Here is a 56,352-nt window from a genome sequence, read left to right on the forward strand (position 1 = left end):
GGGTGAACAGCTGCATCTGGGCGAGGGTCGCCGTCACATCGTCCATCGGGAGGGCGACGGCCACGGTGACGGGTGTGTCCTGGCCGACGAAGCCGGGCAGGAGCACCATCCGCCACGTGGAGCCGCCTTCGACCGATCCGATGGTCTGGGTCTTGCCCGCCAGGGTGTCGAGCTGGTCGTAGGCGACCGACGGGATGTCCGGCACCGCGTCGGTCCCGGTGGTGGCCGGGATGTCCATGAACGTGGAGCCGTCGGTGGCCAGCACGCGCACGTAGTACGTCGTGACCGGTTGCTCCCGCTCGTCCTGCGGATCGAACGGACCGCGGTTCTCCAACAGCTGCACGGCGTTGTCGAGATTGTCATCGACCTGGGCGATCAGGGACCGCTTGAGCAGCGTCATCGTCACCACGCCGGTGGCCACGAGTGCCGCCACGAGCAGCGCCACCATGATCAGGACCAGGTGCACGCGCAACGGCAGCTCCTTGAGCCCCGGGCGGCGCCGTTCCTCACTGCGCACGGAGCACGTACCCCACGCCGCGCTTGGTGTGGATCAGCGCCGGGCCGGTCTCGGCGAACGGGGTGTCCACCTTCCGGCGCAGGTAGGAGATGTAGGACTCCACGATCGCGCCGTCACCACCCCAGTTGTAGGCCCACACGTGGTCGAGGATCTGCGCCTTAGACAGCACCCGCCCGGCGTTGAGCATCAGGTAGCGCAACAGCGTGAACTCGGTGGGTGAGAGCTCGATCTCGACGCCGCCCCGGCGCACCTCGTGTGCGTCCTCGTCCATCTCCAGGTCGGCCACCCGTAGCAACGAGTCCTCACCCGCCGGCGCCACGGTCTGAGCCCGCCGCAGCACCGCACGGATGCGGGCGATGACCTCGTCCAGGCTGAACGGCTTGGTGACGTAGTCGTCGCCACCGACCGTCAGCCCCGCCACCTTGTCGCCGGTGTCGTCCTTGGCAGTGAGGAAGAGCACCGGCACGTGCGTCCCGGTCTCGCGCAGCCTGCGGGTGACGGCGAAGCCGTCCAGGTCCGGCAGCATCACGTCCAGGACGATCAGGTCGGGCGTCACCTCGCGAGCCAGGCGCAGCGCCTCCTGGCCGTCCGCGGCCACCGTCACCTCGAAGCCGGCGAACCGGAGGGAGGCGGAGAGAAGCTCGCGGATGTTGGGTTCGTCGTCGACGACCAGCAGCCGGGCCTCGGCGGAGGTCTCCTGTGCGGTGCTCATGGCACCCAGTGTGCGCGCCTTCGCTGGACATTTCCTGGGAGGAGTCTGGGAAGTGGCCCGAGCCGGTGTCGGCGGCTCACAGACCGGCTCGGTCGGCCAGGACCTGACCGGCCGCGCCCAGCAGCACGGCCTCCGCCCCGAGGCCGCTGGTCCGGGCCGTGAGGTGGTGCACATCGGAGGCGATCCGTGACTCCACCTCCGCGGCCATCGAGGCCGTCGTCACGTCCGTGACCACCCGCGGATCCCCGGCCAGGACCACCTCGGCGACGTCGAGCATGCCCACCACGACCGCCAGCACCACACCCAACCGGCGCCCGACCTCCTGCTGGGCGTCGAACACCTCCCGTAGCGTGCCGCCGGCGAACGCCGGGGCGGCCGCCTCCTGCACCAGTTGCTCGATCGTGCGGCCCCGGACGGGCCCACCGCCGGTGAGCGCCGGGTCCTCCAACCGCACGTGCCCGAATTCGCCGGCGGAGAAAGCGCTACCGCGGACGAGCTCGCCGCCCAGCACCAGGCCGGCACCCAGGCCGCGGCCCACCCGGACCACCAGCACATCACCCGAGGCGCCCGCGCAGGAGATCTCGGCGAGCGCGCCGGCGTCGCCGTCGTTGAGCACGGTGACCGGAAGGCCGGTCTCGGCCCGGAGCACGTCCCCGAGGCGGACGGCTCGCCACCCCAGGTTGGTGGAGCGTTGCACCGCGCCGTCCTCGTCGACGATCCCGGGCACGCCGACGCCGATGCCCAGCAGCGGCACCTGGGCTCGTCCGACCAGACCTTGGACCAGGTCGACCGCGGCCACGAGGGTGTCCGGGCCTGCGTCGGCCACCGGCACCTCCATCCGGTCCAGGAGCGTGCCGTCCAGGTCGGCGAGGGCACCGTGGAAGACCTCCTGGCGGCTGAGGTCGCAGGTGAGGACGTTGCGCGCACCCGAGACGATGCGCAGCAGGCGTGCGGGTTTGCCCGGCCCGTCGCTGGTGCGCACGCCGGTCTCCTCCACCAGGCCCTCGTCGATGAGGGCGGCGACGAGCTCGGAGACGGTGATGCGCGACAGCTGCGTGCTGCGGGCGAGGTCGGAGCGGCTGGTCTCGGGTGAGCGGCGCAGATGGCGCAGCACCAGGGCGCGGTTGTGGTGCCGGGCATCGCGCGGGAGGAGCTTGCCCTCGCGCAGCGGGCCCCCGGAACGATGGGCGCTCATCGCGGGACTCCGGGAGGCAGGGGACGCTGGCGGTGGTTCATGTCACCAAGGATGCCGCCCCGCGCCTGTTCCTGTACACGAATTCCGGCCCGCGGCTGCGTGGAGATGTTGTTGCGTGTTTCTGCGGCCGGTCGCCGTGACGATCGACGTGACGGCGCTCGTGTTAATGTCGCACCAGGTCGCTTCTTGTGACTGTCATCGCCGCCGGAAGGGAAAGTTTCCGGTGCGCCACTTCGTAGAATGGAGCAATGATGAGTGTGAAGCAGCAAGTATCCACCGATGCCGCCCCGGCCCCGCTGTCGGTCTTCTCCCAGGGTGTGCGTCGCGGCCCGTTCCTGCAGGTTTCCGGGCAGGGGCCGGTGGATCCGGCCTCGGGCGAGTACCTGTTCGCCGGGGATGTGAAGGCGCAGACCAAGCGCACGCTCGCGAATATCCTGGCCATTCTGGAGGCGGGCGAGGCGACCTTGGCGGATGTGATGATGTTCCGTGTCTATCTGACCAAGCGAGAGGATTTCGCTCCTTTCAACGAGGCCTATGCCGAATTCCTCCAGGAAAATGGCGCAGGTGATGTCCTTCCGTCGCGGACGACGGTTTTCACGGGCCTTCCCCGGGAAGAGATGCTGGTGGAGATCGACGCCTTCGCCGTCTGCGACTGAGTCGTTCGCCTCACCTCTCACCGCAGGCTCTGCAACGCGCGGAGCACGCCCCCGGTCACTGCCTCCCCCTCGCCGGGGAGCAGTGGCTGGGGGTTGAGCGCGATCGTGTCCGATGCCGTGACCAGCACGACGACGCGCGGGTCCTGGTCCCAGAGCAGGGACGTCAGTTCCTCGGCACGTGGCCCGGGCAGGGTGAGCATCGCCCGCGGGTGCGGCTGCCCGGCCTCGCTGGGATAGCCCTGCCACGCGTGCACCGCGGCGACAGCGGGGCCCGTGGCGCCCGTGAGTTCCTCGATCCACGTCCGCACCTGGTCCTCATAGGACTGCAGCAGGGCGGGCTCGTCGGCGGCGAGCGAGGCCTCGACGGCATGCACGATCCCGGCGAGCTCCTCCTTGCCGACCTTGTAACCGCGGCCGATGCCGTGGTGGGGGGAGGCGTGCACGCCGACCCCGGCGACGAGGTCACCGCGTCCGAGCACCAGCCCACTGGTCTGCGGCCCGCGCAGCCCCTTGCCGCCGGAGAAGACGACGAGATCGGCGCCGGCCTCGACCGTGTAGTGCCACAGCGAGGAGACCGGCGGGATCTGGGCGGCCGCGTCGACGAGCACCGGGACCTGCCGCTCGTGGGCGAGGGCCACAATCTCGGGAAGGGTGATCCCGGGGGCCGGGTACTGGGTGCCCGCGAACCACAGCACGCAGGCGGTGCGCGGCCCCAGCACCGCTGCCAGTGCCTGTGGATCGGCCTCGCACTCGACGATGCGGACGCCCAGCTGACGGGCCGAGAGATCGTAGGCGTTGCGCTGCGGCGTGAGCATCACCACCTCGTCCGGCAGGTGGGCAGGGATGGCGGGGAAGGACTCGAGGACGTCCTCGTGCCCGACCGTCACACACGAGGCCACCGCGAGGCTCAGCCCGGCCGCCGCCCCGGCGGTGACCGCGGCGGCCTCGTTGCCGGTGAGGGCTGCCAGGTGCTCACCCGCGCGCCGGTAGGCCTGCGGCAGGTCGATGTACCGGCTGCCCGCATCGGCCATGGCGGCCAGGGTCTCGGGGCGCATCACCGACCCACCGAGCTTGGTGAGGGTGGCGGCCGCATTGACGATGCGCCCGCTGTGTCCGCGGCCCGGCATCGGCTCCGGCGCGCTCAACGCTCTCCCGGCAGTGCGAGCGCGGCCTCCAGGAAACGGCTCCTGGCGTCCACGCCGAGTCGCGCGGCGAGCCAGGCGTCCCGGGCGTCGTCGTCGAGGCGGTCCTGATGGCTCACGCGCAGGCGGTCGCCCGCGCCGAGTGCCTCCAGCAGACCTGAGCCCGCGGCGAGGTCGCCGTCGTCGAGACAGACGAGCGTCGGTGCGCTCACCGACGGCGCGTGCGCCTCCGGTTCGAACAGCGTCAGCGTGCGCCGGACCGCCTCGGCGGCCTCGGGGCGGTGACGCCGCAGGTCGTTGATCTCCTGCAGCGGATAGCTCCCGGTGGAGCGGGCGCGCTCCCAGGCCCGGGTCAGGTGCAGCCGGTCGACCCGGACCGCCGCCACCTGCGGCCCCCGGGCGGCGACGAGCACGGCGATGTCGTCACCGACCAGGCCCACCCGGTCGCGGTCGACGGCGGGGTGGGAGCAGAGCACCTCGAGGCCGCGGAGCCCGTCGGCGACGATGCCCCGGCCCAGGTACTCGGCGGGGTCCTCGGCCCCGGCGAGCAGTGCGCCGGGGTAGGGCGCCCGGTAGGAGGCGTCGGCGAGCCGCTGCCCGCGGTGCATCACCGTGAGCACGACGTAGCGCTCGCGTTCGTTGCTGTGCGGGGTGTGGTTCACCGACCCGTGCCGCGGCAGCTCCAGCAGGCCGGGGTGGGGGCCGGGCGCCGTCGGGACACTGAGGAAACCGGCGATGCGGTGGTGACCGGAGCCCCGGTGCCCCACGCTGCTCATCGTGATCTCCCAGAACTCGAAGTCCGGGGTGCTGCGCACGGGATCGCGGCGGGAGTGCATCGACACCGGGACGGCGGACAGCTCGGCGTCCAGGTCGGCCCAGTAGTCGCTCCAGGATGCGTTGACGATCATGCGTTGCTCCCGGCCAGGTCGGCCTCCACCCGTGCGCCGGCCGGCCGCAGGTGGGAGGCGAGGAAACGATCGATGTGCTCCGACATCCAGGGCAGGCCCGCGTCGTGCCCGCACCCGGGCCAGGCGAGCAGCTCGGTCGGTGCCCCGGTCAGGGCCTCGACGAGGGCGTAGCCGGTCTCGGGCGGGCAGACGTCGTCACCGAGACCGATGTAGACCTGCGTGGGGCAGCGCACCGAGCCCGCGAGGTTGAGGCAGTCCAGGTATCCGGCGGCCTCGGTCACGGCCTCGAGCAGACCCGGGTCCTGCTGCAGCAGCTCGCGGACCTCCTGGTAGGGGTAGGTGCGGGTGAGCCGGACCGAGTCCATCACCCCGCACATGAACGGGGCGCCGGCGCTGACGGCGGCCACCGATCCCGCCCGCAGTGCTCCCACGAGCACGCCCAGGCCCCCGCCCTGGCTGGAGCCGTGCACGCCGACGCGATCGTCGTCGACCTCCGGCATCGCCCGCAGCACGTCGAAGGCGCGCACGACGTCGAGGTAGAACGAGCGGTAGGTGGAGGTCCACGGGTCGAGCAGGCCATCGACGAGCAGCCCCGGGTAACCCGGGTTGACCTGGTCGCGTGAGCGCACCTTGCCGCGCGGGGCCACCGAGCACACCGCATAGCCGGCCGCGGCGAACGCGGTCGGCACGATCGGGTCGGAGATGTAGCCCGGGATGACCAACAGGCCGGGCAGGGATCCGGGCGCGTGCTCACCGGCGGGTCGGGCGTACCACCCGGCCACCCGCACGTCGCCGGCGCTGTCGAAGCGCAGATCGAACACGTCCACCTCGGGCGTGCTCATATCGGGCCGGTGGGTCGAGACCGCGGCGGGGTCGGTGCGGTCAAGGTAGCGCAGGGAGGAGGCCCAGTACTCGTCGAAGTCCGCAGGCCGGTGCGCCCGGATGGCCAGCCGGCCGGGGTCGGCGGCGGCCGCGTCCTCCACGGGTCGCATCACAGACCTGCCGCCGCGGTCGCGAGCCGTGCGCGGAGGGCGTCGAAACGCCCGACCGAGTCGTCCAGGCCGCCCGGCCGGGAGCGGGCCAGCCACAGCGGGCGGAAGTCCTCGCGCAGGGCGTCCAGGCGGTGCAGGAGCACGACGGCGGCCTCCGGGCTCAGCGTCTCCAGTCCGCCGTGCCCGAGGCGCAGCACGTCGAGACCGAAACGCGACCACGCGATCAGGTGCGCCAGCTCGGCCAGGACGAGGTCGCCGTCCTGGGAGGCGGGGGCTGCGCCGTCGAGAAGGTCGAGTGCTTCGGTGAGCACGCGCTCGGCCGCCTCGATGCCGGCCGCACCCGGCCAGCTGTGCGCCGGGATGTTCCCGGCCCGGTGCAGCACCGTGAAGGCCTGGCTGGCGTTGAGCAGCGGCGCGTCCAGGGCGGCGGTCGCGCGGCCGGCGTGGACCAGCGCCCGGCCGGTACGGCCGGTCGGGTCGAGGGTGACGAACCGGTTCGCGAGCTCGTCGAGATCGTGCGCGTCGTTGGCGTCCACGCCCCAGGCGATCGCGCCCGAGAGCAGCAGCGGGACGAAGGCCGTCACGTAGCCGTCGTGCATCCCGTGGTCGCCCCATTGGGTGGTGAGGTACCCGGTGGACTTCACCTCCAGCCCGAGCCGGGCGACGTCGACGAGGTTCTCGACGGCGTTCTCGAGCCGCCCGGTGAAGGACTGCCAGGTGCTGGTGCCCGGTGCGACCCAGAACGGCACGCCCGCCTCGATCAGGTGGGTGGCGCGGCCCCGTGCGCCTTCGCGGGTGGTGTCGACGTCGAAGGCGATGTCCTGCCAGTGCTGGCGCAGCGTGGCGTCGGCCCCGTCGATGACGGCCGCCGCGAGGGACGGGGCGTCGTACTGCCACACGATCGGCACCGCGCCCTCGGGCACGCGGCCCATCAGCTCGGGGTGCTCGGCGAAGATGTCGGCCCAGAAGCCGACGGTGTAGCCCTGCTCGGTGAGGGGCTTGAGGAGGCGCTCGACGTAGTCGAAGTAGACATCGCCCCGGCCGCGGCGGGCCACCTCGCCGGCGGAGGCGCCCAGGCCCAGCTCGAACGGTTCGTCGGCGCCGATGTTGATCGTCGTGCTCCGCACGCAGGAGGCGACCTCGGTGATCAGCGAGAGGGCGAGCTCAGCGGCCTGCTCGGTCGGCTCCATGGTGGCGGCCACCCGGTGGTCGTCACCCCACTGGAAGCCGTCGGGGCACTCGGCGAGGTGGCGGTACTCCTCGTGCTTGAGCCAGCGCTCCATGTGACCCAGGCAGTTCAGCGCCGGGACGAGGTCGATCCCGCGGGCGGCGCACTCGTCGTCGAGCCAGCGCAGGTCCTCGGGGGTGAAGGGCGAGGCGGCCTCCCAGACCTTGCTGTGCTCGCGCCACGCGAAGGTGTGCTCGATGTAGAGCTCGAGGTGGTTCAATCGCGCCTTCGCGGCCAGGTCGAGGTAGCGCAGCAGCGATCGGCGGTTGGGGACGCGGTCGCGGCTGCAGTCGAGCATGAAGCCGCGGACCGGGAAGTCGGGATGGTCCTCGATGAGCAGCGCGCTGGACTCGAAATCGGCGTGGGCCCGGGCCTGGTCGAGCGTGTCCAGCCCGTAGCGCAGTCCGGCGTCGTCGCTGTGGGCGAGCTCGACGCCGTCGGGGCCGGTACGCAACCGGTACCCCTGGGCCGGCACGGCCGGGTCGAGCACCACGCGCGGCGCCTGCCCGGTCGGGGCTCCCGGGCCCGGGGCGACGTCGGCTCGGCGAGGGCGGGGGAATAGGGAGTGCTGCAGCGAGGACACGCGAAAGGCTCCAAGGTTGGATCGGATGAGGCAGTCGAGGCTCATTAAGCACAGGTGCCTGACAAAACGTAGACAGATGGGCATGACGTTGTCCAGGGCCGCGGGCGGTGGTGCCGCGGATCGGACCTGAGTTCGCATAACAGTCCTGTTACGGCGCCATACTCGAGGGCCGAGCGCATGTGTCGACCATGTATCGTCGTATTTCGGCGACGTGAAATGTCGGGGCAGAGCGGCCCGACGGATCGAAGAGGACGAGATTGCGATGTATAACTTACAAATACATCGATCGTCGCCGCCGGTAGACCGCGACGCGAGCCGGCCGCTCGAGAGTGGCGGTGGCGTGACCGAACACAGGTCCGCCGACCGGTACCCGGCACCGAGAAGCACGTGAGCACGCCCGCAGGGGCGGAAGGAGACATCATGAGAAGTCAACGTCGAGCGGCGCTGGTCGCTGCCACGATGGCGGGGGCGCTCGCCCTCACCGCCTGTTCCTCCGGCGGCGGGTCCTCCGACGCCGAGGAGAGCGCCGACCTGACCGTATGGTTCATGCGCAACGATGTGCCCGAGGTCGCTCAGGAGTGGCTGGTGGACACGTGGGCCGAGCAGAACGACGGCGCCGAGCTGACCATCGAGATCCAGGACTGGGACGGCATCGTCACCCGCCTGCAGACCACCCTCGCCAGCCCGGACCAGACCCCCGACCTGGTCGAGTTCGGTAACTCGCAGGTGATCACCTTCAGTGCCGCCGGTGCCCTCAGCGACATCTCGGACATGCAGGAGGAGATCGGCGGCGACGAGCTCGTCCCCAGCCTCGTGGAGGCCGGGACCTTCGACGGCTCGCTGTACGCGGCCCCGATGTTCGCCGGATCCCGGGTGATCTACTACCGCGAGTCCCTCTTCGAGGAGGCCGGCATCCCGCTGCCCACCTCGATCGAGGAGCTCACCGACGCGGCGATCGCGCTGCAGGCAGCCAACCCGGAGGGCACCGACGACTTCGAGGGCATGTACCTGCCGGCCCGCGACTTCGGCTCGGCCATGGGTTGGGTCTTCACCTACGGGGCGAACTTCGCCGAGCAGGACGGCGAGGAGTGGGTCGGCACCCTCTCCGAGCCCGAGGGCATCGCGGCGCTGGAGAACCTGCAGCGCCTCTACACGGAGGGCACCGCCACGGCGGCCTCCGCCAGCGTCGACGAGTCGCGCCAGCCCTACATCGCCTACAACGAGGGGCGCGCCGGGATGTTCTCCGGCCTGCACCTGATGTACGACGAGATCGCGCCCGAGCTGCAGGAGGACACCGGCGTGATGGCACTGCCCGGTGAGGAGCCCGGCTCGGTCGGTCACGTGTTCGCCGGCGGCTCCAACCTCGGCATCCCCGCCGCCTCGGAGAACCAGGAGTACGCCCGTGACCTGCTGCGCCTGACGATGAGCGAGGAGTTCCAGACCTACTTCGCCTCCGACGGTGGCTGGGTCCCCGGCAACAGCACCTACGCGGAGCCGCTGGCCGAGACCGAGGTCGGCGAGGCAGAGATCACCGCCGTGGAGAACGCCGTCATGACCCCGAACGCCGAGAACTGGGGCGTCGTCGAGGGCAACGACGTCATCCGGGACATGATGGTCCAGCTCGCGCAGGGGGAGGACCCGCAGACCCTCGCGGCCGACACCGACGCGACGGTGGCTCAGCTGCTCAACGACTGACCCTCGGACCGGGACCGGGCAGCACGCCCGGTCCCGGTCCTTGTGGCTGGTCCTGATGCCGGCGCCCCGCGCGAAGCGGGGGCCGGGGACGAGGAGGACAACCATGGCCGGTACCGAGGTCTCGGCGGCCGCTCCGGTGAGCGCTGCGCCGCCCGTGCGCCGCCGCTCCGGGCGCACACGCCTACAGGCGTTCTACCCGCTGCTGATCGGGCTGCCGGCGATCGCCATCGTCCTGGTCGCACAGGGCTACCCGCTGGTGCGCCAGTTCGTGATGTCCTTCCAGGAGTTCGGGCTCGCCCAGCAGTTCGGCCAGGATGCGCCGTGGGTCTGGTTCGACAACTACACCCGGGTGCTCAGCGACGCCGACTTCTGGGCGGTCTTCGCCCGCTCGATCGTCTTCTGCGCCGTCGTGGCCGGTCTGACCATGGTCATCGGGGTGCTCACCGCCTGGTTGCTCACCGGCGTGCGGACCTGGGCGCGGGTGGCCGTGCAGAGTGCGATGCTGCTGGCCTGGGCCACGCCGCACCTGTCCTCGCTGACGGTCTGGCAGTGGCTGTTCAACCCGAGCTCCGGCGTGGTCAACGCCGTCCTGGTCGGTCTGGGACTGGAAGGCTTCGACAACCACGCCTGGTTGCTGGACCCGCTCTCGTTCTTCGTCATCGCCGGCGCCGTCATCGCCTGGGGGAGCGTGCCGCTGGTCCTCTTCCTCACCTATGCCGCGATGACCCAGGTCGACACCAGCCTGTACGAGGCCGCCCAGCTGGACGGTGCCGGCCCGCTGCAGCGCTTCCGGCACATCACCATCCCCGGCATCGCCACGGTGCTGATGCTCGTGGCCACCCTGCAGATCATCTGGGACCTGCGGGTCTTCACCCAGATCTCCGTGCTGCAGACCGCAGGCGGCATCTCGAGCGAGACCAACGTGCTGGGCACCTACGTCTACCAGATCGGCCTCGGCCAGGGAGAGTACGGGCAGGGGGCCGCCGTGGCCACCATCATGCTGCTGCTCACCCTGCTGCTGACCGGCCTCTACGTCCGCCAGCTAGTCCGCCAGGGAGATGACGCGTGATGACCATGGCAACCTCTTCCACGACCGCGCCCTCGAGCGGAACGGCAGCGGGCCCGGCCGGGCCGCGCCGGCGCCGTCAGCCCACCTCGCGCCTCCTGGGCCGTGGGGCACGCAATATCGGAGCGCTACTGCTGGCGCTGCTGTGGGTCTTCCCCATCTACTGGATGGTGAACTCGAGCCTGCAGCCGGACGAGGTCCTGTACGGATCCGAGCCGCAGTTCTGGCCCTCGCCGTTCACCGGGGACAACTACACGCGCATCATCGGCGACTCCTCCTTCTGGGCGGCGATGCGGATGAGTGTGATCGCCACCGCTCTGGCCGTGGCCATGGCGCTGGTCTCGGCCGTCCTGGCGGCCGCCGCGATCAGCCGTTTCAAGTTCCGCGGCAAGGGTCCGGTGGTACTGACCATCCTGGTGATCCAGATGATCCCGGCCGAGGCGCTGTTCATCTCCCAGTTCCGGATGCTCGACGGCTGGGGACTGATCAACAGCGTGCTCGGGTTGAGCGTGCTTTACGCCGGCGCCTCGGTGCCGATCACCATCTGGATGCTCAAGGGCTTCGTGGACGGCATCCCGTACGAGCTCGAGGAGGCCGGCCAGATCGACGGCTGCTCGAAGCTGGGGGCGTTCCTGCGGATCACCCTGCCGTTGCTGGCACCGGGGATCGTCGCCTCCGGGGTGTTCGCGCTGCTGAGCGCCTGGAACGAGTACGTGCTGGCGCTGGTGGTGCTGCAGCGGGAGTCCGCCGCGACGCTGCCGCTGTGGCTGGCCCGCTACAACACCTCCTTCGAGGCCACCGACTGGGGTGGCCTGATGGCGGCCTCCGCGCTGGTGGCGATCCCGGTGATCATCGTGTTCCTGTTCGTGCAGAACAAGATGGCCAACGGCCTGACCGCCGGAGCCGTCAAGGGCTGATCGGCGCGGTCGGCCCAGCACGCTCGAGGGGTCCGAAACTCAGGGTCAACCCGCCGAAAGGGCCGAAAGTTCGGCCCCTGGGGGGGCTCGGACCCTGAGTTTCGGACCCCTCAGCGGTGTGAGCCCGAGATCGGTGAGCCCGGGGCCGGCCGGTCGCTGCCTAGAGGTAGCGCGCCGGGTCGAACGAGGCCAGCGGGATGATCCGCACCCGCGGCAGCGGCACGGTGAAGGCGTGGATGTCGTCCTCCAGGTCCACCACCTCCAGGCCGCGATCGGCCAGCTCGGCGAACTGGAGGTTGACGAACTCGCGGAAGGCGATCAGGCCGACGCGGCGCTCGCCGTCGAGCAGATCCTCCACCTGGGGCAGGAAATCGCCGTCATGGCTGGCCAGCAGCACGTCGCCCGGGCGGGTGCGCAGCTCGGCGAGGGTGCGCTGGATACCGATGTCGACGACCTTCTCGCCCGGCTCGCCGGAGAGCGGGATCGGGTGGTAGCCCATGGCCAGCAGCGCCTGCACGAAGCTCATCGGCATCTGGCCGCTGGTGGCGTTGAGGAAGAACAGCGCGGTGACCGGGTTGCCCCAGCGTGCCCGGGCGTGCTCGGTGATTCGATCCCATCGGGGCCGCTCCTCCGAGGCGGGGCGGCGGCCCAGCACGCTCATCCCGAGCGTGGCGTCGATGTTCTCACCGTCCACGAGCAGGTAGGTGCGGGGGCCCTCCGGGATCTGCGACATGGACCCACAGTAGTGCGCGCCGAGCGCTGAGCCGTGCGGCGTGGCGTGCGTCGATGCCGCACCGCTCAGCGCTCGGCCGGGGCGTCAGTGCCCGATCTGCCCGGCGGCCCCGCCGGACTTCAGAGCCGCGAGCCGCGCCTCGACCTCGAGGGTGTCGCCGCTGGTCTCCAGCTCGTCGAACTGAGCGTCCAGCGAGCTGGACGCGATCTCGGCCTTGCCGGCCACGAGTGCTTCCTGACGGCGGATCTGCTCCTCGTAGCGGGAGAGCTCGCTGGTGGGGTCCAGGACGTTGATGGAGGAGACGGCGTCCTGCACCTTGGCCTGCGCCTCGGCCGACTTGGCCCGGGCCGCGAGCTGGTCGCGCTTGACCTTCAGCTGGCCGAGCTTGTCCTTCATGATGGCGAGGCCGTTCTTGAGCTTCTCGACCACCTCGTTCTGGGAGGCGAGGATCGGCTCGGCCTGCTTGACCTCGCGCTCGAAGTCCAGCTGCCTGCCCAGGGCCACCTTGGCGAGGTTGTCGTAGCGGTCGGCGCCGGCGCTGTCCCCGGCCTGGCGCATCTCGTCCGCCTTGCGGGAGGCGGCCAGGGCCTTGTTGCCCCACTCACGTGTGGCGGCGACGTCGTCGTTGTAGTCCTGCTCGGCCAGGCGCAGATTGCCGATCGTCTGCGCCACTGCCTGCTCGGCCTCGGCGATGTTGTTGGTGTAGTCCCGCACGAGCTGGTCCAGCATCTTCTGCGGGTCCTCGGCGCGGTCGATCAGGGAGTTGATGTTCGCCTTCGTCAGCTGGGCGATCCGGCCGAGGATGGTCTGCTTCTCCGTCATGAGCGGTCCTTTCGAACGTGGGTCTGGTGGGTCGAACGTGCGGCAGCCCGAGATCGTCTCGCTCGGACTTTGTCTGTCTGCGATCAGAAGCGGCCGCCACCTCCTCGTCCGCGGCTACCGCCGCCTCCGAACCCGCCTCCGAAGCCCCCGCCGCCCCCGCGGGACCGGCTCCCGCCGAACCCGCCGCTGAAGCCGCCCCCGAACCCGCCGAAGCCGCCCCGATGGTCGTTGTCGAAGACCTCACCGAGGATGCCGCCCAGGATCAGCGAGCCGACGTCGATCCCTCCACCGCGGTGGCCGTAGCCGCTGCGTCCGGAGGTGGACCCGCCGAACCCGCCGTAGCCGTCGTCGTGGCCGGCCTCCCATCGGCGCACATCGGCATGGGCGAGGTCGCGCGCCTGGGAGGCGGCCTGCCACGCCCGGTTGAGCCGGTCGATGGTGCGGGCCGGGTCGGAGTCCCGGTCGGCGCGGGCCTGCCCGAGCATGTCGGTGGCCTCGGCCAGGCGCGTGCGTGCCTGAGCACCGACGGCGCCCCGGTGGGTCTCGATGTAGGAGTTCACCGAGCGCACGAGGTCCTCCGCGCGCTGCATCCCGGTCGGGATCTTCGCCGCTGCCCGCTGGCGGTGCTCGACCTCCTGGCGGTGGGGTGCCAGCGCCTCGTCGAGGGCGTCCTCGGCGGCGGTGATCTCCGCCAGGGCCGCGATCGGGTCCCCGGTCTCGCGGGCGAGCTGCGCCTGCTCGATCGCGGCGTTCGCCCGGGGGAGGATCCCCTGCACGCGGGAGTCGCCCCGCGCGAGCCGCTCGGCGTCGACCAGGTCAGCCCGGATGGAGGCCAGCGCCGGCTCCAGCCGGGATCGGGCCTCGGCCAGCTGCAGGCTGCCCTGGTGCACCGACTCCACCAGGGCGACCGCCTGGCCGAGTGCGTCCTCGGCCGTGCGGACGTAGGCGACGGCGGCGTTGCGCTCCTCCGCGGCGAGCCGTTCGCGGCCTGCGCGCACCGCCTCCTCGGCGGCGGTGAGCAGGTGACGTGCCTGCTCGGGCGCCTTGGCCACCGACTCCAGCGCCGTGGCCGGGTAGGTGGCGCGCAGCTGGTTCAGGGCGTGCTCGGCGGGCGGGATCGTGTCGGCGATCTCCTGCGCCCGCTGCTCGATCTCGTCCAGGGCCTGCGGAGCCCTGGCCTGCATGTCCCGCAGCTCGGCGAAGCCCTCGGCCTGCTCGTCGAGGGTGCGGTCGGCCTCCTCGCACAGCGTGAGGATGCGGATCAGGTCACTGCGGCGCTGGGCCTCGCTCGTGGCGGCACTGCGCTCGAGCCGGTTCTGGACCGCGAACGCCTCACCGAGCTGCTTCTTCGAGCTCTCCACCGCGCCGCGGAACCGCTGGATCGCCTGCAGCCCGAACTGGGCCTCGGCGAAGGCGAGCTCCTGCTCGGAGCTGCGGACGGCGTCGTCCAGGGCCACCAGAGCCGAGCCGGCGCGCTGCTCCAGCTCGGCCACGGGCACCCCGGCCAGCTCGGCCTCGGGTGAACCCGGCGGCGGGGGAGGGGTGGCCGGTCCCGCCGGCCTCCCGCCCGGGCCACCGCCGGCAGCCACGGCCTGCCTGCGGCGGCGCGAACGCAGCCAGGACCGGATCACCACCACGACGAGGATGATCACCAGCCCGGCGCCGAGCAGCCACCAGATCGCGCTCGCGCCCCCACCCCCGGCGGCCTCGCTGCGCAGCCCGTCGGCGAGCGCGACGGCGGCCCCGGTCCAGTCGTCGGCGGCGAGGTAGTCCTCGGCGTCGGCCTCGACCCGGTCGGTCTGGCTCTCGGAGAGCGGGAACGCGTCGTCATAGGAGGTGGCGTACGCACGGTCCTCGACCGCGACGGCCAGCAGCGCGTCGTTGACGCCCAGGTCCGAAGCGATCGCGGTCTCGGTGGCCCAGTCCTGCCGGCTCATGCCGTCGAAGGAGTCGACGTAGACCACGAACAGGTCCAGGTCGGTCTCCTCGGCCAGCCGCTCGGTGGCGGCCTCGATCTCGGCCGCACCCCCGCTCAGCACCTCCTCGGAGGTGAGGTCCTCCACGTGACCTGCCACACGCAGCGGTTCCTCCGCCAGACTCGGCCCCGCCGTCACGGTCGTCAGCATGAAGGTGGTGGCGGCGAGCGCCAGCAGGCGCGAGATGGTGCGGTTCACCCCCCGATCTTCGCCGTTCACCGGTCCCCGCGCAACGACCTGCCCCGGGTAGGCCTACCCGCCACCGTCCCCCTCGCGCTCCGCCCGACGGCGGCCGGCTCCGTGACCGCGCTCACGCGCCGTTTTGGGGCTCACCAGGTCGCGAGGCTATCTTGCCTGCCGTGACCCAGACCCCTTCCCCCACACGGCCTGCCCCCGTCGTCACGGTGATTCAGCACCAGGACGAGGTGCCCCTGGGCCTGCTCGCCGGGACGCTGACCGATCTCGAGGTGCGCCTGGTGCGCCCCGACGCCGGCGACCCGCTGCCCGAGGTGGGTGACCTCGAGGCGCTGATCGTGCTGGGAGGCACGATGGCAGCCGTCGACGACGCCGACCACCCGTGGCTGCCCGCGGTGCGCGGTCTGCTCGCCGAGGCGGTCCAGCGGGACGTGCCGACGCTGGCCATCTGCCTCGGCGCGCAGATGCTCGCCGTCGCCGCCGGCGGTCAGCTCACCGTCTCGGCGCCCACCGGCCCCGAGCGCGGCGTGGTCGAGGTGCGGATGCGCCCTGACGCCTGGTCCGACCCGGTCCTGGGCGCCGTCACCGAGACGCTCGGGCGGGACGTGCCGGTGCCGGCGATGCACAGCGACGCCGTCACCGTGCTGCCCAGGAGCGCCACCTGGCTGGCCTCCTCGATGCAGTACCCCTACCAGGCCTTCCGCCTGCGCAGCGCCCTCGGCCTGCAGTTCCATCCGGAGGCGGACGAGGCGACCATGCGCCGGTGGGCGCTGGCCGAAGGGCTCGATCCCAACGAGGTCGCCGCCGGATACGCCCGTCACACCGAGCACCTGACGAGGCTGGCCACGCAGATCGGCGCGGCCTTCTCCGCGCAGGTCCACCAGCGCGCGGCGGTCTCAGCGCTCGTCGGCTGAGGCGCCCATCGTCTCGTCGAGGAACTGCCACACCCGGGCCTGCAGGTCGGGCCCCAGCTCGTGCGGGGCATCGACGAACTCCCCGCGGTAGCACTCCGGCGCCCCGGCCTGGGCGTAGCGGGCCGCGATGCGGGCGTGGGCGGCGCGCATGCCGGCGAGCGGGAACAGCGCGTCGCGCTCGCCGTAGCCGACCAGCAACGGCCGGGGTGCGGCGGCCGCCGCGATGTCCGGCCAGTCCGCGACCCGGCCGATGCCGGGGTTCATCATCATCCAGGTGTGGCCGTGCACGAAGCCGTCCAGCACCTCCTCGAACCCGGCCATCATGCACAGCACGGCCGCCGCCCGCACCTGATCGCTGAGCGCCGTCAGCAGTGCCGTGCGTGCACCCCCGCCGGACAGGCCCACGACGGCGACCCCGCCGTCGTGCACGTCCGCTCGCCGGGCGAGCAGGTCCACCGCCATCAGGTCCTCGCGGGCCACCATCCCGCCCCAGGAGGTGCCGAGGACGCCCAGCAGCTTGGCCATCGCGTCCTCGTGCGGGCCGGCGAACGCGTCGTAGGTGTCCGATTCGTCGAGCTCGCGGCCCTGCCGCTGCGCTTCCCGGTCCGCGCGGGCGAGCTGGAGCCCGGCCACGGCGCGGGTGCGCGCCGGCATCGATGAGACCGGGATCCGGCGGCTGCCCCAGCCGAAGGCGTCGTGGGCCAGCACGGTGTACCCGCGGCGTGCCAGATCGTCGGCGATCGCCCGGCCCCCGTACAGCTCCTCCCGGATCCGGCGCACGGCTTCCGGCGTCGGGTCGGGGCCATCGGCGACCTTCTCCCGGCCGTAGTACTTGGCGCCGCCGTGGCAGTGCAGCACCGCCACCCCGGGCAGTGGCCCGGATTCACCGGCGGGGCGCAGCAGCCGGCCCCGTGCCGGGGCGCCCACGCCGGTCTCCCACTCCAGCTCCACCCCGGTGACGCCGTCGCGGGTCCAGGTGGCGAGCTCGCGGGCGGCCGGGGTCTGCTCGTGTGCCCAGAGCCCGAGGCTCGCGGTCAGTCGCTGCCGGATCTGGGCGCCGGTCGGAGCATCGGAGCCGAACAACGGGCCGCGCGAACGCGCGAGGTCGAGCAGCCCGGGCACGCCGGTGAGATCGGCGGGCGTGCGCGCCTCGTGGTCGGTCATCGGTGGCCTCTCGTCGTCCGCGGCAGCCTACGTGAGCCAGCGGGTGCTCTCAGCGCAGCCGCAGCGCGTGTCCTGCGCGTGCGTCCAGCACGGCGCCGTCGTGCCAGGCCGGCCGGCCCTCCAGCCAGACCCGGCGGACGCCATGGGTCAGCCCCCGGGGATCGTCGTAGGTGGCGGTGTCGCGGATCGCCTCGGGATCGAGCAGCACCAGGTCGGCCACCGCCCCGGGCCGGATCGTGCCGCGGTCGTCCAGACCGACCACCCGGGCCGGAGTGGCGCTCAGGTGCCGGACCGCCTCGGCCAGGGAGAGTACGCCGAGCTCGCGCACGTACCGGCCCAGGTAGCGCCCGAAGGTGCCCCGGGCGCGCGGGTGCGGCTTCTCGCCGACGAGGATGCCGTCCGAGCCGCCGCAGTGCCACGGATGGCGCATGATCGCACGCACATTCTCCTCGTGGCCCACGTGCATGAGGATCGTGGTGGCGAGGTCGTCGGCGCTCATCAGGTCCAGCGCCACCTCGGCCGGCGGGCGGCCCTCGTGCCTGGCCAGCTCGCTGACCCGGCGGCCCACCCGGTCGCGCAGAGACTCCTGCCCGGTGCCGGAGATCTCGATCGCCGACCAGTCCACCGGCACGCCGTGGGCACCGTCGGAGCCGGTCTCGTCGAGCTCGGTGAGGATCCGCCGGCGAGTGCGTGGCTCGGCGATGCGGTGCAGGGTGGCGTCCGGCCCACCCTCGCTCACCCAGCCGGGCAGGAGCGCGCTCAGCGTGGTGGCGCCGGCGAGATAGGGGTAGGTGTCCATCGAGACCTCCACGCCGTCCGCACGGGCCTCGTCGACGAGTCGGAGCAGGTCGGCGCCCCGGCCGGCGTTCAGCGGGAAATTCATGGTGGCGTGGGTCAGATGCATGCGCACGCCGGTGCGCCGGCCCAGCTCGATCATCTCCGCGAAGGCCTCGAGCGCCCCGGCACCGTAGCTGCGGGTGTGCGGGCTGATGTAACCGCCGGCCTCGGCGACCACCTCGCACAGCGCGGTCAGCTCCTCGGTCCGGGCGTACATCCCGGGCGCGTAGGTCAGGCCCATGGACAGGCCGGCGGAGCCGGCGGCCAGGCTCTCGCGCAGCAGCCCGGTCATCCGGTCCAGCTCGCTGTCCTGCGGGGCGCGCCGGTCGTTGCCCATCGCCAGCAGCCGGAGGTTGCCGTGCGGGGTGAGCACCGCGGCGTGGGTGGGCGCGCCGGCGTCGAGGACGTCCAGGAAGTCGGCCATCGAGCGCCAGTCGAGCGGGTGGTCGCCGTTCCAGCCGGCGATCTGACGGCGCAGCTGGGCCGCCGAGGCATCGTCCATCGGGGCATAGCCCAACCCGTCCTGGCCGATCACCTGCGTGGTGACGCCCTCGGCCAGCTTGGCCTCGGCGTGCGCGCCGGAGACCAGCGCCAGGTCGCTGTGAGCGTGCATGTCGATGAAGCCCGGCGCGAGCACCAGCCCGCCGGCCTCGACCACCTCACCGCCGGTGGTGGTTGCCGCTGCGGCGGCCGGCGGCTCGACCGCGGTGATCCGCCCCTCGTGCACCTGCACGGTGGCGTGCCGGGGCTCCTCGCCGCTGCCGTCGACGACGAGCGCCCCGGTGATCGTCAATGCTGCGGGTGCCATCAGAACCACGTCTCCACGGCGCCGACCACGAGCGGATCCTCGCTGCCGGCTTCTTCGATGAGCGGCAGCAGCCGCCACTTGTCCAGGATGGTGCACGGGTGGCTCATACCCAGCCGGACCACCTCACCGATCGCCGGGCCCGCCCCGGGCGGGGTCCGGACCAGGGTGTGCTGGTCGTTCAGTGCGCTCACCTCCAGGTCCGGCAGCGGGGCGCCGTCGCGCCCCCGCAGATCGGGAAGGACGAGGTCGTAGGCGAAGTCGCGCTTGCCGCCGTCCAGGACCACCAGCCCCGGCTCGGCGGCCGAGACCACCCGTGCCCACCCGAGCGCGGCCGGCCGCAACGGATCGGTGTCGGCAGCGAGCGGGGACAGGTGCCCGTAGTGGCCGTGGTCGTGGATCTGTGCCGCACCGGGGCGCAGGACCACGGTGCTCGCCGTTCCCGACGTGCCCGACGCACCTGCGAGCGCAGCGCCGACGACGTCGAAGTACAGGCTGCCCGAAGCGGTCAGGATCGGGTTGTCGGTCTCGAAGCGCTCGAGCAGCTGCTCGTGCAGCCCGGCCAACCGGGCGCACCAGGTGCGGACCTCCGCCAGCGAGGCGGCGCCGCGGTCGTGGGCGAGCGCTCCTTCGTAGCCGCCGCTGCCCACCAGCCGCAGGTGCCCGGCGGCCAGGACGGCCTCGGCGACCGTGAGTGCCTCGGGCACGCTCCGGACCCCGGTGCGGCCCTCCGTTCCGCCCAGGTCGACGATCACCTCCAGCGACCCACCGGCGGCCGCCGCCGCGCGCTCGGCGGCCTCGACCCCGGCGAGGCTGTCGCACCACAGCACCACGCGGCCCGCGTGCGCGGCGCTCGCGAGCCAGCCGAGCAGGTGGGGGTCGAGTACCTCGTTGGCGATCATCACCCGGGGCACGTGGTGGGTCAGCGCCACCTGCGCCTGCCATCCGGTGGCCACGGTGATGCCCCAGGCGCCGGCGTCGAGCAGCATCTGCCACAGCGCCGGTGCCATCGTCGTCTTGCCGTGGGGGGCGAGCTGCACGCCGCTCTCCTGCGCCCAGCGGGCCATCCGGTCGGTGTTGTGGCGCAGCGCGTCGGCGCTGAGGGTCACCAGTGGGGTGGACAGGTCCGAGACGCGCAGCCCCAGCGAGGCGAGGTCGTCGAGCTCGAGGCCCCACGTGCGGGAAGGGAAGGACTTGTGCTGCGGGCCGAGAGTGGTCATCTCTCGATGATCTCAGCCTCACCGGGTGCCGGGTCCCCGCTCGCGCGGCGGGTGGCCACGCCGAGCCGCTCGCCGCGCTCGGCGGCTGCGTGCCAGGCCTCGAAGACAGCGCCGCCCGGGCCGAGCCCGCCGCGGTCCAGCGGGACGTCGTCGGCGTCCACCTCGACCACCACGGCGTGAGTGCGCCGCGCCGGCGTGGCCGGCTCGGCCCGGGCCGCGGCAACGGCGTCGGCGAACGCGCGCCCCACCGGGGTGACCGCGTTGCCGGTGTCGAGCAGCCCGAGGCTGTACTCGAGGTCCTTGTAGTCGCCGAGCGTGCGCGAGACGTCGTGCGAGCACCACCAGGTGATGCCGTACAGGTGCTCGGTGGTCAGGGCCTCGGCGACCGTGCGCGTGCAGAACTGCGGCATCTCCGCCGGCGTCAGGTTGAGCGAGGGTGCGCCCACCTCCTGCAGCCAGATCGGTCGATCAGGGTTGGTGGCGAACGCGCGGGAGAGCTCGATCATCCACTCCGCGTGCCGCACCGACTGGCCCGACAGGCCCCCGTATCGCGCTGCCGTGCCGTTGAAGATCCATGAGTGCACCGTGGTCACGTCACCCAGGCGGGAGGCGTGCGTGGGCACGAAGGGGTGGCCGTCGCGATACCAGAGGTGGTCGTTCTCGCTGTGGGTGATGAGGTGGCCGGGCTCCGGGTCGCGCGGCGCCTCCAGCAGCGAGGTGAGCCAGTGCGTCACCTGGGAGGTGTCAGCGGGCATGGCGGCCGGGTTGGGCGGCTGGAACTGGTTGAGCTCGTTGCCGAGAGTCAGACCGATCAGGTTCGGGGCGTCCCGCACACAGTCGTAGACGGCAGCGACCAGGTCCGCCTGGGCCTGCACCGCGGCGGGGTCGGTGAACATGTTCCCCTCGTGCCAGTTCACCAGCCACGCAGGGACGAAGTCGAAGCCGGACATGTGTCCCTGGATCACGTCCACGCTGATGTCCAGGCCGAGCTCGGCCGCGAGGTCGGCCACCAGCCGGATGTCATCGAGCGCGCGGGCGCGGATCAGGGTCCGGTTGGGCTGCAGCACCGGCCACAGCGGGAACACCCGCACATGGTCCAGGCCCAGGCCGGCGAGGGCCTCGAAGTCGCGGCGCACGGCGTCGGGCTCGATGGCCATCCACTGGAACATCCAGTCGTGGGAGGGGACCCAGTTCGCCCCGAAGCGCGGGGTCGGGGCGGTCGGCGAGGCGTCGGGCAGAGCGGGCACAGTTCTCCTAGCAGGATCGGCAGTGGGGTGGGTCAGGAGGGGGCGGGGCCGGTGGACTCGCGCACCACGAGGCTGCGTCCGGGCACCATCACCGAGTCCACGGACTCGCCGCGGGCGAGCCGGGCGAGCAGGTCGACGGCGATGCGGGCACTGGCCTCCACCGGCGCCTCGAGCGCGGTGAGGCGGGGGCGGACCAACTGACTGACCCAGGAGTCCTCCCAGGCGATCACCGAGACGTCCTCGGGCACCTGCACACCGACCTCGGGTGCGTGGGAGACGATCGACGCCGCGATCGACTCGCTGTCGACGATCAGCGCGGTGGCCCGGCCTCGCTCGCGCAGGACCTGCTGAACCGGGTCCTCGGCATCGGCGGGCCAGCGCAGCACCGAGGCCGTCATCGCATGCCGGGCGGCAGCAGCGACGAACCGCTGCGAGCGTTCCCGGACGTGCGCCAGGCGTGCTGCGCTGTCCACCCGGGCGACATCCCGGTGCCCGAGCGCGGCGAGATGCCCGAGCACGTCCACCAGCGCCGCCTCGTCGGCGAGCGTGACCGCGGGGGCGGTCGCGCCGGGGATCGGGGATCCGAGGAGCACCGCCGGCGCACCCAGGCTCTGCAGCAGCGGGGGCCGGGCGTCGTCGGTGCGCAGGTCCACCAGGAGGAAGCCGTCGACCCGCTGCTCGTTCCACCACTGCCGATAGATCTCGGTCTCGTCCGGGGGGTCGACCACCGTGAGCGAGAGCGACCAGCCGATCTCCGCGAGCGGTGCGGTGAGCCCGGCGAGCAGGCGGACGAAGAACGGGTCGCGCCGGAAGGACGTGCCGTCCTGGCTGATGACCAGTCCGAGGCTGCGCCCGGCGGCCCCGGAGACGCGCCGGCTGGCGACGTTCGGGCGCCAGTTGAGCTCATCGGCTGCGGCCCGGATCCGGACGGCGGTCTCGGCCGAGACGTTCGGGCGCGCGTTGAACGCGTGCGAGACCGCGGACGGTGAGACCCCGGCCAGGCGGGCGACGTCGGCGATGGTCGGTCGCTTCCTGGGCGCGGTGGGCTGGGACGGCATCGGTCTCTCGGTCGGGTCGGCGGGCTGGTCCGGTGTCACAACCTACGGCCTTGACGTGCGCTTGTAAAGCGGTATACGTTCCCTGCTTGTAAAGCGGTACACGTGAGCCTTCGCCTCGCTTCTGGCATGTCCGGGAGAGCGGTCGACGCCACTGAACCCGCCTGTCTGCCCTCGATCTCGCTGGAGAGTCCCATGTCTTCCACGCTCAGCCGTCGCGCGCTCCTGGGAGCCGGGCTCGGCGGTGGCGTGCTCGCGCCGATGCTCGGCGGGTGCGCCTCCCTCATGCCCGCCGCCAGCGGAGACGAGACCCTCGTGGTGCACGCACAGTTCGCCGGCGCCGTGGCCGGTGCGGACGTCTATCGCCGGGTGGTGCAGCGGTACCGGGAGGAGTTCGGCGCGCAGATCGCCACCCTGAGCAATGGTTCCGACCTGCCGATTGTGTTCGAGACCTCGGTGCTGGCCGGCAAGGAGGCCGACATCGCGATCGTCAACATGGTCGGCAAGACCCTCGCCTGGACCGAGGCCGGGGCGACCGTGCCGGTCAACCCCTACCTCGAGGAGTGGGGCCTGGCGGACCGGATCACCGACGGCGCGGTCGAGGAGTGGACCGACGAGCAGGGGCGGGTGCGCGCCTTCCCCTACACCCGCACGAACTGGCCGGTCGCCTTCAACCACCGCATCCTCGAGGAGGTCGGGCTCGAGGTGCCCACCACCACCGAGGAGCTGTACGAGGCGGCCGACCGGTTGCGCTCGGCGGGCTACGGCCCGGTGGCGATCGGCGGCAGCGACTGGACCGGGCAGAAGCTGTTCATGCAGATCCTGCAGTCGTTCCTCACCCCCGAGCAGGCGCGCGAGGTGTTCGCAAGCGGCCGGCTGGGAGACAGCCCGGGGGCCGCCGCCGGCGTCGAGCACTTCGTCGAGCTGCGCGAGGCCGGGGTGTTCGTGGACAACGCCCAGGGCTTCAACTCCGACTCGATGCTCACCCAGTACACGGCCGGGGAGTCGGCGATCATGTCGTCGATGTCCTCGGCGCTGGCACTGGTGCCCGACGACCGCGCGGCGGAGACCACCATCGGTGGCTGGCCGGTGCCCGCCAGCGCCGTGCTCGACCAGCCCAGCGTGATCCAGAGCTTCAACGGGATGGGCCTGTGGATCAGCGAGAACGGCTCGCGCAAGCTGGACCTGGTCCGCCCGTTCATCGAGTACCTCTTCAGCGAGCCGGTGATCGGCGAGTTCATCCTCGAGTCCGGCCGGGACATGAACGCCATCACCGAGACGCGCAGCGAGGACTACCCGCTGGTGGCCCAGGCCCAGGACGTCATGGCCAGCGGGACCGTCGACCCGGTGATCCTGCCCGACCTGCTCATCCCGGACACGGCCTTCGAACCGCTCACCGCGGCGACTGCCCAGGCCTACGGCCCCGGAGTCGGTGCCGACCAGATCATCGAGCTCGTCGAGACGGCCTACCGCAACGTCTGACGGCGCCCCCACCGAACGAAGGAGTCGGCCCCATGGCCACCGTCCTGCAGCCGCGCGCCACGCGCCCCGCGGCACCCGCCTCACTGAGCCGCACGCCGGTGAAGGAACGCTTCCCGGGCATGGCCCTGCCGGGCCTGGTCTGGTACGCGCTGTTCACGATCGGGCCGGTGATCGCCATGTTCGTGGTGGCGCTGCTGCGCTGGCCCGGCATGCTCATCACGCCGACGTTCGCCGGCGCGGGCAACTTCAGCACGGTGTTCAACGACCCGGTGTTCTGGGATGCGGTGCGCAACAGTGCCGTCCAGCTCGGCGTGGGGCTGCCGGTGATGATCGTGCTGGCCTTCCTGCTCGCCTACTACGTGGTGCAGCGCCCGCGTGGGCACCGCACGTTGCGGTACCTGCTGTTCATCCCCGCGCTCATCTCGGCACCGGCGGCCGCCCTGGTGTTCTACTCGCTGCTCAACCCCGATGGTCTGCTCAACGGGGTACTCGGGATGGTCGGGCTCCCGGACGAGCGGGCCTGGCTTGCCGACCCCGCCACCGCACTGCCCTCGCTGATCGCCCTGGACCTGTGGGCCGGCATCGGCTACTCGGCCGTGCTGCTCGCGGCGCGCCTGGACTCCGTGGACGAAGCCGTCGTGCAGGCCGCGCACCTGGACGGCGCCGGCTCCCTGCGCGTGGCCTGGGGGATCTACTGGCCGATCGCCCGTGACTTCGTGGGCGTGGTCGCGATGCTGCAGTTCCTGTCGATCCTGTTCAACTCCGCGCAGAACGTGCTGCTGCTCACCCGGGGCGGGCCCGGCACCGAGACCACGACGTTGTCCTACCTCATCTACCAGAAGGCGTTCCTCGAGGCCGACCTCGGGTACAGCCAGGCCGTGGGTGTGGTGCTGTTCGTGCTCGGCCTGCTCGGGATGCTGACCATCCGCCGGTCCCTGCGGGCCACCCACTGATCGAGAGAGGGACGATGACCACGACCACAGCTGCCCCGCGGAGGCGCAGGGTGCCCCGCACCGGCCGGACCGGCACGTACGCGAGCGGAGTGCTCGCCTGGGGCTACGCCGCCCTGCTGCTGATCCCCTTCTACTACTTCATCATCTCCTCGTTCAAGGACAACGAGCAGATCTTCACCGACCCGCTGGGCCTGCCCACCTCCCTGAGTCTGGACAACTTCGCCGAGGCGATCTCCAGCGCGGACCTGGATCGCGCCGTCATCAACTCGATCCTGGTCACCGGGTGCGCCCTGGTCCTCACCCTGCTGCTCGCGGTGCCCGCCTCCTTCGCCCTCGCCCGGGCGACCGGCCGCGCCGGCCGGGTGATCGAGCGGGTGTTCGCCCTCGGGTTCCTGATCCCCACCTTCGCCGCGCTGTTCCCGACCTTCCTGCTGGCCGCGGCCACCGGGCTGTTCCACACCCGGACCTTCATCATCTTCCTGCTCCCGGCCACGGCGATGCCGCTGGCGGTGGTGATCCTCACGCAGTTCATGCGTGCGGTGCCGCGGGAGCTGGAGGAGGCCGCCTCGATGGACGGCGCCTCACCCTCGATGGTGCTGCGCCACGTGTACCTGCCGATCTGCATCCCGGGCGTGGCCACCGTGGTGCTGCTGAACTTCCTCTCGTTCTGGAACGAGTACCTGTACTCGCTGATCATCATCGGACCCGACCCGGCCCAGCGCACGATCCAGGTGGCACTGCCCACCCTGAAGTTGACCACCGGCACCGACTACGGGGTGCTGATGGCCGGCACACTGTTCACGCTGCTCCCGGTCTACCTCGTCTACACGCTGCTGCAGCGCCAGATGCAGCGGGCGCTCCTGGCCGGAGCGGTCAAGGGATGACGGGCCCCGCCAGCGGCGTCGATGCCCACTCACCGGCGGTGGCCGACGCGCTCGCCGGGCTCAGCCGCACCGAACGGATCGGCCAGCTCAACCAGCGCCTCAAGGGCTGGGACGCGCTGCACGTGATCGACGGTCGCTTCGTGCTCACCGACACCCTCAAGCGCGAGGTGGACCGGTGGGGCGGGCTCGGCGCGCTCTACGGACTGCAACGCGCCGATCCCTGGTCGGGGGTGCACTGGGGCAACGGCATCCCGCCGGAACGCTCGGCCGAGGCCTACGCACTCGTGCAGGACTACGTGCGCAGCCACGGCAACGGCACCCCGGTGCTGTTCGTCGAGGAGGCGCCGCACGGCCTGCAGGGCCTCGGCGGCACGCTCCTGCCGGTCAACCTCGCCCAGGGTGCCTCCTGGGACGTCGACCTGGTCGCGGAGCTGGCCGGGCAGGTGGCGGCCGAGCTGCGCGCCCGCGGCGTGCACGTGGCGCTTCTCTCCGGACTGGACATGCTGCGCGACCCACGCTGGGGCCGGGCCGAGGAGTGCTTCTCCGAGGACGCCACGCTCAGCTCGGCGCTGATGGGCGCGACCGTGCGCGCCATGCAGGGCACCGGGCGCATCGACAGCGCTCACGTGGGCGTCGTGGTCAAGCACCTGGCCGCGCAGGGCGCGGGCATCGGTGGCCGCAACGGCTCCGGCGCCCCGATCGGGCGGCGCGAGCTGGCCGAGGTGCACCTGCCGGTGGCCCACCGCGCGGCGAGCGAGGGCGTGCTCGGCTACATGGCCGCCTACAACGACGTCGACGGCGTCCCGTGCGCAGGCAGCCACGCGCTGCTCACGCAGGTGCTGCGCCAGGCGTGGGGCTGGCAGGGGATCGTGATGGCCGACGGCACCGCGATTGACCGGCTGCTCGGCGCCACCCCGGATCTGCCCTCCGCGGCCGCGCTGGCGCTGCGCGCCGGTGTGGACCTGAGCCTGTGGGACGAGGCCTACACCCAGTTGGATGAGGCGCTCGAGCGCGGCCTGATCGAGGACGCCGACCTCGACCGTGCCGCCGCGCGGGTGCTCGGGGCGAAGGAACGCCTCGGCCTGCTGCAGGAGTCCGCCCGGCCGGACGACGCCGCGCCGGATCCGCCGCCGGGTGCCGATCGCGACCGTATCGACCTGCTGGTGCGCCGGCTGACCACCGAGAGCATGGTGCTGCTGCACGATGAGTCCGCGGTGCTGCCGCTGCGGCCGGGTCGGCTCGCCGTCGTCGGCCCGAACGCCCACGCGCTGGACGCCCAGCTCGGCGACTACACGGCCCCCCGGCCGGACCCGGACCCCGGCTCGAGCACGATCCTGGAAGGGCTGACCGAGCGCTTCGGCGACGTCGTGCACGAGCCGGGGAGCCTGCTGCGCGACCCGCTGCCCGGCGGCCTGGACCGGGTGCGCACCGCTGCGGCCGGGGCGGACGCGTGCGTGGTGGTCCTCGGCGGGTCCAGCCGGCGCCTGTACGAGAGCGACTTCGAGGGCAACGGCGCCGCGCGCTCGGTCGACCGGGGGATGACCAGTGGGGAGGGTGTCGACCTCGCCGACGTCGAGCTCGATCCCACCCAGCTCGACGTCGTCGCCGCGGCGCGCGAGGCGGGCCGCCCGGTGGTGGGCGTGCTGCTCACGGGGCGACCCCACGCCGTCGGGCGGCTGTGGGAGCTGTGTGATGCCCTGGTGCTGATGCCGTTCCCGGGTCGGCACGCCGGTGAGGCGCTCGCCGGTCTGCTCGCCGGGGACGAGGACTTCAGCGGTGCGCTGCCGGTGTCCATGCCGACCGCCTCGGGCGTGTTCCCGCTCGCGCACGACGAGCGGTGCGAGACCTCCCGCGGGTACGCGGACGTGACCGAACCGCGCGCGGTGCTGCTCGGCCACCGGGCCCCCGATGCCACCCGCATCGACCTTGCCCCGGGCGAGACGGCGATCGGAAGGCAGGCTCTGGCCGGCGGCAGGACCGTCGAGGTCACGGCCGAGGTGAGGAACGACGGCGCGCGCACCCGCCGGGTGGTGGTGCCGCTCTACGGCCGCCGGCTGCGCCTGGGGGTGCGACCGCGGGCGCGGCAGGTGCTCGACCTGGCCAGCGTTGAGGTGCCGGCGGGGGAGCGACGCACGGTCACCTTCCGGCTCGGGCTCGAGGCTCTGGGCGGCCGGGACGAGGACGGCGGGCCGGTGGCGCTGGCGCAGACTGTGCTGTGCTGGACCGACGGGGTGCGCACGCCTGGCGAGCATGTGCACCGGATCGAGATCGAGGAGGGCCGATGACCGCACCCGTACGCACCCTGGACCCGGTGCCCCCTCCGATCGCGCAGGCGATCGCCGCGCACGTGGCGCCCGTGACCGACGCTCTCGGCCGGCAGGTAGGCGAACGCGTCTTGGCCGCGCTGCACCGCACGCTGCGCGAGACGATCACCATCGATGGCGACGGCGTCTTCGTCATCACCGGTGACATCCCGGCCATGTGGTTGCGCGACTCCACCACCCAGCTGCTGCCCTACCTGCGCATGGTCGGCGGGTGCGCGCCGCTGGCTGACCTGGTGGCGGGCGTGCTGCAGCGCCAGTTCCGTCAGCTCGACCACGACCCGTACGCCAACGCCTTCAACCGCACCGCTAGCGGCGCCCACTACGAGCCCGCCGACCTCAACGACGATCCGTGGGTGTGGGAGCAGAAGTACGAGGTGGACTCCCTCGCCTTCCCGCTCCAGCTCGCGCACCGGTTCTGGCGCCTGACCGGCCGCACCGATCACCTGGACGAGCGGGCTCGCCGCGTGGCCGCCACCGTGATGGACCAGCTCACCCGCGAGCAGCGGCACCCCGAGCTCTCCCCGTACCGGTTCGAGCGCCCGGGGGCGATCGCCACCGAGACCCTGCCCGACGGCGGCCTCGGCAGTCCGGTCGGGTACACCGGGATGACCTGGAGCGGGTTCCGCCCCTCCGACGACGCCTGCACCTTCGGCTACAACGTGCCGGCCAACCTCACCGCCGCGCAGGCGCTGCTCGGCTTCGCCGAGGTCGCCGAGGAGGTGTGGTCCGAGGCTGCACTCGCCGCCCGGGCTCGCTCGCTGGCCGGCGAGTTGACGGCGGGGGTGGCTGAGCACGGGACCGTCGAGCACCCGCGGCACGGCCGGGTGTACGCCTACGAGGTGGACGGCCTCGGCGGGGTGCTGCTGATGGACGACGCGAACATGCCGAGCCTGCTGAGCCTGCCGATGCTCGCACCCGATGTGCTCGATCCGCAGATCTACCGCGCCACTCGCGCGCTGGTGCTCAGCACGGACAACCCCTGGTACTTCGCCGGGGCGGCCGGCGCCGGGATCGGCAGCCCCCACACCGGCCCGGACCGGATCTGGCCGATCGCGCTCGCGGTCCAGGGACTGACGAGCACCGACCCCGCCGAACAGCGCGAGCTGCTGGAGCTGATCGTGCGCACCGACGCCGGCACCGGGCACGTGCACGAGAGCTTCCACCGCGATGACCCCGCGGTGTTCAGCCGGCCGTGGTTCTCCTGGGCCGACTCGATGTTCTGCGAGCTCGCGCTGCAGATCGCCGCTGACGCGTAGCCGGTGATGCCTACGCCGTAGGCACGGGTCCGGTCGCTCAGTGCAGCTGCCGGCGGCGGACGAGGACGAGGACGAGGCCGACCAGCAGGAGGACCCCACCCAGGCCGAGCATCACACCGATCCACGGGCTGAGACCCGTCTCGGACAGCTCCTCCCCGGTGGTCTGGCTCGCCGTGGTCTCATCCGCCTGCGCATCCGCCTCAGCGCCGGTCCCGTCGTCGCTCGAGGAATCGCCTGCATTGCCGTCGGCACCGCTCGTCGCGCCACCGTCGCTGCCCGCCGCGTCATCGTCGCCGTCGGCCGCGACATCGTCCTGGCCGCCGGTCGAGTCACCGGCCGCGTCGCCGGTGGTCGAGCCGGTCGGGGACGTGGTCGGTGTCCCGGTGGGGGACGCCGTCGGTGTGCCGGTCGGCCCTGCTGTCGGGGATCCGGTGGGGCTCGGATCCCCGGTGGGGCCTCCGGTGGCTGTGGGTGTCGCCGTGGGTGTCCCGGTCGGTGTGGGCGTGGAGCTCTCGCACCCAGGTGCCGTGAAGACGTTGGTGTCCAGGGAGACCTGGGCGGTGCGCGCCAGGGCCCGGCCTTCGACCTCTGCCCCGGTGGTGACCGTGACCGAGGCCGACGCCATGATCGTTCCGACGAAGGTGGAGTCGGTGCCCAGGGTGGCCGAGGAACCGACCTGCCAGAACACGTTGCACGCCTGAGCACCGTTGATGAGATCGACGTCGCTGGCCGAGGCGGTGATCAGCGTGGAGGCGACCTGGAAGATGAAGACGGAGTCGGTGTTGCCCTGACCGTCCAGCGTCAACGTCCCGCTCAGCTCGAGTGGCCCGCTGGACCTGTAGACGCCGTCGGGCAGCGTCAGACCGACCAGGTCGCCGGTGACAGCAGCCGTGGGCGCCCGGCCTGCGGCATCGACGTAGGCGATCCCCAGGTCCGATTGGGCTTGGGCGGCGTGCGCGTCGCCGGCGTGCCGCGTCCCGCCGAACTCGCCGGGAGGAAATCCCGTGATCGCGCTGCCGGGGCTCACGCCGAGATCACCGTTCATGGTGGTCTCGCCGGTATTGGTCACGGTCTCGCCGCCGAGCACGGAATAACTCAGGGTGGTGCCGAGTCCCACCGTCGGCGTGGCGGCCGACGCCGGGACGGGGGCGAGGATGAGCCCGGCGAGAACGAGCACAAGCGTGATCGCCACAAGGGCCGCGGCGACGCCCCGATGATGAACTGTTCGCAGTTTGTCCGCGCCACTGATCGTCGAATGGGTCCCCATGATGGTGCCTCCGGTCGTTCGTGCGGCACGCCTCTCGTGGCGAGCACCAGCACTGGCGATCCGAAGCGAGTGGAAATCCGGGCTGCAAGAAAAGAGCCTGCTGAAGCCCCGATAATGGCGATCGTACCGCAATTTACTGGATTGCGATACGGGAAAAGCGAATGACAAAATCACGACGCGGTGTGAGGAATGGAAAAAGTGTCGACGGCTGCATTCCGGTCCGGGCGGCCCGTGCTGCGAACGCGGTGGGGCCGGGAGGCGGGTTCCAATTAGTAGAGTACGTGCTCTACTATTCGACCCATGGAGATCACCCACCTGCACCAGTCCCGCGCCGTCCCCCTCGGCTTCGGGCTGGCGGTCCTGGCGCCCGGTGTCGGTCTCGGGTTCGGCGGGCCGGCGCTGGCCGCCTGGTTGGTCGGGCTGATCGAGCGCTCGCCGCTCCCGGTTCCGGGTCTGCTGGAGGTGATCGCCGGCCTGCCATGGGCCTGGTCGATTCCGATCGGCGTGCTGCTCGGAGTGGTCGGCGGCGTGCTCCTCGCGATGACGATCGTCCATGAGGCGCTGTCGCTGACCGTGGCGACCGACCATCTGGAGTACCGCCAGGAGGGGCGGGAGGGGTGGATCGAGCGCGCCGAGGTGGCGAGCATCCACCCGGACGGGCGGGACGTCGTCGTGCTCGATGAGCGGGGCCGCGTGCGGGCCCGGCTGAATGCCGAAGCGCTCGAGAGCGCCTCGCTGGCTCGCACTCTGCGCGAGTTCGACTACCCATGGCGGCAGGAGGATCCGTTCGAGGGCGACTACCAGCGCTGGATGGACGGACGCCCCGGGTTCAGCGCGGCCGAGCATGCGCTGATCGGGCGGTGGCAGGAGGCGCGGCGTAAACCGAGGGAGCGCACCGAGGCCGAGGCAGCGCTGCGGGAGGCGGACCTGGCGGTGCGCTACCGGGACGGCCGGGTGCAGGTCCGGAGGGTGGGAGGAGCCGGGCGTGGCGCGGACAGTCGACCCGCAGCGTCATGAGGCCCGCCGCCTGCAGATCATCGATGCGGCCCTGACCGTGATCACTGCCCGCGGCTACGATCGCGCCACCACCGCCGCGATCTGCCGGGAGGCGCGGATCGGATCGGGCACCTTCTTCCACTACTTCCCGACCAAGGTGGAGGTGCTGCTCGCCATCCTGGAGCTGGGCACCGACGATGTCAGCCGGCTCCGCGATGCTGTCGCACGCATCGAGGATCCGATGGCAGCCGTGCTGCGGATCGTGGACCAGCTGATCGAGGACGCGAGCGACCCGCGCCTGGCGGGGTTCGTGCGCGCCGTCGCGGCCGTCATGACGCAGGAGCGCGTGGCAGCGGCCCTCGAGGCGGATGAGCGAGCCCAGCGCGAACTCCTGGGGGAGTGCCTGCAGCGCGGGCAGGGCGCCGGCCGGATCCGTACCGACCTGTCGATCGAGCGGCTGGTCTCCTGGGTGCGGCTGCTGATGGACGGATTCCTGGAGCAGATCGCGACCGATCCGGCGTTCACCGCCGCACGGGAGGGCCCGATGCTGCGGGAGATGGTGCGTGGCGTGCTGGCGCCTCAGGCGCCGGTTCCGAGCAGGTCCTCGGCGTCGACGATCGAGTAGGCGTAGCCCTGCTCGGCTAGGAACCGCTGCCGGTGGGCGGCGAACTCCTGGTCGACGGTGTCGCGGGTGACGACCGCGTAGAAGTGGGCCTTGCGCCCGTCGGCCTTGGGCCGCATCACCCGGCCGAGGCGTTGGGCCTCCTCCTGCCGGGAGCCGAACGAGCCGGAGATCTGGATCGCCACCGCCGCCTCGGGCAGGTCGATGGAGAAGTTCGCCACCTTGCTGACCACCAGGGTGTGGAGATCACCGGTGCGGAAGGCCTCGAACAGCCGCTGGCGCTCGGGCACGGTGGTGCTCCCGGTGATGACGGGCGCATCGAGGGCCTCGCCGAGCTCGGTCAGCTGGTCGATGTACTGGCCGATGATCAGCGTCTGCTCGCCGAGGTGCTTCTTCAGCAGTTCGCGCACCACGGCCGTCTTCGCCGGCGCGGTGGCCGCGAGTCGGTAGCGGTCCTCCGGCTCGGCGATCGCGTAGGTCATCCGGTCGGAGTGCGCGAGGTCCAGCCGCACCTCGGTGCAGTCGGCCGGGGCGATGTAGCCCTGCGCCTCGATGTCCTTCCATGGCGCGTCGTAGCGCTTGGGCCCGATGAGGGAGAACACCTCGTCCTCGCGGCCGTCCTCACGCACCAGCGTGGCGGTCAGCCCGAGGCGCCTGCGGGCCTGTAGGTCCGCCGTCATCCGGAAGATCGGGGCGGGCAGCAGGTGCACCTCGTCGTAGACGATGAGCCCCCAGTCGCGCGCGTCGAGCAGGTCCAGGTGCGGGTAGGTGCCCTTCCGCCGGGTGGTGAGCACCTGGTAGGTGGCGATGGTGACCGGCCGGATCTCCTTGCGGGCGCCGGAGTACTCGCCGATCTCCTCCTCGGTCAGGGAGGTGCGCCGCACCAGCTCGTCGCGCCACTGCCGGGCGCTGACGGTATTGGTCACCAGGATGAGCGTGGTGGTACCCGACTGGGCCATCGCCCCGGCTCCGACGAGCGTCTTTCCTGCCCCGCAGGGAAGCACGACGACGCCGCTGCCGCCGTGCCAGAACGTGTCCACCGCCTCCTCCTGATAGGGCCGCAGCGACCAGTCGGCGGTGTTGAGGGTGATCTCGTGCTTCTCGCCGTCGACGTAGCCGGCGAGGTCCTCCGCCGGCCAGCCGAGCTTGACGAGCACCTGCTTGAGGTGGCCACGCTCGCTCGGGTGCACGACGACGGTGGTGGCGTCGACCTTCGCCCCCACCAGGCCGGCGGTGCGCTTGGAGCGCAGCACCTCGTGCAGCACGGGCTCGTCGAGGGCGTGCAGCACCAGCCCGTGGGTGGGGTGCTGCATCAGCTGCAACCGTCCATAGCGTGACATCGTCTCGGCGATGTCGACCAGCAGCGCGTGCGGCACCGGATAGCGCGAGTACTGGATCAGGGTGTCGACCACCTGCTCGGCGTCGTGGCCGGCGGCGCGGGCGTTCCACAGCCCCAGCGGGGTGAGCCGGTAGGTGTGGATGTGCTCGGGCGCCCGCTCGAGCTCGGCGAAGGGCGCGATGGCGCGCCGGCAGGCGCCGGCCTGCTCGTGGTCGACCTCGAGCAGCAGGGACTTGTCGGACTGGACGATGAGGGGGCCGTCGGGCATCAGATCAGTGTCTCACCTGCGCGCGCGCCTCACCCGACCGGGCGCACGGCTACGATCCGGTGCGGAGCGACCGTGATGTCGGCCTCCCGGCGCACGTCGCGCACCCGCACCCAGCCACCGTCCACGGCGAGCGGCAGCACCACGCGCGTCTGCGTGCCCCCGCGGCCACCGGCCACCTCGAGCTCCACCGAGGTGCCGCTGCGTGCCGCCATCCGCAGCGCCTCCAGCGTGTGCGAGGCGTCCGTGTCGTCGACGGCGCGTGCCCGGTCGGCGAGCAGGTGCCGGGCCCGCTCCTCCCCGGCGCGCATGTGCCGGACGACCTCGGCCGCCGATGGCGTTTCGGGTGACTCCTCCGCCATGGCCGGGTGTGGTGCCCGGGCACGGGTGCGGGGGATCGCAATCGTGGCCCCGTCGGGACCTTCCAGCACCGGGTTCGCGCCCGCGTCCCGCAGTGCTGCCACCAGTTCGGCCGGCTCCGCGCGGGCGATGAGTACGGTGGGCGCGATGGCGCGCAGCCCGAGCCCGCCGAGTGCCGGCTCGCCGAGCAGGCGGGCGGCGGTGGACTCGTCGACCCGCACGAACGAGCGTGCGGTGCCCACCCGGACCTGCCCGTGGGTGCGGGCGGTGTCATGGATCAGGTACTCCAGCGGCTGCGGCACGTGCCGGGACGCGGCGCGCAACCGTTCGAGCAGGTCTCCCGCGGAGGAACCCTGCTCGAGTGCCCGGCGCACGCTCGCGGCCGTGAAGCGCACGGTCACCGCCGCGCCCTGGCTCTCCACCTCTGCCGCCTGCGCCAGCAGCGCCGCCAGCGCGGGCCCGGGGCGGCCGGGCACGACGCCGGTGAGGTCGCCCTGCAGGATCAGGTCCTCGACGGCGGGGGGTAGCTGGGCCCGGAAGGCCTCGGCCATGGCCGTCCGGACGCTTGCGTCCGGCTCGGTCTCCTCGGCGTCCGCACGCTCCGCCTCGGGCCCGCCCAGGGCATCCACCAGCACCCGGCCTGCGCCCGTCAGGGCTCCCGCCCCGGTCAGTCCGAGGGCTGCCACCTCCGCCAGCACCGCCTCGACCGCAGCCTGCGGGGGTACTGATCGCGCGCTGAACCAGCCGAGGCGCTCGCGCACCGCCTCCGCCCCGGGGGCGCCGCCGGCCGGCCAGGCCGCGAGCGTCGCCAGCACCCGGCGCCGCAGCACCGGTGCCCAGTGGCGCTCCAGGGACGGGCCGAGCGCCGAGCGCAACGTGCCGCGGTCATCCCGGGTGCCGGCCAGCCACGGAGTTCGCCGCCATCGCACCCAGCCGAGCACGAGCTCTGCCCATCGCGACGGGAGATCCCCCTCCGCCCACTCCTCGGTGGCCGGAGTAGGCGCCCACGCCGACCCGTCGTCGTCGTGCAGGCGGCCCACCAGGCCGAGCATCGCGGCCAGTTCCACCGCGAGCGTGGTGCGCGTGGGGTCGGCGTCCACGGCCACCGCCAGCTGCCGGATCTCCCGCACGCCCACGCCACCGGCCCGCAGCACCCGGGGCGGCCGGTTGCCCCAGTGCCCGAGGGTCTTCTCGATCTGCCCGAGCAACTCCTCGGTGGCGCGCACCGATTCGGCCGCCACTGTCGCCTCGTCCCGGGTGGGGGCAGGGTCCAGCGCTGCCGTGGAGGGCAGTGAACGCACCAGCCGGCCTCCGCGGGCGGCGATCCCGACCTCACGCGGCAACACCAGTTCGGTGCCCGATCGCCGGACGAGCACGTGGTGGTCGAGCAGCCAGCGGGCGGAGGCGGGGATGTCGTGGGCGACCGTGCCGACCGGCGGACCCCAGGTCAGCGCCTCGAGCATCCGGCGGGCGCCGTCGGGCGCGGCGACCATCACCTCGGCGAGGGCATGGGTCGTGGTCGGCCACCCCGCGTCGGGGCGGGCACCCAGCTCCACCAGCGGCGGCCCCAGACCGAGCGGGTGGGACCCGACGGCCTCGGCGAGGCCGGGCACGGGGTGGAGGCGGTCGCCGTCGGTACTCAGCAGGGCGAGCCCGCTCAGGGCGGCCAGCGGGCGTGCCAGATCCGCGCGGCTACCTCCGACGGCGGCCGCGAGCGTCTGCGCATCGGCGCCCCCCGGCAGCAGCACCAGTGCCTCGGCGACCGTGGCGGTCGGGGAGTCGAGGGTGGTCAGCGCCCGCTGCATCGATCCGCGCGCCCCGGCCCGGCTCGCGAGCGCGGTGATCGAGGTCGGGGGTGGGGTGGCCAGATCCGGCCGGCGGCGCAGCAGGGCGGCGAGGGCGGCGTCGTCCCAGCCGCGCAGGACCTCCGCGAGGTCGGGCGCGGGGAACACACCGGTGGACATCCTGATGAGTCTACGGCCGGCCCGATATTGCGGTCGCACCGGTCCGGGCGGGCCCGGTAAACTCAGTCGGCGAGTGTGCCCCTGGCGCGCTCGCTCTCGATCCCGTCAAGAGTCAGGACATCCTCGTGCCCACCGGCAAGGTCAAGTACTTCGACGCCGACCGTGGTTTCGGCTTCATCGCCGCCGACGACGGCGGCGAGGTCTTCCTCCACGCCTCGGCGCTCCCGGCCGACGTCACCGCGCCCCGCAAGGGCAGCCGAGTCGAGTTCAGCGTCGCGGACGGGCGTCGTGGCCCGCAGGCGCTGTCGGTCACGCTCCTGGACCCGGTCCCCTCGGTGGCCAAGGCCAGGCGCCGGCCCGCCGACGAGATGGCCCCGATCGTCGAGGACCTGATCAAGTGGCTCGACAAGGCCGGCGGACGCCTGCGCTCGGGCCGCTACCCGGAGTCGGCCGAGTCGGCCCAGCTGGCCAAGCTGCTGCGCGCCGTGGCCGACGAGTTCGACGCATGAGCACCCACCCCCAGCCCGAGGAGGGCACCGCATGACCACTGCCACGTTCACCGGGAAGGCGTCCCCCGGGCGCCGTCCCACCAAGGATGCGGTGCTCGAGGGTGCGGTCGAGCTCGCGCGCGAGGCGCTGACCTCCACCACCGACGGCGTGGGGGAGCACCTCGGGTTCGCGCTCGAGTCCGAGCGGCTGGGGATCCACTCCTTCGCGGTGACCATGCCCGGCTACCTGGGGTGGCGCTGGTACGTCTCGGTCTCGCGCGCTCCGCGCTCGCGCACGGCGACGGTGTGCGAGAGCGGGCTGTTGCCCGGAGAGGGCGCGCTGCTCGCCCCGGAGTGGTTACCGTGGTCGGAGCGGCTCGCCCCCGGTGACCTCGGTCCCACCGACCGGTTGCCGCACGTGGCCGAGGACGACCGGCTCGAGCGCGGCTACGTCGCCACCGGGGACCCGGAGACGGACCGGCTGGCGATCGTCGAACTGGGGCTGGGCCGCGACCGGGTGATGAACGCCAAGGCGCTCGACGCCGCCGCGACCCGCTGGTACCACGGGTCGCAGGGCCCGGAGTCCAGCGGAGCGCGCGCGGCCGAGAAATGCTGCGCCTCGTGCGGCTTCCTCGTCCCGATCGCCGGCTCCCTCGGTCAGCTGTTCGCGGTGTGTGCCAACGAGTGGTCACCCGACGACGGCAAGGTCGTCTCCCTCGACCACGGGTGCGGTGCGCACTCCGAGACCGACGTCGCCCCGCAGGGCCATGAATGGTCCCAGAGCGACCTGGTCCTGGATGAGGACCGCATCGTCGTCGTCGACGGCGAATCCTCTTCCGGCGAGTCCTGAGGTTTGCTTCTGTTCGAGCGACCAACGGTCGCTACGCTAGGGGCACAGGCACCGGCGTTCGGGAGTCGGTGCCGTAACGAGAGGACAGACCAATGCGGGGCAACTTCAAGGCGCGACGCGCCATCGCAGCCGTGGCGGCCGGTATCGGCCTGCTGCTGGCAGCACCGGTCGCAGCGAATGCTGCAACCCTCGGCTCCGCGCCCTCGGTCGCGGACAGCAAGTCGACGGTGATCTCGGCCAGCAAGCCGGTCTTCGGCGGCGGCGGGTTCACCATCGAACGGCGTGGTGGGGGCGGAGACGAAGAAGTCATCTGATCCGAGCGACAAGGGCGAGCGGTCCGCTTCAGCGGGCCGCTCGCCTGCTGCCGCCCCTTCCGGCTCCTCCCGGCCCGGGGTGACGGCGCTGCGTCCGCTGATCCGCGGGGTCTACCTGCCGGCGCTGCTGTTCAGCGTCGGAATCGGCGCCATGACACCGATGGTGGTGGTCAGCGCCACCGCGCTCGGGGCCAGCGGTGCGACGGCAGCGCTGCTGGCCGCGCTGATCCCGGTCGGGCACATCCTCGCCGACCTTCCCGCCGGTGCGCTGACATCCCGGTTCGGCGAACGCGCCACGATGATCGCCTCCTCGGCAGTGGCGATGGCGGCCCTGACCGCGTGCGCCCTGGCCCCGAACCTGGTGGTGCTGGGCGCGGGCGTGCTGATCGTGGGGGCGACGGCCGCCGTCTACGGGCTCGCCCGGCAGGCGTACCTGACCGAGGTGATCCCGCCGATGCAGCGCGCCCGGGCGCTCTCCTCGCTCGGCGGGGTGGGCCGGATCGGCATCTTCGTGGGCCCGTTCCTGGGCGCCGCGCTGGTGCTCGGCCGCCCCGATCCTGCGCCGTCCTACTGGCTGGCGGTGGCCACCTCGCTCGCCTCGGCGCTGGTGGTCTGGCGCGCGGCCCCGCACGAGCCCTCCCGCGCACCGGCCCGCGGGCACACCGCCGATCGTCCGCGGGCCTCCATCCGGTCGGTCTTCCGTGACCACCGCGCCGTCTTCCTCACCCTGGGCACCGCGGTGGTGCTTGTGGGGTCGATGCGCGGGGCGCGCCAGACCGTGCTGCCGCTGTGGACCGAGAGCCTCGGCTACGCCCCGGCGGTGACGAGTGTGGTCTTCGGCATCGCCGGCGCCGTGGACATGCTGCTGTTCTACCCGGCCGGCAAGATCATGGACCGGATGGGCCGGCTCTGGATCGCCGTCCCCTCGATGCTCGTGACGGGTCTGTCGATGCTGTTCCTGCCGTTCGCCGAGACGCTGCTGACGGTGAGCATCGTGGCCGTCCTGCTGGGCCTGGGCAACGGCATCGGCTCCGGGGTGCTGATGACCCTCGCCGCCGACACCTCCCCCGAGCACGGCCGCCCCCAGTTCCTGGGAGTCTGGCGGCTCTACTCCGACGCCGGGATGGCGGCCGGCCCGCTGGTGGTCTCGGCCGGTGCCGCGCTCGGATCACTCGCCGCGGGGATCGGGGCCACCGGCGGGCTAGGGTTGCTGGCCGTGCTCGCGCTGTGGCGATGGGTACCGCGCTGGAGCGTGCACGCCAACCGCAGCACCCGGCGCCGGGCCGGCATCGGCTGAGCCGTGTCGCGGCGTCTGCCACGATGCCCGGGTGGAACGCCGACTCGAGATCAGTGCTGCCCGGCTGCCCGGCTGGGTGGACCGCTTCGCCAAGGGCCACCCCGGCACCACCGCCGAGGTGGAGGTGGACCGGCTGCACCTGCGCGCACCCGACGGCGCCCGGGCGCACCTGAACGCCTGGCCGGGTGCGAGGCCGCCGGCCGGGCCGCAGAGTCCGCCCGGAGGCGCGGGAATCGGTGACTGGGCCGAGCTCGGCCGCTGGGCGGCCGGCCCGGACGCACTCGCGATCGTGCTGGTGCGCCGAGGCGGCTGGTCGGTCGGGATGGCCTCGGGTGAGGAGCTGGTGCGCCACCGGACCGGCCGGCGCTACGTCCAGTCACGCACCGCGGCCGGCGGCTGGTCCCAGCAACGCTTCGCCCGACGGCGCGGCAACCAGTCCGATGCGCTCGTCGCCCGCGTGGCCACCGCCATGGCCGAACTGTGGGCAGCGGCGGAGGTGACGCCGTCGGGCCTCGTGCTCGGCGGTGACCGGGCGCTCGCGGCAGGGGTGCTGGAGGAGATGCCCGAGCTCGCGCGGCGAACCCTGACCGCCGTGCCACGGCGCGAGTTCTACGACCTGCCCGATCCCCGGCTGGTGGTGCTGCGCACGGCCCTCGCGCGGGCCCGGTCGGCGGTGATCGACGTCCTCGACCCCACCCGCTGAGCATCAGCGACCGAGCCGGAACAGCGACTCGTCGAGCATCCGCACCACGCCGGTCAGGCTGGCGTCCGCGCCCAGCAGCGCCGGCTCGATCACCAGTGACCGGGTCATCATCGGATGGGACCCGGCGTAGAGCTGGCTGCGGATCGCCGAGACGAACGGCTCGAGGGTGGCCAGCGCCCCACCCAGGTAGACCGCCCCGGGATTGAAGAAGTTCACGACGGCGCACAGCACCTCGCCGAGGTGCCGCCCGGCGGTGCGGGCGAGCGTGGTGGCGACGGGGTCGGCGTCGCGCACGTGGGCGAGCACGTCCGCCGTCGTGCTGACGGCGTACCCCTGCTCGCGCAGCAGCCGGACCAGTGCCGCGCCCGAGGCCACCGTCTCCAGGCAGCCGAGGTTGCCGCAGGAGCACGGCGTCTCCCCGGCGGCGCTGACGCGGGTGTGGGTGATGTCCCCGGCCACCCCGCCGGCGCCGTGGTAGACGGTGCCGCGTACCACGATCCCGGCACCGATCGCCGTGCCCGCCTTGACGGTGACGGAGTGCTCCGCCCGCTCGGTCCGGGCGAAGTGCTCACCGAGCGCCATCGCGTTCGCGTCGTTCTCGACCACGCCCGGTACGCCGGTGGCGTTCTCGAGCAGACGTCCGATGTCATGCCCCTGCCACCCGGGCATGCGGGAGGGGCTCTCCACGGTGCCCCGGTCCACGTCCACGGGCCCTGGTAGCGAGATCCCGGCACCGACCAGACGTCCGGCCCCGGCGGAGTCGGCGGCCAGAGCGGCGAGCGCGGTGGCCACGGAGCCGATGACACCCGGAGCGCCTTCGCCCAGGTCGACCGCGATCTCGCGGGTCGCCACGATGCCCGCCCCGCGTCGCACGAGTCCGATGCGGGCGTGCGCGCCACCGAGATCGATGGCGCCGAGGTACTCGTCCCGATCGGTCAGGCGCAGTTCACGCGGGCGGCGACCGCCGCTGGACTCCCCGGACTCGCCTTCGACGAGGCGCCCGTCGGTGAGCAGTGCCTGCACGTGCTGGGACACCGTGGAGGGGGACAGATCGAGCGCATCGGCCAGCTCGCGGCGCGACCGTGCCCGGCCGGAGCCGATGAGCATGAGGATCTCGTCCTGCGCCGCGGCCGTGCTCTTTCGTCGGGACATGACCGCAGGATACCCGGATGAAGTGAACTTCATGCGGAACAAAAGTAACTTCTTCGTGACACTTAAGCCATGGACAACAAGAACATCGGATGTCTAGCGTAGGAAGTACGCGGAGTTCCGACGGTGGAACACGACACGGCGAAGGAGTACCTCACACGATGGCGCACGCGCATGACTGGTTCACGCACGACCGTTTCGGTCTGTTCATCCACTTCGGGCTCTACAGCCTGCTCGGCCGGCACGAGTGGGTGATGACGCACGAGCGCACCGCCCCCGAGGAGTACGAGAAGAACGCGCGGTTCTTCGACCCGGACCAGTTCGATGCCGCGGCCACGGCCAGGGCGGCCAAGGCCGCCGGGATGCGCTACGCCGTCCTGACGGCCAAGCACCACGAGGGCTTCGCGATGTACGACACCGCACTCTCGGACTACAGCTCGGCGGCCACCTTCGGGCGCGACATCGTGGCCGAGTACGTCGAGGCCTTCCGTGCCGAGGGACTGAAGGTGGGCCTGTACTACTCGCTCATCGACTGGCACCACCCGGACTTCACCATCGATTACCACCACCCGCTGCGGGACCGGGAGGATGCACGCGCGCTGAACGAGGGCCGGGACATGGCCCGCTACCGCGAGTACCTTCACGGCCAGGTCCGCGAGCTCCTGACGCGCTATGGCCGCATCGACTACCTGTTCTACGACTTCAGCTACGTGGAGGAGCGTGAGGGCTGGGCGGGCAAGGGGCCGCAGGACTGGGACTCCGAGGGCCTGCTGGCGATGACCCGCGAGCTGCAGCCGGACATCATCGTCAACGACCGGCTGTGGATCCCCGGCGATCTGGTCACCCCGGAGCAGTATCAGCCGGACGGCCCCATGACCTCCGGCGGCACGGAGGTCATGTGGGAGGCCTGCCAGACGCTGAACGGCTCGTGGGGATACGACCGCGACAATCTCGACATCAAGTCCCCCGACCTGTTGCTGCGAATGCTGGTGGACACCGTGTCCAAGAACGGCAACCTGCTGCTGAACATCGGGCCCGACGGCCGGGGCGGGATCGCCCCGCGTGACCAGGCGTCGCTGCAGGCGCTCGGGGACTGGATGCGCCTGCACGAACGGTCGGTGATCGGCGCCGGCGCGGCCGGGTTCGAGGCGCCCTCGGGCACGGTCCTGACCCGCAACGGTGACCGCCTCTACCTGCACCTGCTGACCTGGCCGTTCGGCCACGTCCACCTCGCCGGCCTCGCCGACAAGGTCGCCTTCGCGAGGTTCCTGCACGACGGCTCCCAACTGCGGGCCACTCAGACCGACCCCGACCAGCAGGCCTGGAACACCGAGCCCGGCGGGCAGGCTCCGGGCACCCTGACCCTCCACCTGCCCACGACCCGGCCGGATGTGGCCATCCCCGTGGTCGAACTCTTCCTCACCGCAGACGCGTGAGGCCCCTCCCATCGAGATTGGACGAAGGATGAAGATCAGCAGATCTCTGGCAGCAATGACCGCTGCAGGAACCGCGCTGGCGCTCGGAGCCTGCGGGACGCCGTCGGGAAGCGGCGACGGAGGCAACGGCGGCGGCGGAGGTGACAACTCCGGCGGCACCTCGGTCACGTGGGACATGTGGGCCGGCAGCGAGTCCGACATCGAGGCCCTCGAGGCCCAGCTCGCGATCGCGCAGGAGGAGAACCCCGACCTGGACATCTCCCTGCAGCACTCGCCCTGGAACGACTACTTCACCAAGCTGACCACCAACCTGGCCTCGGGCAACGTCGCCTGCGTGACGTCGATGAACGGCCAGCGCCTGTCCGGCTACCACGAGGCGTTCATGCCGCTGGGCGAGGAGGAGCTGGCCACGGCCGGAATCGACCCCGCCGACTTCACCGAGGGCTCACTGGACATCATGAGCTACGACGGTGAGCTCTACGGCATCCCCTACGACGTGGCCGCGATGCTGCTCTATTACAACAAGGACATGTTCGCCGAGGCCGGCGTTGACGAGCCCGAGGCGGGGTGGAGCTTCGAGGACTTCGAGGCCACCCTGGACGGCCTGGGCACGGACGGCACCGCGTTCGGCATGGGCATGGGGGAGTTCCAGTGGATGTCGCTGCCCATCGCCCAGGCGGGGGTGCAGCCGGTGACCGAGTCCGGTGAGCTGGCGCTGACCGACCCCGCCTTCGTGGAGGCTTCCGAGTGGTACGCCTCCATCGCCACCGAGGGCCACGGCTCCCTGCCGCCCTCGGCCTCCGACACCGGCTGGGGTGAGCAGGAGTACCAGGCCGGCAACGTCGCCATGGCGGTGGACGGCACCTGGAACGCCGTCAGCTACCTGAACAACGAGGCCGGCTTCGCCGCCGGCATGGCCGACCTGCCCGCAGCCGACGGCGAGCGCCTGGGCCTCGTACTCGGCTCCGGCTACGGGATCTCGGCCGACTGCGAGAACCCGGAGGCGGCGCTGCAGGTGCTCGGCTCGCTCGTGGGTGAGGCCGCCCAGGACCAGATCGCCTCCTCGGGCCGCAGCTACCCGGCGCGGACCAGCTCCCAGCCGCTGTACTTCGACTCTCTCGACGAGGAGGTGCGGGACGAGGTCCAGACCACCTTCGACGCCGTCTTCACCGGCCTGGAGGGCCAGCGCACCACCGACGACTGGGCGCAGGTGAACGAGGCCGTCCAGCCGAACCTGGTGACCGTCTACACGGAGCAGTCGACGATGACCGAGGTGCTGGAGCAGGCACAGCAGCAGTTCGGCGACTGATCGATGACTGCGACCGAGGCTCCTGCGGCGCCGCCCCGGCGCGCCCAGAGCAGGTTGCGGCGGATCGAGTCCCGCCAGGCGCTGGGGTTCATCTCCCCGGCCCTGGCGGGGCTGACCGTCTTCACGATCGCCCCGGTGGTGCTCTCGATCGTGATGAGCCTGTTCGAGTGGCCGGCGTGGGGGGATCGCTCCTTCGTGGGCGTGGGCAACTACGTCGAGCTGTTCACCAGCCATCCCGATTTCTGGCCGGCGCTGCGCAACTCGGCCATCTTCACGGTGCTGTTCGTGCCGTTGAACCTGGCGGTGTCGCTGACCCTCGCGCTGCTGCTGAGCCCGCGGATCAAGGGCCGGGCGGTCTTCCGGGTGCTGTTCTTCATCCCGGTGGTGACCCCGATGGTGGCCAATGTGCTGGTGTGGAAGATGCTGCTGCAGCCGAACGGGCTGTTCAACGGGATCTCCACCTCGGCCTTCGGGATCGAGCTGCCGAGCTTCCTCAGCCATCCGCAGTGGGCGATGGTGATGGTGGTGGTGATGTCGGTGTGGCAGGGGATGGGCTACAACATGCTCATCTTCTGCGCGGCGCTGGAGCAGCTGCCCGAGTCGGTGCTGGAGGCCGCCCGGCTCGACGGCGCGACCGGGTGGCGGATGTTCGCCCGGATCACCGTGCCACTGCTGAGCCCGGCGATCTTCTTCACGACGGTGATGACGATGATCACCTCGATGCAGGTGTTCGTCCAGCCGCAGCTGCTGACCGGGGGCGGCCCGGGCAACGCGACCATCCCGATCGTGATGTTCATCTACGAGCAGGCCTTCACCTTCCAGCAGATGGGCCTGGCCGCAGCCGCTGCGTGGATCCTGTTCGCGATCATCATCGCGCTGACGGCGCTGCAGTTCTCGGCGCAGAAGAGGTGGGTGCACTATGAGGTCTGAGGTCATCGCCGACGTGACCGGTCGTCCGGGTGAGCTGCAGGTGGCCCCGGCGGCGGATCCGAGCCCGCAGAAGCAGAAGCAGCCCGTCACCGCCGGCACGGTCATCGCCTACGTGTGCGTGGTGCTGGCCGCGGTGATCTTCGCGATCCCGCTGATCTATGCGGTGTTCTCGGCGCTCAAGCCCAACGATCAGATCTTCGCCGTCCCGCCCACGCTGGTGGGGGAGGAGGTGCGATGGTCCAACTTCGCCGAGGTGTTCCGGTTCGGGCCGTTCTGGACCTACATCGGCAACTCCTTCTTCGTGGCGATCGCAGGCACGATCGTGGTCAACGTGGTCTCGACCACGGCGGGCTATGCGTTCGGACGGTTGCGCTGGCGCGGCCGGGACGTGGTCTTCGTGCTCTTCCTGGTCACCCTGATGGTGCCGCAGGAGGTGCTGGTGGTGCCGATGTTCCAGCTGATGCAGTGGTTCGGCTGGGTGAACACCCCGCAGGCGCTGATCCTGCCGTTCGCGTTCACCGCCTTCGGGACCTTCCTGCTGCGCCAGTTCCTGCGCGGGATCCCCTACGAGCTGGAGGAGGCGGCCCGGGTGGACGGCGCCGGCCCGGTCCGCTCGTTCGTCTCGATCATCCTGCCGCTGGCCCGTTCGGCGGTTGCGGTGCTGACCGTGTTCACCTTCATCACCTTTTGGAACAGCTACCTGTGGCCGCTGATCGTGGTCAACGACTACGGCTATCTCGGCACCCTGCCGATCGGTCTGGCGACCTTCGCCGGGCAGTTCGGTACCCGGTGGGACCTGCAGATGGCCGCCTCGATCATCTCGATGATCCCCACCACCATCCTGGTGATCGTGCTCCAGAAGCACCTCGTCAAGGGCATCGCAACCGCCGGCATCGCCGGCAGATAAGAGGAGTGGCATGACACAGCGACCACGGGTCGCGATCGTCGGTATCGGGATCGAGTCCAGCGCCTACGCCGCTCACCGCGCGGGCTACCAGGACTTCCCGCTGCTCGAGGAGGCCGAAGTCCTCACCCGCTACCCGTTCCTGGCCGCGGGCGAGCCGCTGCGCGAGGCGGCGGAGTGGATCGGGGTGCTGGTCACCAAGGCGATCCCGGGTGGGCAGGTGCGCACCGAGGTCTACCAGGATTTCCGGGAGCGGATCGTGGCCGGCCTGCGCGCCGCCCGCGCGCAGGCGCCGCTGGATGGGGTGTATCTCGACATCCACGGCGCCATGAGCGTGGTCGGGATGAGTGACGCCGAAGGGGACCTGGTCGAGGCGGTGCGCGGCGCCGTCGGGCCGGGGCCGGTGATCGCGGCCCCGATGGACCTGCACGGCAACCTCTCGCAGCGGTTCGTGGCCGCGGTGGACCTGCCGACCTGCTTCCGCATGGCCCCGCACGAGGACGCATGGCAGACGCGCGAGCGCTCCGCCCGGGACCTGCTCGCCTGGGTGGGCCGCGCCGGCCGACCGGTCCGGGCGTGGGTGCCGGTGCCGATCCTGCTCGCGGGCGAGCAGACCTCGACGCGGGTGGAGCCGGCCCGCAGCCTCTACGGGCGCATCCCCGCGGTCACCGAGCGGACTGGTATCACCGACGCCTCGATCTGGATCGGGTACGCGTGGGCGGACGAGCCACGCTGCCACGCCTCGGTGCTGGTGACCGGCCAGGACGAGGGCGCCGTCGCCGCGGCCGCCGAGGAGCTGGCCGGCGCATTGTGGGACGTGCGGGAGGAGTTCGAGTTCGTCGGTCCCATCGCCGGCCTGGACGAGGCGATCGACGCAGCCCTTGCCCACCATGCCGGCGGTGGCGGGCGGCCGTACCTGATCAGTGACTCCGGCGACAATCCCGGAGCCGGTGGCTCCGGTGACGTCACCTGGACCCTCACCCGGGTGCTGGCGCGGGCCGACCTGATCGCCGACGCGGCGCCGGTGACCTACGTGGCCTCGGTTTTCGACGCCGAGGTGTTCGATAACCGGGACACCGGCCTGGCGGCGCGGGAGGTGGGGGACACTGTCGATGTGAACGTCGGAGCGCGGGTGGACGACCGGGTCAGCCCTCCGGCGCGCGTCCTTGGCGTCCTGCACGGCCTGCACACCGATCCGGTGGCGGGTCGGGTGGCCGTGATCCGCGTGGGCGGCGTCCACGTGATCGTGACCGAGCGACGCAAGGCGTTCCACGCCACCGACGATTTCGCCCGGCTCGGGCTCGACCCTGCGGCTGCGGACCTCATCATCACCAAGATCGGCTATCTGGAACCGACGTTGCACGCCATTGCGCAGGGGTGGACGCTCGCGCTCACCCCCGGCCCGGTGGACCAGGACATCGCGCGGCTCGGGCACGAGCGGATCCGGCGTCCGATGTTCCCCTTCGACACCTTCGTGAGCCCACCGGAGCTGCGAGCGCAGATCTTCACCCGCGCGGGCGAGACCGCCGGCGTCCGGGGCGCCCGGTGACCGGGGTGCTGGGGATCGACTACGGAGCCACGCAGACCAAGCTGCTCCTGGTCGAGGCGGGCGCCACGGAGGTCCTGGACCGGCGTGCCGTCCCGACCGGGCGGCTGGCGGACCTGGCCGCCGCGGTCGCCGGTGTGCAGGCCGATCACCCGGTGGGGCGGTTCGGGCTCACGATCGCCGGCACCCTGGACCCGCACTCGGGACTGGTGGGCCGCAGCACCAACATGCCGTGGCTGGACGGGCTCGACCCGGCAGCGGCGCTCGCGGCGCAGGTCGGCATCCCCGGTGTGGCCGTGCAGGACGGCACCGCCATGGCGCTCGGGGAGGCCACCCTCGGTGCCGGCCGGGACTGCCGCGACGTCTTCGTGATCGCCCTGGGTACCGGAGTCGCGGGCGCGCATGTGGTCGACGGGGAGGTGCGGGCCGGGGCGCACGGAGGTGCCGGTGAGATCGGGCATGTGGCGGTCGGAGCACCGCACGAGTGCTCCTGCGGGCAGGTCGGCTGCCTGGAGACGTTGATCGGCGGTGCCCACGTCGGACGCCGATGGCTGCAGGAGCGATCGACCACCGGCGAGACCCCCACGGCGCTGGACGTGGTCCTGGCGGCCGAGGCCGGGGATCGCGCCGCCCGCACGGTGCTGCGGCGGGCCACGGACGGGCTCGCCCGTGCCATTCTGCAGGCCAGCGCCCTGCTCGATCCGGGGATGATCGTCGTCGGCGGCGGGTTGGCGCGGTCCCCGCGCTGGACGGTCCATCCCGCGGTCGAGGCGGCCGAGCGCGCCGCCACCTTCCACCACCTGCCCGAGATCAGGACCGCGGCCCTCGGCGTGTGGGCGGGTGCGCACGGGGCCGTGCTGGCCGCGGGGGAGAGGTGGCCTGCGCCGTCGGACGCCGCTGCTGCCCCTGCAAGGTTCACCGCACCGTAGGCGCACGGCCACGCCCTGTTCGTTTCCGCCGGTGATGCTGCACAGGCAGACGATGTCGATGTATGCCGAGGCAGGCATGGCCGATCCGGCCGGCAGGGGGGAACCTGGCGATGAGAGTGCGCGCTCAGCGGGAGAGCGGCGCACCCGCGCGCGCCGCCGGACGGCGCGGGGAGGACCCGGGCCGGGTCTGGTGGATGCGCGCCGACCACCCCCTACCCCTGCAGTTGCGGCGCGGGCAGGACGGGCCGGTCCGGATCGTGGCAGCGACCCCGGCCACGGTCCTGACCGGTTTCCGTGATCCCGCCGAGGTGGCCCAGGACCTGGAGACGCTGGGCGTGTACGGGCTGGCCGACGTGATCTCGGTGCTGCGCCGGCCCGACCGGGGTGAGGCGCTGTTGTATGCGCTGGGGCTCATCTTCGCGACCGGGCGGGCGGCGCAGATCTCCCTCGCCCGCCGGGTGGCGGACGCAGCGCCGGGGTGCACCGGGCGCCCGGCGCTGACCCGCCTGCTCGGCGTCGCTCGGCACCACCCGGACGACCCCGGGCTGCTGGTGACGACCTTCCTGCACGAGATCAGGCTCAGCCCCGGTGAGGTCCTCGATGTCGGGCCCGGTGCGGTCCACGGCATGCTCACCGGCCGTGCCCTGCACATCGCGGCGCTGCGCGGACGGCCCATCACCGTCGGTCTCTCGCTCGAGCCGGTGCCGACGCAGGAGGTGCTGCAGCGCCTGCAGCCGCGGGTGGGACCGGGCCGCCTCGTGCCCGGGGTGGGGCGCGGGGGCGTGGTGCGCTACCCGTCGCTGCGGGGGGTCTCGCTCACGCAGGTGAGCGGTGAGGCTGACCTCGAGGCCGGTGGCGAGGCGGATGTCGTGGCGCTGGACGGGCCGGGCTGGGTGCACACCGATGAACGGGCGGTGCTGCGAGCCGGGCAGGTGCTGGCCGTCCCGGCGGGGCGGTTGCGGCTCGGTACCGGTGGGCGGATCGCGCTTGTGGAGAGCTGCGACGAGGGCGCCGGCGACGTGCTGTCGTAGGCGTAGTGGGGTCGATGACGAGACGTACGACATGGTGACGGTGGCGGGGAGGGGGAGCGCCGTTCTGCGTGAGATATGGCGCTCGTCGGGATTGATGGACGGCCGGCGGGGCCAACCCGCCGGCCGCCCAGTGGTGAGAAGTGAGGAGGTCGCGCTACGCGACAGCGGTTCCTTCGAGCTCGATCACCTGACCGGGTATCGCCAGTCGGGATACTTCGAGCATCGTGGTCGTGGGAGAGACTCCGGCGGCCCCGAGCTTCCCGGCGAGCACGCCATAGTGGGGGAACAAGGCGTCCGCATCCGTGGTGTAGACGTTGAGGCGGACCAAATTCGCCAGTGACATGCCCGCCTCGGCGAGCACCGCCTCGAGATTGGCCACCGCGAGCGCGAGCTGGGCCGCGACGTCCCCCTCGTGCTCGGGCCGGCCGTCCTTGCCCATCGCCGTCTGTCCCGAGATGTACAGCGTCCGTGTCGCTCCCGAGACGACTTCGCCCTGATTGAAGCCCATCTCCTGCGACCACGTCACCGGGTTCACTGCCGTGCGTTCCATGGGTTCTCCGATCGTCCATCGTGCATGTGCGCGGCGGCCCCAAGGCCACCGGCTTTGGCTGCACATCCAGGTTCACAACAAATCACGACACGTTGTGTCGTGATTTCTGGTAGAGAGTGCACTATGCGGGCAGACCGACTCGTCTCGCTGGTGTTGCTCCTGCGCCAGCGAGGTCGCATGACCGCGGACCAACTGGCGCATGAGCTTGAGGTGTCCGCGCGTACAGTGCTCCGTGACATCGACGCGCTCTCGACCGCGGGCGTCCCCGTCTACGCAGAGCGTGGCCGCCACGGCGGCTACACGCTGTTGTCCGGGTTCCGTACAGAGCTGACCGGCCTGAACCACGACGAAGCCCTCGCGCTGCTCACCGCAGGATCCGACCGCGCGGAGAAGGTTTTCGGGCTCAGCGCGCCGCTGGCCTCTGCGATGCGCAAGGTCGTCGACGCGCTACCCGAGGGACACCGCGCGAGACTCGCCGAGGCTGCCGGCCGGTTCTTGGTCGAGCCTGCGAACGACCTGCTGTCACGACGGGCGGTGACCGAGGTCCTGGCCGACGGGGTGATGGGCGAGGTCCGCGTTGCGGTCATCTCCGGACGTCGCCTCCGCTTCTCCTACGCAGCACCCGGCACATCGCCGAGCCCCCGCACCGTCGACCCCGTCGGCCTGGTCACCGTGCGCGGCCGCACCTATCTGCTGGCGACCAAGTCCGGGCACGACCGCACGTACCGGCTATCGCGGATGGTCAGCGCCGAAGCACTCACCGATCCGGCACAGCGTCCTGCGCAGGTCGACCTCGACCGCATCTGGGCCGAGCGCGGTGCTCAGTTCCTCTCCGAGGACCACATTCCCGTGGTCGTCCGGGTCCGATCGCCACGCCACGATGAACTCCTGGGTACCGTGCGGACCGTGCGGGCGCAGGAGTCGCAGCCCGACGGCTGGGTCCGACTCGAGGTGACGTTCGAGGACATTCGGCATGCGGTCTGGGCGGTGTGGCAACTCGATACGGATGCCGAAGTACTGGCACCGGAATCCGTCCGCCATGAGTTGCACCTGCGCGCCGAGGCGCTCAGGACCCGATATCAGCCCTGACCGGCGGTCCGCTCAGCGTCTCTGGGCAGCACGGCTAGCGCTGCTCAGACGCGCTGCGGCTCCTGCTCGGCGGAGTTCGACCAGGAGACCGCCGCGCCGGCGAGGCTGGGCACGCGGGTGGCCGGCCCGCCGCTGACCCCGTCGGGAACCGTCCACGGCCGGGGCTGACGGGCCTTCGCCACCGCGCGGGCGGCGTAGCGGCGCATCTGGCGCTCGTAGCTGCCGACGGCGCCCACGAGCGATGTGCGCCCCTCCCGGGCCGCGAGCAGCTCGGTGTGCAGGACGTGCGCGTCGCGGATCGCGGTGCTCGCCCCCCGGCCGCCGGTGGGCGGCATCGCGTGGACGGCGTCCCCGAGGGCGGTGACCGCTCCGGGTGACCAGGGTGCGATGCCGGCCGGGTAGGCCGAGGCGCCCAGGAAACGGTAGGAGGTGACGCTCGCCGCCTCGGCCCGGCCGACCACGGCTGCGAGCTCGTCGGTCCAGCCGCGACTGCCCAGATGTTCGCGCGCCGCCTCGATGAGGGCCTCGCCGTGCAGGTCCGCCAGGTGGGCGGTCTGGGTCCACTCGAGCATCACCGCGCCCCACACGTACAGGGGTTCGGGGTGCAGCGGAGAGGCGGTGAACGTGCGCACGACCTCTTGGTCGAGCGCGTGGTGGTAGCCGGCGTACAGCGAGGCACCGCCGGGCCCGACGGCGATCGCCGCCCCGGGCCGCAGCATCACCTGGGAGTCCTCCTCCAGCCGGCTGCTGAGGGTGTGCCCGGCCAGCCCGATCAGGGAGGTGGGCGCCGAGGTCGGCGCGCCTGCGAGCGAAGCGGTGATGGCCGAGCCGGCGCCGTCGGCCGCGACGAGCAGGTCACCCTCGACCACCTCACCGCTGCCGAGCAGGGCGCGTACCCCGCCGTCGGCGGTGAGTTCGTGACCGACCACCTCCACACCGGTGCGCAGTGCGTCCCCCACGGCACCCGCGAGCAGCAGCCGCAGCGTGACGCGGTCGGTGGAGACGCCGTCGGGTCGGTCCACCTTCTGGTCAGGGGCGAGCCGGCGGCCCTGATGGTCCAGCACCGCGTAGCCGGTCTCCACCCACGTGCCCTGGGCGAGGGCGTACAGGCGGCGCAGCACCTCGGTGGGCAGCAGCGCGTGGATCGCCTCCATGGCGCGCCGGCGCAGTTCGAGGCCGTGCCCGACGGTGCGGGCCAGGTCGACGTCGCGCTCCAGCACGACCACGTCGAACCCCGACTTCTGCAGACCACACGCGAGCATCAGCCCGCCGACTCCGGCTCCCACGATCACGACACGCACTCGGTGAATTCTGCCCCATGCGTGCCGACCTCGCCCCTCGGGTCAGCGCCGGACGATGTTGAGCAGCTCCTCCCCGGCCCGGAGCCGGCGCAGGTTCTCGGCGATCAGGCGCTCGGGCTGGTCGGGCCGGCCGCCGGCGCAGTGCGGGGTGAGGATCGTGTTCGGTGCCTGCCACAGCGGCGAGTCGGCCGGGAGCGGTTCGGTGTCGAACACGTCCAGCGCCGCCCCGGCGATGCTGCCGGACTCCAGCGCCGCGAGCAGCGCCTCCTCGTCGACGGTGGCGCCCCGGCCGACGTTGACCAGCCAGGCGTGCTCGGGCAGCGAGCGCAGCACCTCGGCTCCGACGGCGCCCGCGGTGTCCGGTGTGGCGGGCAGGATGTTGACGAGCACGTCGGTCCCGGGCAGCGCCTCGGGCAGGTCGGTGGGGGTGATGACGGGGTAGCCCTCCCGCTCACCGGCGGTGGTGGCGACCCCGGTCACCTGTGCCCCGAGCGCGCTCAGGTAGCCGGCGAGGCGGGTGCCGATCCCGCCGAAGCCCCAGATCAGCACCCGGGCGCCGGCGAGGGTGGTCAGGTGCGCGGGGGCGCCGAAGGGCTGGTTGACGTCCTCCCAGGCGCGCCAGTGCGACTGCGCCTGCGCGAGCACGGCCCGGTCGAGGCGCCGCGCGGCCGCGAGCAGCAGCGCGAGGGTGTGCTCGGCCACCGGGGCGTCGTGCAGGCCGCGACCGGAGCACAGCGTGATCCGCAGGTCGAAGCCGGCCGCTTCGACCGCATCGGTGCCCGCCATGAGCCCCTGGATCCAGGCCAGTTCCGGCAGCTCCTGAGGCATCGCACGCAGCCGGTCACCCGGGTTGCCCCAGACCACCAGGGCCTCGGCGTCGCGGTGCTCGTCGGGGATCGGGGCGTGGACGTCGTAGACGACGGGCGTGACCCCGTCCGCCTGCAGCGACTCGATCTGCAGCGGGATCGAGCTGGGCAGCAGCAGCTTCATTCGGCCATTCCTTCGTCGTCGATCAGATGGATCCGGTGTGCCCACCCGTACCCGCACGTCCCCAGCGCGAGGCCCGCGACGGCGACCCACGCGAGCCGGCCGTCGGGCGAGGCGCCGGCCAGATGCAGCACGCCGAGGGTCGCCAGCATCACCGCCCACGCGAGGCTCCCGACGACGAACAGCACCTTCGCGTTCACCTTCGCCGGGGCGAGCTGCTTCGACGGGGAGGGCACGATCGGAATCCTAGTGGGTGAGCGGGGGGTGCGCCGGGGACGTCGCGCGTATCCCGGGCGTGGGGAGTTCTGCCAGGATGTCGGCACATGAGCACCTCTCCTGCGACTGCCCGGGCGGCAGGCCCGGTGGACCGCTTCTTCAAGATCACCGCACGCGGCTCCTCGCTCGGGCGCGAGATCCGCGGTGGGCTGGTCACCTTCTTCGCGATGAGCTACATCATCGTGCTCAACCCGCTGATCATCGGCACGGTGGCCGACGGGACCGGATCCTTCATCGGGGGTGACGAGGCCACGGCGGTCGCGCGGGTGGCCGCGGCCACGGCGCTCGTGGCCGGGCTGATGTGCCTGCTGATGGGTGTGGTCGCGAACTTCCCGCTGGCGCTCGCCGCGGGCCTCGGGCTGAATGCCGTCGTGGCCTTCTCGATCGCGGTGCTACCGGAGATGACGTGGGCCGATGCGATGGGCCTGGTGGTGCTGGAGGGCCTGATCATCCTGGTGCTGGTGCTCACCGGGTTCCGTGAGGCCGTCTTCCGGGCGGTCCCGCGGGAGCTGCGCACAGCCATCAGCGTCGGTATCGGGCTGTTCATCGCCTTCATCGGGCTGGTCGACGCCGGGATCGTGCGCACCCCGGCCTCGCTGGCCACGCCGGTGGAGATGGGGGTGGCGGGCTCGCTCGCGGGCTGGCCCGCGCTGGTGTTCGTGGTGGGGCTGCTGCTGGCGATCATCCTGCACCTGCGAAAGGTGCGCGGGGCGCTGCTGATCGCGATCCTGGTGAGCACCGTGCTGGCGGTGGTGATCGAGGCGATCGCACAGGTGGGCGGATCGGTGGCGGCCGACGGCTCGGCCAATCCCACCGGTTGGCGGCTGAACAGTCCGGCGCCGCCCGAGACGTGGGTGCGCCTGCCCGACTTCTCCCTGCTGGGTCAGTTCTCGCTGCTGGGCTCCTTCGAGAAGATCAGCGCCGTGACCGTGGTGCTGCTGGTGTTCTCGCTGCTGCTCGCGGACTTCTTCGACACCATGGGCACGATGGTGGCGGTGGGCAGCGAGGGGAAGCTGCTGGACTCGGAGGGCCACCCCTACGGCACGCGCCGCATCCTGGTGGTCGACTCCCTCGCCGCCGTGGCCGGTGGCGCCGGGTCGGTCTCCTCCAACACCTCCTACATCGAGTCCGCTGCCGGCGTGGGCGATGGCGCGCGGACGGGCCTGGCCTCGGTGGTGACCGGCGTGGCGTTCCTGCTCGCCACCTTCTTCGCGCCGGTGGTGGACATGGTCCCCTACGAGGCGGCCACGCCGGCACTGGTGGTGGTCGGGTTCCTGATGATGACCCAGGTCGGCGGGATCGACTGGACCGACGCCGAGGTCGCTGTTCCCGCGTTCCTGACGATCGTGCTGATGCCGTTCACCTACTCGATCACCGCCGGGATGGGCGCAGGCTTCGTCACCTACGTGGTGATCAAGGTGGCCATGGGTAAGGCCCGCGCCGTGCACCCGTTGATGTGGGTGACGGCCGTGCTGTTCGTCCTGTACTTCGTGCGGGGTCCGCTGCAGGAGCTGGCCGGCTAGCCAGTTGCTGTAGCGGCCTGGTGATCCGGGCCGGGACCGACGGATGTCAGACCCTGGCGAGAAGGTGGGGTCATGTCGTCGAGCGAGTCGGATCAGGGGTTGTCAGGTTGCTCGCGCCCGCGTAGAATAGAACGCATGTTCGACGACGACGGTGAGAGGAGCGGTGTCGTGAGGCACTGCGCTCGCCTGATCGCCGCCCACCAGCGGTTGTCGCTCGCCGAGCAGCTCGCCGGCCAGCTTCCAGGCGGTGTTCTCGTGGACCGGCTGGACCTGCTCGATCTCACGGCGGTCGACGAGGCCACGTTGGTGGAGGTCGTCGCGGCGGCCCGTCGGGTCGAAGCGCATGTGCAGGAGGTCGCCCTGCGTGCGGCTGCGGAACTGGCTGAAAGGCCGGGGATGAACCCGGGGGAGCTGGCAGCGCGCACGGGCGGTCCGAGCGAGGTGGCGGGGGACGAACTTGCGCTCCGCCTGTGCACCTCCGCACGCGCTGGCCACGGGATGGTGCGCCGCGGTCTGGCGCTGCAGCGCACGCTGGGGCGGACGGCGGACGCGCTCAGGTTGGGGCGGCTCGATCTGGCACGGGCTGCCGTGATCGCCGACGGTCTGGTCGAGGTGCCGTGGCAGGTGGCGATGGCGGTCGAGGACGCAGTGATCGAGCGTGCGCCGCGGCGGACCGTGGCGCAGTTGCGTGCGGACGTGGCGAGAGCGCTGATTGCTGTCGACCCGGAGGAGGCAGAGGTCCGGGCCCAGGCACGCCGGGCCGATCGCCGGGTGAGCAGGCCGCAGGCCCTTCCCGACGGCGTCGCGTCCATGCGTCTCGAAGGCCCCGCTGCCGAGGTGCTCGCCCTGGATGTGGCGCTGGAATCGTCGGCGAGGTCGGCGAAGGCTCACGGCGACCCACGCACGATGGATCAGCTGCGATTCGACGCGCTCACCGGTCTCGGATCGCGCGCGCTGGCCACGGGTGTCTTCGGGCCGGCGGACCGCGGCGGTTCGTCCTGGGCCGCCGAGACCGAGGCTACCGAGACCGACGCCGTCGAGGGGTCCTCGACCGAGCGCGAAAGGGATGCCGGTGGGATGGCGCTGGGGGTCATCGGTGGTCGGCGAGCCGATATTCAGGTCGTGGTCACGCTGGACCAGCTGCTCGATGTCGAGGAGCGCGGCAGCCCTGACGGCGGTTCCCCAGCGTCACTCAGCCCGGAGGACGTCCCGACACTCACCGGGTACGGCCCGATCACACCGGCAGCGGCGCGAGCGGTTGCTGCCGGTGGCGTCTGGCGGCGGCTCGTCACCGATCCGGTGAGCCGGACCGTGGTCGACGTCGGGCACGCGCGATATCGACCGCCCGCTCGGATGGCCGAACTGGTTCGGGCCCGGGACGGCACCTGCGTCCGTCCTGGATGTGGCCATCGAGCGCGCTACTGTCAGCTCGATCACACGGTGGCCTTC

Annotated in this window: 50 protein-coding genes (2 of these 50 cut by a window edge); 27 read left to right on the forward strand and 23 right to left on the reverse strand. The window is 71.9% G+C overall.

Going from position 1 to position 56,352, the window contains the following annotated elements:
* The 3 genes from LQF12_RS02875 to LQF12_RS02885 all read right to left on the reverse strand — a co-directional run.
* Positions 1-517 carry the start of a sensor histidine kinase gene (locus LQF12_RS02875; RefSeq protein WP_231054498.1) on the reverse strand. Its footprint begins 914 nt before the window's first position, so 517 of the gene's 1,431 nt are visible here — the first part of the coding sequence; its start codon is at positions 515-517; the stop codon falls past the left edge of the window.
* Positions 507-1,229, reverse strand: coding sequence for a response regulator transcription factor (locus LQF12_RS02880; RefSeq protein ID WP_231054499.1), 723 nt, complete (start codon positions 1,227-1,229; stop codon positions 507-509). Before LQF12_RS02880 ends, LQF12_RS02875 begins: the two co-directional genes overlap by 11 nt.
* Before the next feature lie 76 nt (positions 1,230-1,305).
* Entirely contained in the window at positions 1,306-2,424 is a 1,119-nt protein-coding gene (locus tag LQF12_RS02885) for an ROK family transcriptional regulator (protein WP_231054500.1), read from the reverse strand.
* 251 nt (positions 2,425-2,675) lie between these two features.
* On the opposite strand from LQF12_RS02885, the gene LQF12_RS02890 reads away from it, so the two are divergent.
* Complete coding sequence (locus LQF12_RS02890) at positions 2,676-3,080, forward strand: RidA family protein (RefSeq protein WP_231055493.1); 405 nt, start codon at positions 2,676-2,678, stop codon at positions 3,078-3,080.
* A gap of 17 nt (positions 3,081-3,097) precedes the next feature.
* On the opposite strand, the gene LQF12_RS02895 is transcribed toward LQF12_RS02890, so the two are convergent.
* Genes LQF12_RS02895 through LQF12_RS02910 form a run of 4 tightly spaced genes read right to left on the reverse strand, consistent with a single transcriptional unit; the run spans position 3,098 to position 7,933 of the window.
* Complete coding sequence (locus LQF12_RS02895) at positions 3,098-4,225, reverse strand: aminotransferase class V-fold PLP-dependent enzyme (RefSeq protein WP_231054501.1); 1,128 nt, start codon at positions 4,223-4,225, stop codon at positions 3,098-3,100.
* Positions 4,222-5,130, reverse strand: coding sequence for an acetylxylan esterase (locus LQF12_RS02900; protein ID WP_231054502.1), 909 nt, complete (start codon positions 5,128-5,130; stop codon positions 4,222-4,224). Before LQF12_RS02900 ends, LQF12_RS02895 begins: the two co-directional genes overlap by 4 nt.
* A complete protein-coding gene (locus LQF12_RS02905; protein WP_231054503.1) occupies positions 5,127-6,122 on the reverse strand; it encodes an acetylxylan esterase in 996 nt (331 codons plus the stop codon). Before LQF12_RS02905 ends, LQF12_RS02900 begins: the two co-directional genes overlap by 4 nt.
* On the reverse strand, positions 6,122-7,933 hold the full coding sequence (locus LQF12_RS02910; protein WP_231054504.1) for a family 20 glycosylhydrolase: 1,812 nt from the start codon (positions 7,931-7,933) through the stop codon (positions 6,122-6,124). Before LQF12_RS02910 ends, LQF12_RS02905 begins: the two co-directional genes overlap by 1 nt.
* A gap of 420 nt (positions 7,934-8,353) precedes the next feature.
* Here LQF12_RS02910 and LQF12_RS02915 point away from each other — a divergent pair, with 420 nt between their 5' ends.
* The 3 genes from LQF12_RS02915 to LQF12_RS02925 all read left to right on the forward strand — a co-directional run bounded on the left by LQF12_RS02915 (position 8,354) and on the right by LQF12_RS02925 (position 11,611).
* Positions 8,354-9,628 carry an extracellular solute-binding protein gene (locus LQF12_RS02915; RefSeq protein ID WP_231054505.1) on the forward strand — a complete coding sequence of 425 codons (1,275 nt, stop codon included), beginning with the start codon at positions 8,354-8,356 and terminating at the stop codon, positions 9,626-9,628.
* Between the two features lie 103 nt (positions 9,629-9,731).
* Positions 9,732-10,697, forward strand: a complete 966-nt coding sequence (locus tag LQF12_RS02920; RefSeq protein ID WP_231054506.1) for a carbohydrate ABC transporter permease — start codon at positions 9,732-9,734, stop codon at positions 10,695-10,697.
* A 5-nt stretch (positions 10,698-10,702) separates the two neighbouring features.
* Positions 10,703-11,611, forward strand: coding sequence for a carbohydrate ABC transporter permease (locus LQF12_RS02925; protein ID WP_231054507.1), 909 nt, complete (start codon positions 10,703-10,705; stop codon positions 11,609-11,611).
* 160 nt (positions 11,612-11,771) lie between these two features.
* Here the strand turns inward: LQF12_RS02925 and LQF12_RS02930 are convergent, their stop codons facing one another.
* The 3 genes from LQF12_RS02930 to LQF12_RS02940 form a co-directional block, all read right to left on the reverse strand.
* A complete protein-coding gene (locus tag LQF12_RS02930; RefSeq protein WP_231054508.1) occupies positions 11,772-12,344 on the reverse strand; it encodes an NYN domain-containing protein in 573 nt (190 codons plus the stop codon).
* 84 nt (positions 12,345-12,428) lie between these two features.
* Positions 12,429-13,166 carry a PspA/IM30 family protein gene (locus LQF12_RS02935; protein ID WP_231054509.1) on the reverse strand — a complete coding sequence of 246 codons (738 nt, stop codon included), beginning with the start codon at positions 13,164-13,166 and terminating at the stop codon, positions 12,429-12,431.
* An 83-nt stretch (positions 13,167-13,249) separates the two neighbouring features.
* Positions 13,250-15,340: a TPM domain-containing protein gene (locus LQF12_RS02940; RefSeq protein ID WP_231054510.1), complete on the reverse strand. Its 2,091-nt coding sequence runs from the start codon at positions 15,338-15,340 to the stop codon at positions 13,250-13,252.
* A gap of 161 nt (positions 15,341-15,501) precedes the next feature.
* Here LQF12_RS02940 and LQF12_RS02945 point away from each other — a divergent pair, with 161 nt between their 5' ends.
* Entirely contained in the window at positions 15,502-16,251 is a 750-nt protein-coding gene (locus LQF12_RS02945) for a type 1 glutamine amidotransferase (RefSeq protein WP_231054511.1), read from the forward strand.
* Here the strand turns inward: LQF12_RS02945 and LQF12_RS02950 are convergent.
* Genes LQF12_RS02950 through LQF12_RS02970 form a run of 5 tightly spaced genes read right to left on the reverse strand, consistent with a single transcriptional unit; the run spans position 16,234 to position 22,582 of the window.
* Positions 16,234-17,415 carry a dienelactone hydrolase family protein gene (locus LQF12_RS02950; protein ID WP_231054512.1) on the reverse strand — a complete coding sequence of 394 codons (1,182 nt, stop codon included), beginning with the start codon at positions 17,413-17,415 and terminating at the stop codon, positions 16,234-16,236. The two genes, LQF12_RS02945 and LQF12_RS02950, sit on opposite strands and share 18 nt — an antisense overlap.
* Before the next feature lie 49 nt (positions 17,416-17,464).
* Positions 17,465-19,060: an N-acyl-D-amino-acid deacylase family protein gene (locus LQF12_RS02955; protein ID WP_231054513.1), complete on the reverse strand. Its 1,596-nt coding sequence runs from the start codon at positions 19,058-19,060 to the stop codon at positions 17,465-17,467.
* Positions 19,060-20,277: an alanine racemase gene (locus LQF12_RS02960; protein ID WP_231054514.1), complete on the reverse strand. Its 1,218-nt coding sequence runs from the start codon at positions 20,275-20,277 to the stop codon at positions 19,060-19,062. The genes LQF12_RS02955 and LQF12_RS02960 overlap by 1 nt, the downstream gene beginning before the upstream one ends.
* Complete coding sequence (locus LQF12_RS02965; RefSeq protein ID WP_231054515.1) at positions 20,274-21,524, reverse strand: glycoside hydrolase 5 family protein; 1,251 nt, start codon at positions 21,522-21,524, stop codon at positions 20,274-20,276. The genes LQF12_RS02960 and LQF12_RS02965 overlap by 4 nt, the downstream gene beginning before the upstream one ends.
* 32 nt (positions 21,525-21,556) lie before the next feature.
* The gene (locus tag LQF12_RS02970; RefSeq protein WP_231054516.1) at positions 21,557-22,582 is read right to left on the reverse strand and encodes a LacI family DNA-binding transcriptional regulator; all 1,026 of its coding nucleotides are present in this window, start codon (positions 22,580-22,582) and stop codon (positions 21,557-21,559) included.
* A gap of 192 nt (positions 22,583-22,774) precedes the next feature.
* Here LQF12_RS02970 and LQF12_RS02975 point away from each other — a divergent pair, with 192 nt between their 5' ends.
* The 5 genes from LQF12_RS02975 to LQF12_RS02995 are packed head-to-tail and all read left to right on the forward strand — an operon-like array spanning position 22,775 to position 29,478.
* On the forward strand, positions 22,775-24,061 hold the full coding sequence (locus tag LQF12_RS02975; protein WP_231054517.1) for an ABC transporter substrate-binding protein: 1,287 nt from the start codon (positions 22,775-22,777) through the stop codon (positions 24,059-24,061).
* A gap of 32 nt (positions 24,062-24,093) precedes the next feature.
* The gene (locus LQF12_RS02980) at positions 24,094-25,014 is read left to right on the forward strand and encodes a carbohydrate ABC transporter permease (RefSeq protein WP_231054518.1); all 921 of its coding nucleotides are present in this window, start codon (positions 24,094-24,096) and stop codon (positions 25,012-25,014) included.
* 14 nt (positions 25,015-25,028) lie between these two features.
* Positions 25,029-25,898: a carbohydrate ABC transporter permease gene (locus LQF12_RS02985; protein ID WP_231054519.1), complete on the forward strand. Its 870-nt coding sequence runs from the start codon at positions 25,029-25,031 to the stop codon at positions 25,896-25,898.
* Entirely contained in the window at positions 25,895-28,183 is a 2,289-nt protein-coding gene (locus tag LQF12_RS02990; RefSeq protein ID WP_231054520.1) for a glycoside hydrolase family 3 protein, read from the forward strand. The genes LQF12_RS02985 and LQF12_RS02990 overlap by 4 nt, the downstream gene beginning before the upstream one ends.
* Positions 28,180-29,478 (forward strand): glycoside hydrolase family 125 protein, encoded by a 1,299-nt coding sequence (locus LQF12_RS02995; RefSeq protein ID WP_231054521.1) that lies wholly within the window; start codon positions 28,180-28,182, stop codon positions 29,476-29,478. Before LQF12_RS02990 ends, LQF12_RS02995 begins: the two co-directional genes overlap by 4 nt.
* Before the next feature lie 37 nt (positions 29,479-29,515).
* Here the strand turns inward: LQF12_RS02995 and LQF12_RS03000 are convergent, their stop codons facing one another.
* Positions 29,516-30,670 carry an ice-binding family protein gene (locus LQF12_RS03000; protein WP_231054522.1) on the reverse strand — a complete coding sequence of 385 codons (1,155 nt, stop codon included), beginning with the start codon at positions 30,668-30,670 and terminating at the stop codon, positions 29,516-29,518.
* Positions 30,671-31,045: 375 nt separating this feature from the next.
* Here LQF12_RS03000 and LQF12_RS03005 point away from each other — a divergent pair, with 375 nt between their 5' ends.
* Together LQF12_RS03005 and LQF12_RS03010 are read left to right on the forward strand one after the other, a co-directional pair.
* Positions 31,046-31,762 (forward strand): YqeB family protein, encoded by a 717-nt coding sequence (locus LQF12_RS03005; RefSeq protein WP_231054523.1) that lies wholly within the window; start codon positions 31,046-31,048, stop codon positions 31,760-31,762.
* Positions 31,731-32,366, forward strand: coding sequence for a TetR/AcrR family transcriptional regulator (locus LQF12_RS03010; protein ID WP_231054524.1), 636 nt, complete (start codon positions 31,731-31,733; stop codon positions 32,364-32,366). Before LQF12_RS03005 ends, LQF12_RS03010 begins: the two co-directional genes overlap by 32 nt.
* Here the strand turns inward: LQF12_RS03010 and LQF12_RS03015 are convergent.
* Positions 32,321-33,970, reverse strand: a complete 1,650-nt coding sequence (locus tag LQF12_RS03015) for a DNA repair helicase XPB (RefSeq protein WP_231054525.1) — start codon at positions 33,968-33,970, stop codon at positions 32,321-32,323. The two genes, LQF12_RS03010 and LQF12_RS03015, sit on opposite strands and share 46 nt — an antisense overlap.
* A gap of 29 nt (positions 33,971-33,999) precedes the next feature.
* Entirely contained in the window at positions 34,000-36,291 is a 2,292-nt protein-coding gene (locus LQF12_RS16400; RefSeq protein WP_290370722.1) for a helicase-associated domain-containing protein, read from the reverse strand.
* Between the two features lie 125 nt (positions 36,292-36,416).
* Between LQF12_RS16400 and LQF12_RS03025 the strand changes: the two genes are divergently transcribed.
* From LQF12_RS03025 to LQF12_RS03045, 5 genes are all read left to right on the forward strand, one after another.
* Positions 36,417-36,800, forward strand: coding sequence for a cold-shock protein (locus tag LQF12_RS03025; RefSeq protein ID WP_231054526.1), 384 nt, complete (start codon positions 36,417-36,419; stop codon positions 36,798-36,800).
* Between the two features lie 31 nt (positions 36,801-36,831).
* On the forward strand, positions 36,832-37,629 hold the full coding sequence (locus LQF12_RS03030; RefSeq protein ID WP_231054527.1) for a DUF3027 domain-containing protein: 798 nt from the start codon (positions 36,832-36,834) through the stop codon (positions 37,627-37,629).
* 92 nt (positions 37,630-37,721) lie between these two features.
* Positions 37,722-37,943, forward strand: a complete 222-nt coding sequence (locus tag LQF12_RS03035) for a hypothetical protein (RefSeq protein ID WP_231054528.1) — start codon at positions 37,722-37,724, stop codon at positions 37,941-37,943.
* Between the two features lie 79 nt (positions 37,944-38,022).
* Positions 38,023-39,240 (forward strand): MFS transporter, encoded by a 1,218-nt coding sequence (locus LQF12_RS03040; protein ID WP_231054529.1) that lies wholly within the window; start codon positions 38,023-38,025, stop codon positions 39,238-39,240.
* A gap of 31 nt (positions 39,241-39,271) precedes the next feature.
* Positions 39,272-39,943 (forward strand): acVLRF1 family peptidyl-tRNA hydrolase, encoded by a 672-nt coding sequence (locus LQF12_RS03045; RefSeq protein WP_231054530.1) that lies wholly within the window; start codon positions 39,272-39,274, stop codon positions 39,941-39,943.
* A gap of 3 nt (positions 39,944-39,946) precedes the next feature.
* Here the strand turns inward: LQF12_RS03045 and LQF12_RS03050 are convergent, their stop codons facing one another.
* Positions 39,947-41,095 carry an ROK family transcriptional regulator gene (locus LQF12_RS03050; RefSeq protein WP_231054531.1) on the reverse strand — a complete coding sequence of 383 codons (1,149 nt, stop codon included), beginning with the start codon at positions 41,093-41,095 and terminating at the stop codon, positions 39,947-39,949.
* Positions 41,096-41,253: 158 nt separating this feature from the next.
* Here LQF12_RS03050 and LQF12_RS03055 point away from each other — a divergent pair, with 158 nt between their 5' ends.
* From LQF12_RS03055 to LQF12_RS03085, 7 genes are all read left to right on the forward strand, one after another.
* Positions 41,254-42,528, forward strand: coding sequence for an alpha-L-fucosidase (locus tag LQF12_RS03055; protein ID WP_231054532.1), 1,275 nt, complete (start codon positions 41,254-41,256; stop codon positions 42,526-42,528).
* 55 nt (positions 42,529-42,583) lie between these two features.
* Positions 42,584-43,837: an ABC transporter substrate-binding protein gene (locus tag LQF12_RS03060; protein ID WP_231054533.1), complete on the forward strand. Its 1,254-nt coding sequence runs from the start codon at positions 42,584-42,586 to the stop codon at positions 43,835-43,837.
* Between the two features lie 3 nt (positions 43,838-43,840).
* A complete protein-coding gene (locus LQF12_RS03065) occupies positions 43,841-44,767 on the forward strand; it encodes a carbohydrate ABC transporter permease (protein WP_231054534.1) in 927 nt (308 codons plus the stop codon).
* The gene (locus tag LQF12_RS03070) at positions 44,757-45,674 is read left to right on the forward strand and encodes a carbohydrate ABC transporter permease (protein WP_231054535.1); all 918 of its coding nucleotides are present in this window, start codon (positions 44,757-44,759) and stop codon (positions 45,672-45,674) included. Before LQF12_RS03065 ends, LQF12_RS03070 begins: the two co-directional genes overlap by 11 nt.
* Positions 45,675-45,684: 10 nt before the next feature.
* Positions 45,685-47,220, forward strand: a complete 1,536-nt coding sequence (locus LQF12_RS03075) for a M81 family metallopeptidase (RefSeq protein WP_231054536.1) — start codon at positions 45,685-45,687, stop codon at positions 47,218-47,220.
* The gene (locus LQF12_RS03080; protein ID WP_231054537.1) at positions 47,217-48,146 is read left to right on the forward strand and encodes an ROK family protein; all 930 of its coding nucleotides are present in this window, start codon (positions 47,217-47,219) and stop codon (positions 48,144-48,146) included. The genes LQF12_RS03075 and LQF12_RS03080 overlap by 4 nt, the downstream gene beginning before the upstream one ends.
* Before the next feature lie 110 nt (positions 48,147-48,256).
* Complete coding sequence (locus LQF12_RS03085) at positions 48,257-49,177, forward strand: cupin domain-containing protein (RefSeq protein WP_231054538.1); 921 nt, start codon at positions 48,257-48,259, stop codon at positions 49,175-49,177.
* A gap of 154 nt (positions 49,178-49,331) precedes the next feature.
* Here the strand turns inward: LQF12_RS03085 and LQF12_RS03090 are convergent, their stop codons facing one another.
* Complete coding sequence (locus LQF12_RS03090; protein ID WP_231054539.1) at positions 49,332-49,727, reverse strand: RidA family protein; 396 nt, start codon at positions 49,725-49,727, stop codon at positions 49,332-49,334.
* Between the two features lie 123 nt (positions 49,728-49,850).
* Here LQF12_RS03090 and LQF12_RS03095 point away from each other — a divergent pair, with 123 nt between their 5' ends.
* Positions 49,851-50,816 carry a helix-turn-helix transcriptional regulator gene (locus LQF12_RS03095; protein WP_290370723.1) on the forward strand — a complete coding sequence of 322 codons (966 nt, stop codon included), beginning with the start codon at positions 49,851-49,853 and terminating at the stop codon, positions 50,814-50,816.
* A gap of 44 nt (positions 50,817-50,860) precedes the next feature.
* On the opposite strand, the gene LQF12_RS03100 is transcribed toward LQF12_RS03095, so the two are convergent.
* From LQF12_RS03100 to LQF12_RS03110, 3 genes are read right to left on the reverse strand one after another with little or no spacing between them, the layout of a single operon-like run.
* Positions 50,861-52,117 (reverse strand): FAD-dependent oxidoreductase, encoded by a 1,257-nt coding sequence (locus LQF12_RS03100; RefSeq protein ID WP_231054541.1) that lies wholly within the window; start codon positions 52,115-52,117, stop codon positions 50,861-50,863.
* A 42-nt stretch (positions 52,118-52,159) separates the two neighbouring features.
* Positions 52,160-53,107, reverse strand: a complete 948-nt coding sequence (locus LQF12_RS03105) for an NAD(P)-dependent oxidoreductase (RefSeq protein WP_231054542.1) — start codon at positions 53,105-53,107, stop codon at positions 52,160-52,162.
* Positions 53,104-53,340, reverse strand: coding sequence for a hypothetical protein (locus LQF12_RS03110; protein ID WP_231054543.1), 237 nt, complete (start codon positions 53,338-53,340; stop codon positions 53,104-53,106). The genes LQF12_RS03105 and LQF12_RS03110 overlap by 4 nt, the downstream gene beginning before the upstream one ends.
* An 87-nt stretch (positions 53,341-53,427) precedes the next feature.
* Between LQF12_RS03110 and LQF12_RS03115 the strand changes: the two genes are divergently transcribed.
* Complete coding sequence (locus LQF12_RS03115; RefSeq protein ID WP_231054544.1) at positions 53,428-54,903, forward strand: NCS2 family permease; 1,476 nt, start codon at positions 53,428-53,430, stop codon at positions 54,901-54,903.
* Between the two features lie 135 nt (positions 54,904-55,038).
* A protein-coding gene (locus tag LQF12_RS03120; protein WP_231054545.1) for an HNH endonuclease signature motif containing protein crosses the window boundary here: on the forward strand, positions 55,039-56,352 show its 5' portion. 213 nt of this gene lie beyond the right edge of the window; the window shows 1,314 of its 1,527 coding nt (coding positions 1-1,314); the start codon lies at positions 55,039-55,041; its stop codon lies beyond the right edge, outside the window.

Origin of the sequence: Ruania suaedae (assembly GCF_021049265.1) — a bacterium.
Lineage (GTDB): Bacteria > Actinomycetota > Actinomycetes > Actinomycetales > Beutenbergiaceae > Ruania > Ruania suaedae.

Bases quoted from the DNA above. Each gene is read 5' to 3' on its own strand.
- LQF12_RS02880 (WP_231054499.1), bottom strand. From the start codon at position 1,229: ATGAGCACCGCACAGGAGACCTCCGCCGAGGCCCGGCTGCTGGTCGTC.
- LQF12_RS02960 (WP_231054514.1), bottom strand. From the start codon at position 20,277: ATGACCACTCTCGGCCCGCAGCACAAGTCCTTCCCTTCCCGCACGTGG.
- LQF12_RS03075 (WP_231054536.1), top strand. From the start codon at position 45,685: ATGACACAGCGACCACGGGTCGCGATCGTCGGTATCGGGATCGAGTCC.
- LQF12_RS02950 (WP_231054512.1), bottom strand. From the start codon at position 17,415: ATGACCGACCACGAGGCGCGCACGCCCGCCGATCTCACCGGCGTGCCC.
- LQF12_RS03005 (WP_231054523.1), top strand. From the start codon at position 31,046: ATGGAGATCACCCACCTGCACCAGTCCCGCGCCGTCCCCCTCGGCTTC.
- LQF12_RS02930 (WP_231054508.1), bottom strand. From the start codon at position 12,344: ATGTCGCAGATCCCGGAGGGCCCCCGCACCTACCTGCTCGTGGACGGT.
- LQF12_RS02905 (WP_231054503.1), bottom strand. From the start codon at position 6,122: ATGCGACCCGTGGAGGACGCGGCCGCCGCCGACCCCGGCCGGCTGGCC.
- LQF12_RS02915 (WP_231054505.1), top strand. From the start codon at position 8,354: ATGAGAAGTCAACGTCGAGCGGCGCTGGTCGCTGCCACGATGGCGGGG.
- LQF12_RS02995 (WP_231054521.1), top strand. From the start codon at position 28,180: ATGACCGCACCCGTACGCACCCTGGACCCGGTGCCCCCTCCGATCGCG.
- LQF12_RS03065 (WP_231054534.1), top strand. From the start codon at position 43,841: ATGACTGCGACCGAGGCTCCTGCGGCGCCGCCCCGGCGCGCCCAGAGC.
- LQF12_RS03035 (WP_231054528.1), top strand. From the start codon at position 37,722: ATGCGGGGCAACTTCAAGGCGCGACGCGCCATCGCAGCCGTGGCGGCC.
- LQF12_RS02900 (WP_231054502.1), bottom strand. From the start codon at position 5,130: ATGATCGTCAACGCATCCTGGAGCGACTACTGGGCCGACCTGGACGCC.
- LQF12_RS02890 (WP_231055493.1), top strand. From the start codon at position 2,676: ATGAGTGTGAAGCAGCAAGTATCCACCGATGCCGCCCCGGCCCCGCTG.
- LQF12_RS02920 (WP_231054506.1), top strand. From the start codon at position 9,732: ATGGCCGGTACCGAGGTCTCGGCGGCCGCTCCGGTGAGCGCTGCGCCG.
- LQF12_RS03030 (WP_231054527.1), top strand. From the start codon at position 36,832: ATGACCACTGCCACGTTCACCGGGAAGGCGTCCCCCGGGCGCCGTCCC.
- LQF12_RS03105 (WP_231054542.1), bottom strand. From the start codon at position 53,107: ATGAAGCTGCTGCTGCCCAGCTCGATCCCGCTGCAGATCGAGTCGCTG.
- LQF12_RS02925 (WP_231054507.1), top strand. From the start codon at position 10,703: ATGGCAACCTCTTCCACGACCGCGCCCTCGAGCGGAACGGCAGCGGGC.
- LQF12_RS03085 (WP_231054538.1), top strand. From the start codon at position 48,257: ATGAGAGTGCGCGCTCAGCGGGAGAGCGGCGCACCCGCGCGCGCCGCC.
- LQF12_RS03060 (WP_231054533.1), top strand. From the start codon at position 42,584: ATGACCGCTGCAGGAACCGCGCTGGCGCTCGGAGCCTGCGGGACGCCG.
- LQF12_RS03070 (WP_231054535.1), top strand. From the start codon at position 44,757: ATGAGGTCTGAGGTCATCGCCGACGTGACCGGTCGTCCGGGTGAGCTG.
- LQF12_RS02990 (WP_231054520.1), top strand. From the start codon at position 25,895: ATGACGGGCCCCGCCAGCGGCGTCGATGCCCACTCACCGGCGGTGGCC.
- LQF12_RS03055 (WP_231054532.1), top strand. From the start codon at position 41,254: ATGGCGCACGCGCATGACTGGTTCACGCACGACCGTTTCGGTCTGTTC.
- LQF12_RS02885 (WP_231054500.1), bottom strand. From the start codon at position 2,424: ATGAGCGCCCATCGTTCCGGGGGCCCGCTGCGCGAGGGCAAGCTCCTC.
- LQF12_RS02935 (WP_231054509.1), bottom strand. From the start codon at position 13,166: ATGACGGAGAAGCAGACCATCCTCGGCCGGATCGCCCAGCTGACGAAG.
- LQF12_RS02970 (WP_231054516.1), bottom strand. From the start codon at position 22,582: ATGCCGTCCCAGCCCACCGCGCCCAGGAAGCGACCGACCATCGCCGAC.
- LQF12_RS16400 (WP_290370722.1), bottom strand. From the start codon at position 36,291: ATGTCCACCGGTGTGTTCCCCGCGCCCGACCTCGCGGAGGTCCTGCGC.
- LQF12_RS02985 (WP_231054519.1), top strand. From the start codon at position 25,029: ATGACCACGACCACAGCTGCCCCGCGGAGGCGCAGGGTGCCCCGCACC.
- LQF12_RS02980 (WP_231054518.1), top strand. From the start codon at position 24,094: ATGGCCACCGTCCTGCAGCCGCGCGCCACGCGCCCCGCGGCACCCGCC.
- LQF12_RS02975 (WP_231054517.1), top strand. From the start codon at position 22,775: ATGTCTTCCACGCTCAGCCGTCGCGCGCTCCTGGGAGCCGGGCTCGGC.
- LQF12_RS03050 (WP_231054531.1), bottom strand. From the start codon at position 41,095: ATGTCCCGACGAAAGAGCACGGCCGCGGCGCAGGACGAGATCCTCATG.
- LQF12_RS03015 (WP_231054525.1), bottom strand. From the start codon at position 33,970: ATGCCCGACGGCCCCCTCATCGTCCAGTCCGACAAGTCCCTGCTGCTC.
- LQF12_RS02955 (WP_231054513.1), bottom strand. From the start codon at position 19,060: ATGGCACCCGCAGCATTGACGATCACCGGGGCGCTCGTCGTCGACGGC.
- LQF12_RS03090 (WP_231054539.1), bottom strand. From the start codon at position 49,727: ATGGAACGCACGGCAGTGAACCCGGTGACGTGGTCGCAGGAGATGGGC.
- LQF12_RS03095 (WP_290370723.1), top strand. From the start codon at position 49,851: ATGCGGGCAGACCGACTCGTCTCGCTGGTGTTGCTCCTGCGCCAGCGA.
- LQF12_RS03115 (WP_231054544.1), top strand. From the start codon at position 53,428: ATGAGCACCTCTCCTGCGACTGCCCGGGCGGCAGGCCCGGTGGACCGC.